Origin of the sequence: Bernardetia sp. MNP-M8, assembly GCF_037126285.1 — a bacterium.
Classification (GTDB): domain Bacteria; phylum Bacteroidota; class Bacteroidia; order Cytophagales; family Bernardetiaceae; genus Bernardetia.
On sequence record NZ_CP147012.1, the window covers coordinates 2,187,672 to 2,245,342 of the forward strand.

The 57,671-nt window shown below is 31.2% G+C and carries 46 protein-coding genes and 2 tRNA genes (1 of these 48 only partly in view); 24 read left to right on the forward strand and 24 right to left on the reverse strand.

Going from position 1 to position 57,671, the window contains the following annotated elements:
• Both V9L04_RS09060 and V9L04_RS09065 read left to right on the forward strand, forming a co-directional pair.
• A protein-coding gene (locus V9L04_RS09060; protein ID WP_338793772.1) for a HAMP domain-containing protein crosses the window boundary here: on the forward strand, nt 1-363 show its end. It extends 1,110 nt beyond the left edge of the window; the window shows 363 of its 1,473 coding nt (coding positions 1,111-1,473); its start codon lies off the left edge, out of view; its stop codon occupies nt 361-363.
• The gene (locus V9L04_RS09065) at nt 338-1,678 is read left to right on the forward strand and encodes a sigma-54 dependent transcriptional regulator (protein WP_338793773.1); all 1,341 of its coding nucleotides are present in this window, start codon (nt 338-340) and stop codon (nt 1,676-1,678) included. The genes V9L04_RS09060 and V9L04_RS09065 overlap by 26 nt, the downstream gene beginning before the upstream one ends.
• A 64-nt stretch (nt 1,679-1,742) precedes the next feature.
• Here the strand turns inward: V9L04_RS09065 and V9L04_RS09070 are convergent.
• The 4 genes from V9L04_RS09070 to V9L04_RS09085 all read right to left on the reverse strand — a co-directional run bounded on the left by V9L04_RS09070 (nt 1,743) and on the right by V9L04_RS09085 (nt 4,786).
• Nucleotides 1,743-1,816: transfer RNA gene (locus V9L04_RS09070), tRNA-Leu, on the reverse strand.
• Nucleotides 1,817-2,266: 450 nt separating this feature from the next.
• Nucleotides 2,267-2,340 (reverse strand) — tRNA-Gly (locus tag V9L04_RS09075).
• Between the two features lie 448 nt (nt 2,341-2,788).
• Complete coding sequence (locus tag V9L04_RS09080) at nt 2,789-3,262, reverse strand: hypothetical protein (RefSeq protein ID WP_338793774.1); 474 nt, start codon at nt 3,260-3,262, stop codon at nt 2,789-2,791.
• 549 nt (nt 3,263-3,811) lie between these two features.
• A complete protein-coding gene (locus V9L04_RS09085) occupies nt 3,812-4,786 on the reverse strand; it encodes an AAA family ATPase (protein ID WP_338793775.1) in 975 nt (324 codons plus the stop codon).
• Between the two features lie 330 nt (nt 4,787-5,116).
• Here V9L04_RS09085 and V9L04_RS09090 point away from each other — a divergent pair, with 330 nt between their 5' ends.
• On the forward strand, nt 5,117-7,405 hold the full coding sequence (locus V9L04_RS09090; protein ID WP_338793776.1) for a 7TM diverse intracellular signaling domain-containing protein: 2,289 nt from the start codon (nt 5,117-5,119) through the stop codon (nt 7,403-7,405).
• A 105-nt stretch (nt 7,406-7,510) separates the two neighbouring features.
• Here the strand turns inward: V9L04_RS09090 and rfbA are convergent, their stop codons facing one another.
• The 6 genes from rfbA to V9L04_RS09120 all read right to left on the reverse strand — a co-directional run bounded on the left by rfbA (nt 7,511) and on the right by V9L04_RS09120 (nt 13,786).
• A complete protein-coding gene (gene rfbA, locus V9L04_RS09095; RefSeq protein ID WP_338793777.1) occupies nt 7,511-8,392 on the reverse strand; it encodes a glucose-1-phosphate thymidylyltransferase RfbA in 882 nt (293 codons plus the stop codon).
• 204 nt (nt 8,393-8,596) lie between these two features.
• Nucleotides 8,597-9,874 carry a signal peptidase I gene (lepB, locus tag V9L04_RS09100; protein ID WP_338793778.1) on the reverse strand — a complete coding sequence of 426 codons (1,278 nt, stop codon included), beginning with the start codon at nt 9,872-9,874 and terminating at the stop codon, nt 8,597-8,599.
• 158 nt (nt 9,875-10,032) lie between these two features.
• Nucleotides 10,033-10,782 carry a 4-hydroxy-tetrahydrodipicolinate reductase gene (gene dapB, locus V9L04_RS09105; RefSeq protein WP_338793779.1) on the reverse strand — a complete coding sequence of 250 codons (750 nt, stop codon included), beginning with the start codon at nt 10,780-10,782 and terminating at the stop codon, nt 10,033-10,035.
• A gap of 121 nt (nt 10,783-10,903) precedes the next feature.
• Complete coding sequence (locus V9L04_RS09110) at nt 10,904-11,599, reverse strand: DUF5683 domain-containing protein (RefSeq protein WP_338793780.1); 696 nt, start codon at nt 11,597-11,599, stop codon at nt 10,904-10,906.
• Between the two features lie 133 nt (nt 11,600-11,732).
• Nucleotides 11,733-12,719: a zinc dependent phospholipase C family protein gene (locus V9L04_RS09115; protein WP_338793781.1), complete on the reverse strand. Its 987-nt coding sequence runs from the start codon at nt 12,717-12,719 to the stop codon at nt 11,733-11,735.
• Nucleotides 12,720-12,808: 89 nt separating this feature from the next.
• Nucleotides 12,809-13,786, reverse strand: coding sequence for a polyprenyl synthetase family protein (locus tag V9L04_RS09120; protein WP_338793782.1), 978 nt, complete (start codon nt 13,784-13,786; stop codon nt 12,809-12,811).
• Nucleotides 13,787-13,923: 137 nt separating this feature from the next.
• On the opposite strand from V9L04_RS09120, the gene V9L04_RS09125 reads away from it, so the two are divergent.
• Together V9L04_RS09125 and V9L04_RS09130 are read left to right on the forward strand one after the other, a co-directional pair.
• On the forward strand, nt 13,924-14,463 hold the full coding sequence (locus V9L04_RS09125; protein WP_338793783.1) for a YcxB family protein: 540 nt from the start codon (nt 13,924-13,926) through the stop codon (nt 14,461-14,463).
• A gap of 203 nt (nt 14,464-14,666) precedes the next feature.
• Nucleotides 14,667-15,371, forward strand: a complete 705-nt coding sequence (locus V9L04_RS09130) for a hypothetical protein (RefSeq protein WP_338793784.1) — start codon at nt 14,667-14,669, stop codon at nt 15,369-15,371.
• 91 nt (nt 15,372-15,462) lie between these two features.
• Here the strand turns inward: V9L04_RS09130 and V9L04_RS09135 are convergent, their stop codons facing one another.
• Nucleotides 15,463-17,028 carry a choice-of-anchor D domain-containing protein gene (locus V9L04_RS09135; RefSeq protein ID WP_338793785.1) on the reverse strand — a complete coding sequence of 522 codons (1,566 nt, stop codon included), beginning with the start codon at nt 17,026-17,028 and terminating at the stop codon, nt 15,463-15,465.
• Between the two features lie 280 nt (nt 17,029-17,308).
• Here V9L04_RS09135 and V9L04_RS09140 point away from each other — a divergent pair, with 280 nt between their 5' ends.
• The 13 genes from V9L04_RS09140 (at nt 17,309) to V9L04_RS09200 (ending at nt 33,994) form a co-directional block, all read left to right on the forward strand.
• Nucleotides 17,309-18,241 carry a hypothetical protein gene (locus V9L04_RS09140; protein WP_338793786.1) on the forward strand — a complete coding sequence of 311 codons (933 nt, stop codon included), beginning with the start codon at nt 17,309-17,311 and terminating at the stop codon, nt 18,239-18,241.
• Between the two features lie 218 nt (nt 18,242-18,459).
• Nucleotides 18,460-21,756: a carboxypeptidase regulatory-like domain-containing protein gene (locus tag V9L04_RS09145; protein ID WP_338793787.1), complete on the forward strand. Its 3,297-nt coding sequence runs from the start codon at nt 18,460-18,462 to the stop codon at nt 21,754-21,756.
• 300 nt (nt 21,757-22,056) lie between these two features.
• The gene (locus tag V9L04_RS09150; protein WP_338793788.1) at nt 22,057-24,309 is read left to right on the forward strand and encodes a GAF domain-containing protein; all 2,253 of its coding nucleotides are present in this window, start codon (nt 22,057-22,059) and stop codon (nt 24,307-24,309) included.
• A 292-nt stretch (nt 24,310-24,601) separates the two neighbouring features.
• A complete protein-coding gene (locus V9L04_RS09155) occupies nt 24,602-25,822 on the forward strand; it encodes a S41 family peptidase (RefSeq protein WP_338793789.1) in 1,221 nt (406 codons plus the stop codon).
• Between the two features lie 267 nt (nt 25,823-26,089).
• Nucleotides 26,090-28,687, forward strand: a complete 2,598-nt coding sequence (gene ccsA, locus V9L04_RS09160) for a cytochrome c biogenesis protein CcsA (protein ID WP_338793790.1) — start codon at nt 26,090-26,092, stop codon at nt 28,685-28,687.
• Nucleotides 28,688-28,813: 126 nt separating this feature from the next.
• On the forward strand, nt 28,814-29,830 hold the full coding sequence (gene pheS, locus V9L04_RS09165) for a phenylalanine--tRNA ligase subunit alpha (protein WP_338793791.1): 1,017 nt from the start codon (nt 28,814-28,816) through the stop codon (nt 29,828-29,830).
• 110 nt (nt 29,831-29,940) lie between these two features.
• Nucleotides 29,941-30,348: a DUF3127 domain-containing protein gene (locus tag V9L04_RS09170; protein WP_338793792.1), complete on the forward strand. Its 408-nt coding sequence runs from the start codon at nt 29,941-29,943 to the stop codon at nt 30,346-30,348.
• A gap of 113 nt (nt 30,349-30,461) precedes the next feature.
• Nucleotides 30,462-31,004 carry an NADPH-dependent FMN reductase gene (locus V9L04_RS09175; protein WP_338793793.1) on the forward strand — a complete coding sequence of 181 codons (543 nt, stop codon included), beginning with the start codon at nt 30,462-30,464 and terminating at the stop codon, nt 31,002-31,004.
• 20 nt (nt 31,005-31,024) lie between these two features.
• Complete coding sequence (gene trpA, locus V9L04_RS09180) at nt 31,025-31,843, forward strand: tryptophan synthase subunit alpha (protein ID WP_338793794.1); 819 nt, start codon at nt 31,025-31,027, stop codon at nt 31,841-31,843.
• A 40-nt stretch (nt 31,844-31,883) separates the two neighbouring features.
• Nucleotides 31,884-32,552, forward strand: a complete 669-nt coding sequence (locus V9L04_RS09185; RefSeq protein WP_338793795.1) for a DUF4328 domain-containing protein — start codon at nt 31,884-31,886, stop codon at nt 32,550-32,552.
• Between the two features lie 110 nt (nt 32,553-32,662).
• A complete protein-coding gene (locus V9L04_RS09190; protein WP_338793796.1) occupies nt 32,663-32,983 on the forward strand; it encodes a hypothetical protein in 321 nt (106 codons plus the stop codon).
• Nucleotides 32,940-33,344 (forward strand): DUF983 domain-containing protein, encoded by a 405-nt coding sequence (locus V9L04_RS09195; RefSeq protein WP_338793797.1) that lies wholly within the window; start codon nt 32,940-32,942, stop codon nt 33,342-33,344. Before V9L04_RS09190 ends, V9L04_RS09195 begins: the two co-directional genes overlap by 44 nt.
• Nucleotides 33,345-33,481: 137 nt before the next feature.
• A complete protein-coding gene (locus tag V9L04_RS09200) occupies nt 33,482-33,994 on the forward strand; it encodes an acetyl-CoA carboxylase biotin carboxyl carrier protein subunit (protein ID WP_338793798.1) in 513 nt (170 codons plus the stop codon).
• A 61-nt stretch (nt 33,995-34,055) separates the two neighbouring features.
• On the opposite strand, the gene V9L04_RS09205 is transcribed toward V9L04_RS09200, so the two are convergent.
• The 4 genes from V9L04_RS09205 to V9L04_RS09220 form a co-directional block, all read right to left on the reverse strand.
• Complete coding sequence (locus V9L04_RS09205; RefSeq protein WP_338793799.1) at nt 34,056-34,718, reverse strand: hypothetical protein; 663 nt, start codon at nt 34,716-34,718, stop codon at nt 34,056-34,058.
• A gap of 108 nt (nt 34,719-34,826) precedes the next feature.
• Nucleotides 34,827-35,915 carry an IS4 family transposase gene (locus tag V9L04_RS09210; RefSeq protein WP_338793800.1) on the reverse strand — a complete coding sequence of 363 codons (1,089 nt, stop codon included), beginning with the start codon at nt 35,913-35,915 and terminating at the stop codon, nt 34,827-34,829.
• Nucleotides 35,916-36,157: 242 nt separating this feature from the next.
• Nucleotides 36,158-36,451, reverse strand: coding sequence for an RNA-binding protein (locus V9L04_RS09215; RefSeq protein WP_338793801.1), 294 nt, complete (start codon nt 36,449-36,451; stop codon nt 36,158-36,160).
• 238 nt (nt 36,452-36,689) lie between these two features.
• Nucleotides 36,690-37,211, reverse strand: coding sequence for a 3-hydroxyanthranilate 3,4-dioxygenase (locus V9L04_RS09220; protein ID WP_338793802.1), 522 nt, complete (start codon nt 37,209-37,211; stop codon nt 36,690-36,692).
• Between the two features lie 254 nt (nt 37,212-37,465).
• Here V9L04_RS09220 and V9L04_RS09225 point away from each other — a divergent pair, with 254 nt between their 5' ends.
• Both V9L04_RS09225 and V9L04_RS09230 read left to right on the forward strand, forming a co-directional pair.
• Nucleotides 37,466-38,803, forward strand: coding sequence for an amidohydrolase family protein (locus tag V9L04_RS09225; RefSeq protein WP_338793803.1), 1,338 nt, complete (start codon nt 37,466-37,468; stop codon nt 38,801-38,803).
• A gap of 300 nt (nt 38,804-39,103) precedes the next feature.
• Complete coding sequence (locus V9L04_RS09230) at nt 39,104-44,401, forward strand: AAA family ATPase (protein ID WP_338793804.1); 5,298 nt, start codon at nt 39,104-39,106, stop codon at nt 44,399-44,401.
• Between the two features lie 48 nt (nt 44,402-44,449).
• Here V9L04_RS09230 and V9L04_RS09235 read toward each other — a convergent pair whose 3' ends face one another.
• Nucleotides 44,450-45,223, reverse strand: a complete 774-nt coding sequence (locus tag V9L04_RS09235) for an ATP-grasp domain-containing protein (RefSeq protein WP_338793805.1) — start codon at nt 45,221-45,223, stop codon at nt 44,450-44,452.
• 140 nt (nt 45,224-45,363) lie between these two features.
• Between V9L04_RS09235 and V9L04_RS09240 the strand changes: the two genes are divergently transcribed.
• Complete coding sequence (locus tag V9L04_RS09240; protein WP_338793806.1) at nt 45,364-46,014, forward strand: peptidylprolyl isomerase; 651 nt, start codon at nt 45,364-45,366, stop codon at nt 46,012-46,014.
• A gap of 87 nt (nt 46,015-46,101) precedes the next feature.
• Here V9L04_RS09240 and rimK read toward each other — a convergent pair whose 3' ends face one another.
• Nucleotides 46,102-46,977: a 30S ribosomal protein S6--L-glutamate ligase gene (gene rimK, locus V9L04_RS09245; RefSeq protein ID WP_338793807.1), complete on the reverse strand. Its 876-nt coding sequence runs from the start codon at nt 46,975-46,977 to the stop codon at nt 46,102-46,104.
• A gap of 147 nt (nt 46,978-47,124) precedes the next feature.
• On the opposite strand from rimK, the gene V9L04_RS09250 reads away from it, so the two are divergent.
• On the forward strand, nt 47,125-48,627 hold the full coding sequence (locus V9L04_RS09250) for an FMN-binding glutamate synthase family protein (protein WP_338793808.1): 1,503 nt from the start codon (nt 47,125-47,127) through the stop codon (nt 48,625-48,627).
• 74 nt (nt 48,628-48,701) lie between these two features.
• On the opposite strand, the gene V9L04_RS09255 is transcribed toward V9L04_RS09250, so the two are convergent.
• From V9L04_RS09255 to lpxK, 3 genes are all read right to left on the reverse strand, one after another.
• Nucleotides 48,702-49,295 carry a hypothetical protein gene (locus V9L04_RS09255; RefSeq protein ID WP_338793809.1) on the reverse strand — a complete coding sequence of 198 codons (594 nt, stop codon included), beginning with the start codon at nt 49,293-49,295 and terminating at the stop codon, nt 48,702-48,704.
• 191 nt (nt 49,296-49,486) lie between these two features.
• Nucleotides 49,487-50,296: a helical backbone metal receptor gene (locus V9L04_RS09260; RefSeq protein ID WP_338793810.1), complete on the reverse strand. Its 810-nt coding sequence runs from the start codon at nt 50,294-50,296 to the stop codon at nt 49,487-49,489.
• Nucleotide 50,297: 1 nt separating this feature from the next.
• A complete protein-coding gene (lpxK, locus tag V9L04_RS09265) occupies nt 50,298-51,374 on the reverse strand; it encodes a tetraacyldisaccharide 4'-kinase (protein ID WP_338793811.1) in 1,077 nt (358 codons plus the stop codon).
• A gap of 348 nt (nt 51,375-51,722) precedes the next feature.
• On the opposite strand from lpxK, the gene V9L04_RS09270 reads away from it, so the two are divergent.
• The gene (locus V9L04_RS09270; protein ID WP_338793812.1) at nt 51,723-53,687 is read left to right on the forward strand and encodes an ABC-F family ATP-binding cassette domain-containing protein; all 1,965 of its coding nucleotides are present in this window, start codon (nt 51,723-51,725) and stop codon (nt 53,685-53,687) included.
• A 651-nt stretch (nt 53,688-54,338) separates the two neighbouring features.
• Here V9L04_RS09270 and V9L04_RS09275 read toward each other — a convergent pair.
• On the reverse strand, nt 54,339-55,115 hold the full coding sequence (locus V9L04_RS09275; protein WP_338793813.1) for a hypothetical protein: 777 nt from the start codon (nt 55,113-55,115) through the stop codon (nt 54,339-54,341).
• Nucleotides 55,116-55,291: 176 nt separating this feature from the next.
• On the opposite strand from V9L04_RS09275, the gene purS reads away from it, so the two are divergent.
• Nucleotides 55,292-55,552 (forward strand): phosphoribosylformylglycinamidine synthase subunit PurS, encoded by a 261-nt coding sequence (purS, locus tag V9L04_RS09280; protein WP_338793814.1) that lies wholly within the window; start codon nt 55,292-55,294, stop codon nt 55,550-55,552.
• A gap of 69 nt (nt 55,553-55,621) precedes the next feature.
• On the opposite strand, the gene V9L04_RS09285 is transcribed toward purS, so the two are convergent.
• The 3 genes from V9L04_RS09285 to V9L04_RS09295 form a co-directional block, all read right to left on the reverse strand.
• Nucleotides 55,622-56,452 (reverse strand): hypothetical protein, encoded by an 831-nt coding sequence (locus tag V9L04_RS09285; RefSeq protein WP_338793815.1) that lies wholly within the window; start codon nt 56,450-56,452, stop codon nt 55,622-55,624.
• Nucleotides 56,453-56,510: 58 nt separating this feature from the next.
• Nucleotides 56,511-56,837, reverse strand: coding sequence for a nucleotide pyrophosphohydrolase (locus V9L04_RS09290; protein WP_338793816.1), 327 nt, complete (start codon nt 56,835-56,837; stop codon nt 56,511-56,513).
• A 219-nt stretch (nt 56,838-57,056) separates the two neighbouring features.
• Complete coding sequence (locus V9L04_RS09295; RefSeq protein WP_338793817.1) at nt 57,057-57,548, reverse strand: Hsp20/alpha crystallin family protein; 492 nt, start codon at nt 57,546-57,548, stop codon at nt 57,057-57,059.
• Between the last annotated feature and the right edge of the window lie 123 nt (nt 57,549-57,671).

The window sequence follows — 57,671 nt, forward strand, 5'->3', positions numbered from 1 at the left end:
CTAAAACCTTCTGGAACTAACTTAATCAATGAACAAGAAAGAGAAGAAAATTCACGTATTTTGCGTATAGAAGACCATGGAAATGAATACATTTATCAAGTTACTCAACAAAATTTTTATACAAATACACAGAACACTAAACAATTTGCTGGTTACATCATTACTGTAAAAGAAGTTGTAGAAAAACAACCTCAAATCAGTCAGATGCAAACAAATTCGTTTCTCAATCAACTAGAATTTAATTTACTAGAATTGAAAAATAATGAAGAGAATCAAAAATCTCTTCAACGCATAAATAACCTTATAGATACTACTCAAAAATTTAATAGCACTTTGAATGGAAGGCTCAATATTACTCATTGATGATGAAGAACAATTATTAAAACTCTTCACAAGGACATTAAAATTAGAAGGATATAATATTACACAGGCAAAAAACATTGCAGAAGCATTCAAAGCATTAGAAAAAGATGACTTTGATCTTATTCTTACTGATGTAAAGCTACCTGATGGTGATGGTGTAGAGGCAACCAAAACCTACAAAGAAAAATATCCTAATACAGAAATAATAGTTATTACGGCTTACGGAACTATAAAAGATGGTGTAAAAGCCATTCAAAATGGGGCGTTCAATTATCTCACAAAAGGTGATGATAATGATCGCCTTTTGCCGTTGGTTGCTAATGGAATAGAAAAAGCAAGACTACAACAACGTCTAAATAGAATTACAGATAAAGCTCAAAATAATTATGGTTTTAGTTCTGTAATAGGAGAATCAGAAAGTCTTCAAAAGGCGATTACATTAGCCAAAAGAGTTGCTTCAACACCCACAACTGTACTTTTAACTGGAGAAACAGGAACGGGAAAAGAGGTTTTTGCTCAAGCTATTCACTATGAAAGCGATAGAGCAAAAGAAGCATTTGTTGCATTAAATTGTAGTGCTTTTGCACCTCATTTATTAGAATCTGAACTTTTTGGTTACAAAGCTGGAGCTTTTACAGGAGCAAATAAAGACAAGCGTGGACTACTAGAAGAAGGACACAGAGGAACAGTTTTTTTAGATGAGATTGGAGAAATGCCATTAGAGCTTCAAGCAAAAATATTGCGTTTTCTTGAAACAGGGGAGTTTATAAAGGTAGGAGATACAAAGGTTACCAAAATTCAGACACGTATTCTTGCTGCCACCAACCGAGATTTATTAAAAGAAGCAGAAGAGAACAAGTTTCGTTTAGATTTATACTATCGTTTGGCTGTTTTTCAAATCCATTTACCACCTCTTGTAGAACGTGGAAGAGATATTGAATTATTAGCTCGTTTTTTTGTAAAACATTTATCTTCAAAAATGGGAAAGAAAAGTCCTATGATTGAACAAGATTTTATTGAAAAATTACAAACATATAGTTGGAAAGGAAATGTAAGAGAACTCAAAAATGTAATTGAAAGAGCCGTTATTATGTCTGATGACATTCTTAGCCCTGATGTATTATTATTTGGGCAAACAGGTGCAACTAACGGAGCTATTATTACACCACTTACAAGTCTGGCAGAAGTAGAAAAACATCACATGAAACGTGTTTTGGCTCATACAGAAAATAATAAGTCTGAAACAGCTAAAATATTAGGTATTGGACTGACAACACTTTATAGAAAAATGCAAGAATATGAGTTAGAAAAATAAACTATTGTATTGTAAATCAAAGTCATAAAAAAATGGACAGACACCTAACCTATGTGCCTGTCCGTAATGAAGGTGGGACTCGAACCCACAATCCTCTGATCTTGAGTCGGATGCCTTAACCAATTTGGCTACTTCATCGGTTGTAATGGGTATTAATCATTACTCATTTTTGTAGTTTTCTAGATTATCTACTTACGTCAAATGACCTTTGCTCTGCCACTGAGCTACGCCCCCAATTTTGATTTGATTTTTGTGGAGGCGAGAAGATTCGAACTTCTGCGCTGGGTCATAGATACCAATAATCAGAATGCTATAAAAATGCTTTGAAGCTTACACTATGAGCAAAAAACTTAAACTAAAGAAGCAAATAAGCTATTTCTGAACACTCAGAAGTTGCCAGTTTATGAAAACTGACTAGCTTACCAACTTTTTGAAACTAAAGCTAAATCTTAGGCTATACTCATTTCTTTTTTTGAGAGATTAAAAAAATAATCAATCAAATATATCTTTATTGATACCTCAAAAGGTACGTTATAATTTTCAATTTACAAAAAAAATGGACAGACACCTAACCTATGTGCCTGTCCGTAACAAACACAGGAATCGAACCTGCGCCCCTCGGACTGGAAATTCCGATGCTCTACCGACTGAGCTAATTCGTCAATCTGTGATAATTTTAGCTATCACTCATAATCATATTTACTGAAATTACCTACTTACGTCCAATGACTCTTGCTCTGCCACTGAGCTACGTTCGCATTCTTGTTGTGTTTTTTTGTGCGAACGAGGAGATTCGAACTCCTGCACTAAGCCATAAAATATCAGTAATTTAGAAACTATAAAAATGCTTTAAAACTTACACTATGAACAAGACGCTTAAACTAAAGAGCAAACCAATTAAGTCGTACCAACAAATGTGTGGCTAGAGCTGTCTACTTTTTGATACTAAAGCTAAATCTTAGGCTGTGTTCATTTCTTATTTGCTTGAAAGTAAATACAAGCAGGTTTTTGAAAATTAGTAAAAACTATCAAAAACAATTTCTTTTATAAAGAACCCAACGAGTTCTGCACAAGAAAAGTTCAGTTATAAAAACAAAACTTTTTCTATGTTTAATAATTTCCATCTCGCTTTCTTATTCTACTAACATATTCTTTTAAAACTTTTAAAGTTCTATGGATAGAAACACCAACAGCATTTGCTGAAGAATAGTTTTGTTCTTGAGCTATTTGAGAGTAAGATTTATTTTCCATAAACCCTTCTACAATTAGTGCATAGTTTTTGGTTGATAAAGTTCTAAGTCCTTCATCAAGTTGTTTTATTTCTAGCTCTGTTAGCCAATAATCCTCTGTATCTTCTGTCCTTTTCAAAACTTCTTGATAATTAGTATCTAAAGAAGAATGTAGAGAATTATATTTCAACTGTTCTCTTCCTTGTTGTAATGCCATATTTTTTCCTATAGCAAAAATTAGTGTTTCGGCAGAAGCTGTCATCTGTTTGTATGTAATTTGTTTGGCCTCTATTTTATCATAAAGACAAATACAAGCATCATCAAAAATAGCTTGAACTTGATGTTCACTCAGCAATTTTAGTTGGTCTCGTTTTTTACAAAAAAAATAAAAACGTTTTGAAAAACTGGAAAAAAAACTCAGAACAGGTTGAGGGTTCTGGTTTTCTATATAGTAAAATATTTGTTGATTTGTTAAGTGGCTCATCAGTAGGGGAGATGGGAAAATAAGGGAGTTTTGGGTAACCGATAGTAGAATTTGGCAAGGAAAAACCTGTTTTTATATGAATATAACGAATTTGAAGATTGAACGATACAATCAAATAAAATTTAAGAAGGCATAAAATTTAATTTTTTAAAGGAAATATCTTTAGTTAGTCTGTTTTTGTAGTAAAATTATTTGATAAGTACAATTTTACAGAACTTATTTTTTCAAAATAAATCATTTATTTCAATAAAATAGTATTTATTAAGGTTTTTTTTGAATAAAAAATAAAATTTGGTTTAACTTCATTTTTAGTAGTATCGTGTAATTTTCATTTATTTTTAATAAGAAAAACAAAAAAACAGATAGCCCTTTTTTCATAGAACTATCTGTTTTTTAGAAGGTTATGTTATTTTGAATAATTTACCAAAGTCGTTGAATTAAATCTTCTACCGTAATATTTTCAGCTTCTGCCTTAAAATTTCTGACAATTCTATGTCTCAAAACAGCAATAGCAATGGCTTGGACATCTTCAATATCAGGCGAATATTTTCCATTCAAAAGAGCATGACATTTTGCCCCCAATACCAAATATTGAGAAGCACGAGGACCAGCTCCCCACTCTAAATAATTATCCGTATCTGAAGTAGAACGTTCTGTTCTTGGGCGAGTTTTGTGAACCAAATTTACAGCATATTCAATCACATTTTGAGCAACAGGCGCACGACGAATAAGTTGCTGAAATTCAATAATTTGTTCTGCTGAAATTATTTTATTTAATGTCGCTTTTTCATTTGTTGTGGTACTCGTAACTACTTTTACTTCTTCTTCAAAAGACGGATAACCCAAATAAACACTACACATAAAACGGTCTAATTGTGCTTCTGGAAGTGGATAAGTTCCTTCTTGTTCAATAGGATTTTGAGTTGCCAATACAAAAAACGGTCGTGGTAAATTGTGTTTTACACCTGCAATTGTAACCGAATACTCTTGCATAGATTCTAAAAGTGCTGCCTGTGTTTTGGGAGGAGTACGATTGATTTCATCTGCCAAAACAATATTTGAAAAAATAGCACCTTTTACAAACTTCAAGTTTCGGTCTTTATCTAGTGTTTCTGCACCCACTATATCAGAAGGCATAAGGTCAGGCGTAAATTGAATTCGGTTAAAATCTAAATCCAATACCTGCGATAGAGTGCTAATTAGTAAAGTTTTGGCAAGCCCTGGAACACCAATTAAAAGACAATGCCCTTGTGAAAAAATACTTGTCAATAGTAATTCTACGGTTTGTTCTTGTCCGACAATTACTTTTGCTATTTCTTTTTTGAGTTCTTGATAATGTTTGGCTAATGCGTCGGCTGCTTCTTTGTCGGAATTATATAAGGAAGAATTACTCATAATTGAATAGAGATAGTGGTTAGTTTTAATGATGAATATAGTAAATAGCGAAACCCTAAGGGTTTTCAAAACCCTTAGGGTTTAAACCTCTTAAAACTCTAACTTACGAACTTAACATTAAAAATACGTTTCTGCAATCGTAATGTTTACTAAAATCATTCTATTTTATGTAAAAATTTGATTTTCAGCTTTTTACAAAATCTTAAATTGATTTAATTCTTTTTCTTGTAACAATATAGATTTTATAAATTATCTACTAATTCAAAATAATTTTCAATCTTAACCAACAATCATGTAATTTGCATAGAAGAACAAAAAACGAATTTTTACATGAAAAAAATAAAAATAAATGGGTTTTTAAATACCCTCCTTTTTGGAGTTTTTTTTCTATGTATTTTTGTTTTTTCAACAGAACTAATTGCTCAGCCTTTTACAAAAAATATAGACAAAGAACGTGTACTGATTTTGGATTCTTTGAAAGAAGAATATGAATTAAATAGCTACTTTGATGTTTTTAAGGATAAAAAAAATAGTTATACTTTTAAAGGGCTAAATCCATATTCTTTTACTCCCTATGGGCTACATGATATTTCGGAGGATGTAGCTACATATTGGCTGCGTTTGACTATTCAAAATCCACATTTTTCTACTCAAAAACTGCTTGTGCCAACTGGTTTTATAGATTCCGTCATGCTTTTTATAGAGGAAAGAGATGGTGTTTATTCTACTCAACTTGGTGGTTCATTAATTCCTCGCTCTGAAAGAGGTGTAAAAAGAGGTGGTATTTCGGTTTCTATGCTAGAAATTCCTGCTCAAAGCACGAAGATATTTTTCTTTCGTCTGCATAGTAGTACAAAACTTTCTAGTCAAGATGCTCGCTATTCACTCAGAAGATGGTTTACAGCCTATACTCCCGATGGTTATGAAGCCGAATTTCTGACAGCACGTAGTTTTCATAACTTTTTTTATGGGGCTATTTGGGTAATGCTCATTTATAATTTACTCGTTTTTATTGCACTTAGGGATAGGCAGTATATTTTTTATGTTCTATATAATTTTCTTATTTTTACCTATATTTTTAGTAATATTGGACAGTTGGGAGAACTTTTTTTAATGGAATTTCCTCGCCTTGATGTTGGAATACGACTTTTTAGTGGGATTTTGTCTGTTTTTGCGCTCCTCATGTTTGGAAAAGATCATCTCAAAACAATTATTTTTGCACCTCGCTGGCATAAATTTATTCAAGTTTTGGTCTATGTTACTTTAGGAATTACACTTCTTTATTTCTTGCGTTTTTGGCATTTGGGAAGAGTTTTGACAACAATTATTTTACCTCTTTCTTTGATTTCACTTCTTTTTGCAGGTCTGAAAAGCTATTATGAAGGTCACAAAAATGTGAAATATTTTCTTTGGGGAAACTCATTTTTTGTAATTGCTATTACAATTTATTCGTTAGAGTTACTACTTTTTATTGATGCTTCTAGGTATTTGGAAACAATAGTTTTGGCTAGCATTACACTTCAAATGGCTCTTTTTTCATACGGATTGGCAGCTACTTTTAATCAAACTAGAAAACAACTTATTCATAACAAACTTCAACAAGAAAGAGAAAAACAAGCTCTCATTGAGGCGAAAAATAAGGAGTTAGAAGACAAAGTCATTCAAAGAACCAATGATTTGACAGAAAAAACAATGCTTTTAGAAGAGAAACAAACAGAAATCTTGACACAAAGCGAACAGTTACAGTTACAATCTAATGAAATTTCGCATCAAAATAAGCAAATGACGGATTCGATTCGCTATGCTGAAAAAATTCAACAAGCTATTTTGCCTTCTCAAGAAACACTCTATCAAACCTTTGAGAAGCATTTTGTCATTTTTCGTCCTAAAGATATTGTAAGTGGCGATTTTTATTGGACTGCAACTATTCAAACGGCTGCACCTTCCATTATTCCTCGTCGTTCTCCAATTGAATTACAACGTGGAGAGATTACCAAAAAAATTATTGCTGCTGTTGATTGTACAGGACATGGAGTCCCTGGGGCATTTATGTCTGTAATTGGAATTATTTTGCTCAATGAAATTGTCCATTTAAAAAATACCCATAATTCAGATGAAATATTAGAATCTTTACACAAGCGTATTCAGAAAGCATTACGACAAAATGAAAAAGCAAATGCTGACGGAATGGATGTAGCTCTCTGTATTGTAGAAGAAACAACAGAAACAGAAAGAACAGTTTACTTTACAGGTGCGAAACGACCTTTATATTATGCTGAAAATGAGGTGAATGATAATAATACGAACAAGGCTAAATTACAAACACTACAAGGAACACGAAAATCTATTGGAGGAGTCACTAGAAAGGAAAAGGCTTTTGTTTGTGAACGGATACAACTGCAAAAAGGAGCAAAACTCTATCTGACAAGTGATGGGTTGATAGACCAACCTAATGCAAAAGGAAAGAAAATAGGGTCAAGAAAGTTTGAAGAAACATTACAAGAAATAGTTAATTTGCCAATGGAAGAGCAGTATGTCGAACTCATGGAAATGCTAGATTTACATCAACAAGATACTCCACAACGAGATGATATTACTGTTATTGGAATTGAAATATAATAAAAGTTGTAAGTGATAACTGTAAATGAAAATACATAAAAAATTTTTCACACTCAAGAAAGCGAAACCCACGAATTTATTCGTGGGATTAGATAAGATATATTATTACTTCCCAAATTCCTTTTCTTGAGCCAAAATTTTCAAAAGATACGAACCATAACCACTTTTTACCAATGGTTTTGCAAGTTCTTCTAACTTTTCAGCAGAAATAAAACCTTCTTTATAAGCAATTTCTTCAATACAACCGACTTTTAAATCTTGCCTTGCTTCAATTACTTCTACAAACTGTCCTGCTTGCATTAAAGAGTGAAAAGTTCCTGTATCTAACCAAGCTGTTCCTCTGTCCATTATCTCCACAGAGAGTTTGCCCTTTTCTAAGTAATATTTGTTAATATCTGTAATTTCGTATTCTCCTCGTGGAGAAGGTTTTAAAGTTTTGGCAATTTCTATCACATCATTGTCATAAAAATAAAGCCCTGGTACAGCAAAATTTGATTTTGGTTTTAAAGGTTTTTCTTCAATAGAAATAGCTTTTTTGCCTTTGTCAAACTCTACGACTCCGTATCTTTCAGGGTCAGCTACATGATAGGCAAAAACAATTCCTCCAGTTGGGTTTTGGCTCTTTTTGAGAGTTTCTTGTAAACCTGTACCATAAAAAATATTATCTCCCAAAATAAGAGCGACGCTATCATCTCCAATAAATTTCTCTCCAATTACAAATGCTTGTGCAAGTCCGTTTGGAACTTCTTGAATAGCATATTCGAAGTTGCACCCAAACTGTGAACCATCTCCCAAAAGATTGACAAAATTTGGGTTGTCATGGGGTGTTGTGATTATCAAAATATCCTTAATTCCTGCTTGCATCAAAACCGAAAGAGGATAATAAATCATTGGTTTGTCATAGACAGGCAAAAGTTGTTTACTCATTACGAGTGTCAGAGGGTGCAAACGTGTTCCAGAACCTCCAGCTAAAATAATTCCTTTCATATTATATCAGTTACCAGTAAATAGTTACCAGTGATCAGTTAATTTCAAAATTTCTTAAATAATGAAGAATAACTATGATTTAGTAATCTGTTATTAAATTAAAAAAACTATTAAATACAATTACTTAGTTTTCAATAAATTTTACCAAAATGAAATTTGTATTTAACTGGTAACGGTTTACTGATAACTGTTCACTGATTTATGTTATTCTATAATTGTAAAGGCTCTATCCCAACGCATGCGACTAAAAACACCACCTTTGTTGAAATCAGGATCAATAGACATAAATACCATGGTTGCCTTTCCTACAATATGGTCTTCAGGAACAAATCCCCAAAAACGAGAATCAGCAGACGAATGACGATTGTCTCCCATCATAAAATAATAATTTTGTTTAAAGACATATTCAGAAAGTTCATTTCCATCAATCTTAAGTTTTCCATTAGAAATCTCTACATTCTCATTTCCTTCATAATCTTGAATATATTTTCCGTATAAAGCTAGATTTTGAGGAGTTACAGTCATTTTCCAACCTTCATTTGGAACTTTTAAAGAACCAAAATTATCTAGTTTCCAATCAAAATCAGAAGCACTTGCACCTGTTTTTGTAATGTCCCAGTTTAAATAATTTCTGTTGGTAGGAAATAAATTATCCTGAGCATCTACACTTACAATCATATCCAAAAATAACTTAGGATATTTTTTTAATTTCTCAACTTCTTCTTGACTTAAATCCATAATATAAGGATATACATTTTGTCCCTTATATTTTTCTGCTCCCTCAAAAGTAGAACTTGTGTTTTCAAGAAGTGAACTCATAGATCCCTCCAAATCATTATATTGATTATAATTGTAAGGAGTTGGCTGTACAGCTCCTGTTTGATTATCTATCGGAATTCCAAGGTCATAAAATGTTTCTGCCTTTAAAAGTTCGGAAGCAATTACTAAATATTTATGTTGTGATTGAGCTGGAAATTCTGTTGCATTTCCATTTACATAGATTACTCGGTCTTTTATTTCAATTTCATCACCTGCAATGGCTATACAACGTTTGATATAATTGGTGCGTAGGTCACTAGGATGCTGCTCTTCGGCTGGATAATTAAAAACAATAACATCATTGCGCTCAATATCAGAAAAACCTGGTAAACGAAATTGAGGTAATTGAATCCAGTCTAAGTATGATTTTGTAGAATCTGTACCCCAAATTTTTTGATGGGTAAGTGGAACTTGAAGAGGTGTTTTGGTACTTCTTGCGCCATAATGAATCTTACTAACAAACAAAAAATCACCTACTAAAAGAGAATTTTCCATTGAAGAAGTTGGAATTTGAAAAGGCTCAAATAGAAGCCAACGAATCAAACTAGCTGCAATAACAGCAAAAAGAATTGAATCAAACCATTCTCTAGCAACACTTTTTTTCTTTTTGGGTGTCTTGTCTTTAGACTCTTCTTCTGTTTGATTTTTTTTGAAAAATGCCATAATTTATTTTATTAATATGTATAATAGAATGCTTTTTTGATAGACTATAAAGTCTGCTTTACTTTTTTCGAAAACGAAATTTTTGATGTATTAGATACAGAATTGGTAGTTAAGAAAGAGTAATTATTACATTCTAGTTTGTAATTTAACTATTAAAATTAGTCCATTTTTAATAAATCTTTCATTCCAAAAACACCTTTTTTGTCTTTCAAAAATTCGGCAGCCAAGACTGCTCCTTTTGCAAATCCTTCCCTTGAATAGGCTTTATGAGTAATCGAAACCTCGTCAACAGTAGAAGAATAAGTAGTAGTGTGTGTTCCTTTTACATCCTCTTCTCGCTCTGCAAAGATAGGAATACTAGTTGCATTTGTAGAATGCTTGTTATCATTTTTTTCTACTAATTGCCAATCTTGTTTTAAGTTATAATTTTCTAAAATTGTTTCTGCTAATGTGATAGCTGTGCCACTAGGAGCATCTTTTTTTTCTGTATGATGGATTTCTAATATTTCAGTATCATAATCAGCATAATTTTGCATTAATTTGGCTGCAAAAGCATTAATTTCTAAAAAAAGATTTACTCCAATACTAAAATTAGAAGCCCAAAAGAAAGCTGTTTTTTCAGAATTAGCTTTATCTAAAACTAATTTTTCAATTTCTTTTTTTTGCTCATTCCAGCCTGTTGAACCACAGACTACTGCAATGCCTTTTTCTAAGCAAAATTTTACATTTTCAAAAGCACTTTCAGGCGAAGTAAATTCAATAACTACATCAGTATTTTGAGAAGAAAATTTTTGTAATTCTTCTTTATTATTTCTATCAATACGAAAAGAAATAGAATGTCCTTTTTGAAGAGCAATTTTTTCAATTTCCTTTCCCATTTTTCCGTATCCTAACAATGCAATTTTCATAAATCAGTTATCAGTTATCAGTTTTTCAGTTATCAGTCATTAGTTACTAATTTGAATACAAGTAGCTAAATAAGTCAAGATAATTGGGTTTATAAATTGAATTAATCTTAACCATTAATCCCTAAAAAGTCATTACTAAAGAAACTCCACTTAGTGTATTTCCATTCATTCCAACACTTTCCATTTGAGGTTTAAACTTAAAAGAAATGTCATCATCAATATCAAAGTTGTTGAAATGTGCTGTTGTGGTAGCTTCTCCAATATTGAGCAGATAAATAAGTCCAGTAATAATCATATAAAAATCTCTATCTCTACGATAACTATCTCGCTGACGTTGTACTTGGTCTGCCGAACGATTTTCAAAAGAAGCATCAGGTTTTGTAGCTGGGTTTTCGTCTTGCATATACAAATAATTCTCTCTATAAATACGATAATTGGCGTGATTTGAAATAGAAAGATAAGCAGGAACACCCAAAGCAACATAAACCAAGGGTATTTTTACAGCCCATGCTTTTTTATTATAATACTGACCAGCTCCTGGTAAAGCAGCTGAAAGAAGTGCGGCACGAGTAGGAGGGCGAAGTTTGAATTTAGGCTCTAATTTTACTTGTAATTTATCTTTCGTTTTTACAGAATCCTTTACTGTTTCTTTAATGATAATCTGTGAAGTAGAATCTACTTTGATAGTATTTAAGGAATCTGTTTTTGTATCTTGTCCAAAGCTAGAAAAAGATAGAAATATAAAGCAAAAAATACAGAAAAAAACTGCTAAAATTGTTTTTTGCTTAATTAATAATGAGTGAAATAGCCTATTCATTAAAGTATAATTATTTAAATTATCATTGAGAATTAATTTACAAAATAACGAAAAATAACTCACTTTGAATTTATTTTGAAAGGGCATTTAGCTAAAATTGTGAATCCTTTAACATAAAATAAAAACAAAAAGGCTAATACCCTTCATGTTCTCTAGGTTTTTCTGGTAAAGTTGGAGCAGATTGACCTTCAGAAGGTTCTAGCTCTTTCATTTCTTTTTCTAGTTTTTCTTGTTCTTCTTTAGAAAGTAAAAGCTTGTTTAAATCAGGTTGTCCTGCATCTATCCAACAAGTAAGCCAAAAATCACCTACTGTTTTGATAGATTGTTTCATTCTTCGCTCTACTTGTCCGTTGAGCATATCGTGGTAGGCTTTTGAAAATGGTCTTGAATAAAGTTTTTGTGTATTATTTCCACGAGTTTCATAACTCCATTTTTGGTCATCGCCCATTTGCTTAGTAAGTTGCTTTTCAAAACGCAGAACAGAATCTAGTGCAATATGCGAACCGATAATAGCGTCCCAAGCTCTTTCTTGAGTATTGTCTATATATTCTGCTTTTCCTACAAAAAAATCATATTGTAAAGCATAGAGTTCTGGCAAACGAGATTCCCAAAAACCATGAATTCCATATTGGTCTGTAAGTTGTCCGTTATAATTTTCAGTAGAATGAAGAGGAACATGAGAATCTCCAATATAATGTCCTAAATCTGCCGAAATACGAATAATTGCATCTGCATCTCCTCGTTCCATTGCATTTGTGAGCTTCCAACGAAATTGCTCTATTGTCCAAGGAACAATTCCATACGCCATTAATGTATCTTCTGAATATTTTTCAACAGCATCTTTCCAACGATGAGGTAATTTTAGCCAAGCACTATCTCCATAAATATCCATATCCAAATAATGGCGAGGAGCTTCTCCCTCAACAGCATACCTACGACGGTCTGGATTGACAGCATTTTCGGTGATATATTGAATATTTGCTTTATAAAATCCAAACATTTCTGGTGGAAGTGTATAAACTGCCATTCTATTGATAATACGATGTCCGTAAAAACCCCAAGAATAGGCATTTGAAATGCAAAGTAGAAGCAAAAGTAGTGAGAAGAATATTTTTTTCATTGTCGTAGTAAATGATATTTAAAACAAAGAATATTATTTTTTTTTAAATAAAACAAGAGATGTAAAGATACAATTTTCTGATAACTGATTTACTTCTCCCTCTCAATAGCATACTTAACTAGCTCCATAAGCGAAGTTTTATGTTCAGATTCTGGAAAAATGGTTAGCATCTCCATGGCTTCTTTATAATAATTTTGCATAACTGTTTTGGTATATTCTATTCCATCCGATTTTCTTACAAATTCTATCACTTCATTTATCTTATCAGCTTTATTATTCTTGTTTTTTACTAAATAAATGATGTGTTTTCTATCTTTATCAGAAGCATTTTTTAGAGCATAAATTAAAGGTAAAGTCATTTTTCTCTCTTTTATATCAATTCCTAATGGTTTTCCTACTTCGGCAGTTCCGTAATCGAACAAATCATCTTTTATCTGAAAGGCAATTCCTATTTTTTCTCCAAAATCCTTCATTAAATCTACTGTTGCTTTGTCTGCACCTGATGAAGCAGCACCAACTCCACAACAAGCTGAGATAAGGGTAGCCGTTTTTTGCCTGATTATTTCAAAATAAACCTCTTCGGTAATATCTAACTTTCTTGATTTTTCGATTTGTAATAATTCTCCTTCACTCATTTCTCTAACAGCATTCGAAACAATACGTAAAAGCTCAAAATCTCCATTATCAATTGACAACAAAAGACCACGAGAAAGCAAATAATCACCTACCAAGACAGCTACTTTATTTTTCCAAAGTGCATTTATCGAAAAAAAACCTCTTCTATAATTTGATTCATCAACTACATCATCGTGTACGAGTGTAGCCGTGTGTAAAAGTTCTACTAAAGAAGCTCCTCTATAAGTTACTTCTCCAATTGTTCCAGATTCTGAACACATACCAGCTGAAAGAAAGACAAACATCGGTCGCATCTGTTTTCCTTTACTTTTGACAATATAATTGGTTATCTTATCCAAGAGCATTACATCAGAACGCATAAAATCTCTAAACTTTTGTTCAAAGATTTTCATTTCGGATTGAATGGGAGTTTGTATGCGTTTGAGGCTCATAGAAAAATAAAGAATAGAATGTTGAAAAAATAGCTATTTATATTCGCTACAAAGGTAGGAATTTGTAATTTTATGAACTAATTGTATTTTGTAAATGAAATAACAACAAACACGCTCAAAAGTGTTCTACAGGAATTATGAAAATAGAATATACACTTCAAGAAGAGGATTTTTTAGAATATCAACTCTATACAACCTCCAAGTCAGAATCTATTAGAAAAAAGCGTTTGCTTTCAAAGTTTGCTGTGCCTGCTTTGTATGTTTTGTTGGGTGTTTTTTTCTATTTTTATGATAACAATAAAAATGCAATTTTGATTTGTATTTTTTTAGGTGCTTTATGGCTCTTGATTTATCCTTTCTATTCAAAATATAGATATAAAAGATTTTATCTCAATCATATCAAAAAAAAATATACAGATAGATTAGACCATGTCGATGCACTAAAACTAGGAAATAATAATTACTTTTATATCAAAGAACAAGGAGAAGAAGGAAAAATAAAAACATCTGACATATCCAAACTCATTGAGCTAAAAGAACATTTTTTCTTACAAACAAAAAAAGGAGGTGCAATTATTCTTCCTAAAACCTATATTTTAAATATAGATGGTTTCAAACAAAAAATTGCTGATTTAGAGATTGACTATGTAGATGATACAGCATGGAAATGGAACTAAGTTTTTGGCAAGTTTTGTGAGAAGTTACGTTAAGAATAGATTTAATAGTTTTATTTTTGGTGTCGTTGTGCTAAAACACTAATAAAGACTATTTTATTTTTTTATTCTCAAACAAATTCTGAAACTATTTTTAAACTACTGACTTTTTATACCACAGATTAGAAAGTCTGTTATACACGTTTTTATTATAAAAAACTGAATTAATGAAAAACACAGCTTTATATATTTATTTTATCTTGATTAGTTGTCTTGTTTTTACCTCTTGTAAAGATGAAGCTCCTGAAGAACCAAATGATCTTACCCTTGGACAATCATTTTATCCCATTCAGAAAGGACAATTTCAAACTTTTTTTGTCAAACAAACTCGTTTTGCTTTGAATGAAATTCCTGTTACTACTACTTACCAACTCAAAGAAGTAATTGGAGATGAGTTTATAGGAGAGAATGGGGAAAAATTAAATGAAGTTTTGCGTTATGTACGTACTGGTGGTTTAGAAAACTTTCGTTTGGATTCTGTTTTTTCAGTTAGAAAAGATGAGAATGTAGTGGTAAAGATGGAACACAATATTCCTTACATAAAATTTGACTTCCCAATAGAAGAAGGAAAGATGTGGAACGGAAATCAGTTTAATGCTCGTCCTTTAAAGGATTATTTAGCACAAGAGGTAAACGTTGCAAAATCTATTGGAGGCAATAATTTTAATAAAACGATTACCATCATTGAAAGTCAGGATTCTAGTTTGGTAGATAAAGAACTACGCTATGAAATTTATGCTGATGAAGTGGGAATGGTTTATAAAAGGACAGAAAGCCTTTTGTATTGTAATCAGCCTGAGTGTTTTGGACAGAAAATTATAGAACGAGGAATTATTTCTGAACTCACTATTTTTGATTGGGGAATTGAGTAAATCTACAGTTTGATTGACATTTAGTAAAAAACGATATTTCTAAAAAAAGAAATATCGTTTTTTTTGTGATTTGAAAAATGAAAGTATCATTTTAATTAGCTCCATCTGGTCTTCTCAAGCGATAACCTTCCAAATTACTGCGCTCTCCTGTTGGAAGCTGTAAATACACCTCAAAATCGATAAAAGTTGCTTCTGCAAAGCGAATACTTTGTCTATAAAAAAGGTCATCAAAATCATTCTCAAAGAAAATTCTGCGTCCATCTGTCCCTGAAACAGTTACAGTAAAAGAATCTCTAATTCCTCTATTTGTAATTATAGTAACTCTCAAAAAGGCATTTTCAGTCACTAAGTTTTGTGGGTCAATTACTTGAAATTCTTTTTGAAAAAGTGTGCGATTTTCTCCTGTATTAGAAGGAATTGTATTTAGTCCATCAGGAACAGTAACTGTCAAATAATTAATACGAAAAGCAGGTTCTTTTACAGTAAAACGAATTTTGAAAGTAAATGGATTTTCATCAGAATCATTGCTCTGAATGCTTATCGTTCCTATGTTTTCTCCTAAAGTAATTGCTGTAAAACGAACCAAAAAACTCGTTTTTTGACCACTCTCTAGGCTATTTGTCAATATATTAGAAACCTGAAAGTTTGGATTATCACTTTGCAAACTAGAAAGGTTGAGTGTTCCATCTCCTTGATTTTCAATTTCAAATTCTAAAATTTCTCGAAAACTTGTTTCTAAATCTCCTCCTTCTATAAATTCGAAACCATTTTGTAGTTCTGTATTTTGATTGTTTTTTCGATGAAAAACAGCTATTTCAGGTGTAGGTGCAGGGTTTGGATTAGCAACTATTTCAAAAACATAAGGGTTTTCTTCATTATTTGGGTCATTATTTTCAATCTGAATTTGTGTAAAATAACTTCGAACACTTATAGGTTCAAAAATGACTACAAAAGTAGTTTCTTGATTTGGTAAAAGTTCATTTTGAGCTATATTCTGAACATCAAAATCACTTGTCGTAGAAATAATATCTGAAATAATAAGTTTTGCTTCTCCTTCATTCTTAATCGTAAAAATAGTTTCATATCGCTGTCCTACTTCTGTATCATTAAAAGTATAACTTCCTGTTTGAGTTGGAATAAATGTAGTTTCTTGATACACTTTTATGTTAGGCAACTTTGGAGGAGGTGGGGCATTTACAATTATTTTAATAAAAAAAGTAAAAATGGGTTCATTCCAATCATTCGAAAAAATAGTAATCGGAATTTGATGTTCTCCTTCCGTCAAGCCTTCAAAATTTACTTTAAAAGAATCACTCTCATTTTTCTCAAATCTATTTTTTAGAGGTTGTACAAGCTGAAAGCTGATTGTAGAATCTATAGAAATCGACTCTATTTCTCCTATTTTAAGGGTATTTCCTCCTTTATTTTCTAGTAAGAAAGCTAATTCGAAGGCTTTCTCGGCTTCTATTTCATAAGACAGAATCTGATTTTCAGCTATTTCATTTTTTGCAGAAATATCTATTTCACTTTGTAAAGAATAAACCTCTAATTCGGGACAAAGAAGTTCTCCATCATCCTGACAACCCACTAAAAGTAAACTAGAAAGTAATATTGAAAAAATTAGAAACTGAAAATATTTTGAAAGAATAGAATTCATAACAGATTGGTGGTTTTGATAAAGAAAGCAAAATACAATTTATCCTCATTACAAGTATAAAAAGCAATTATAAGGAAAAGAGTTTTACAGAGTTTTTGAAATTTATATCAAAACAGAATAACATTTTCTCAAAAAATTTCGTTAATATTAACCAAATGTTACTAAATTGTTAATAGATTTATTTATTTAATCCCTATTTATTTTGGAATCTCCTTTAAAGAGCCTTTTAAATTCATCTTGATTTACTGATTATTCTGATTACCTTTTAAATTTTACTGCTTTGAAACACATTAAACACCCATTACCTTATTGTAAAAACTTTTTACTTGATTCAACAAATATAGAAACTACATTTTTTTCAGAGAAGAGAGTTTTACTTCTTGTTCTTTATTTGTTCACATTGGCAATTCCAAATTATAGTTTTGCTATACCTATTATTTCTTCAAACTCTCATAATGAGCAGAAAATGTCTTCAAGACTCTCTAGTTTTTTAGATGCTCAAGATTCTATTACTCCTGAGATGAAGAAAAAAGCAATTCAAAAAGTGATTGATTTTAATAAAGATTTTAAAATTACACCTACCAATGAATCAAAAACATTGAGAAGATTATTTTTTGCTGTTCAAGAAACATTTTTAACAGAATATGTTTTGTACTCTAGTTTTTTTCAAACTATTGATAGTGGTAAATATGATTGTTTGACAGGTTCGGTATTATACGCTGTCTTTTTAGAAGAAATAAAACAAAAAGGAAATTTTAATTATACCTATCAGATTATTCAAAATCCTATTCATGTTTTTATAAAAATAAAATTATCTGATAACAGTGAGATTATTTTTGAGAGTACTAGTTTGGAAAAAGGATTTATTGCTACCCCAAAAGGAATTGCGTTTTATTTGCAAGAGCAAGCAAATAATGTTCAGAAAGAAGTACAAAATCAGAATGTAGTTTTGTTAGATAATAAGATAATTAACAATTTGGTAACATTAGAAACAGCTTCTGCTTTACTTTATTTTAATCAAGGAGTTTTGTTTTTTAACCAAAGAAAATTTGGAAAATCTCTCTTAATGGCTAAAAATGCACTTTTTTTTCAAAAAAATGAAGCATTTTATGATTTGATTATTCTTTCTTTACAAGAATTGTTGAAAAATAATTTAATTTCAGAAAAAGAATATGATTTAAATATAAAAAAGTGTATTGTGATAAATAATTAAAATAAAATTATAACTTTTGGTAAATATAATTTGAAGTTTTATGTCTTGTTAAAAATCAATAATTTGAATAACGATTATTCTTAATTTGTTAATAATGTTGAAACGTAAAGATTGCTAGGTGTGTCTTACCTTTGTGGAAACTTAAATCAAAATCTCTAACTACTTTGGTTAGAGTTACTTAATTTTACTCATTCAGCAACCTTTTATACAATCTTATGATGAAGCATTACATCTTAAGCCTTATCGCTTTCGTATTTGCTTGTTCGGTAGCATTCAATTCCTTCGGACAAGGCTCTACGACGGCAGCCCTTAGTGGTGTCGTAAAAGACAAAAATGGAGAAGAACTTCCAGGTGCTACTGTTTTGGCAGTGCATACACCAACAGGTTCTCAATTCGGTGCTGTTACTACACTTAGTGGTAATTATACAATCCTTAATATGAATGTTGGTGGTCCTTACACTATTACAGTTCAGTATGTTGGATATGAAGACCAGAAAAAAGAAAATGTATATCTTTCTTTAGGACAAACACTTCGTATGAACTTTGACCTTGCAGAAGATGTAGAAACAATTGGTGAGGTAGTAATAACTGGAAATGCAGAAATTATTGATGGAGAGCAAACAGGTGCACAAACAACCGTTTCTCAAGAACAAATCAATGCTTTGCCTACTATTTCCCGTGAGTTATCAGACTTTACTCGTACAACTCCTCAAGCTCGTGTAACTCCAAATGGTGGTATCACTATCGCAGGACAAAACAACCGTTATAACTCTATCATGATTGATGGAGCTGTAAATAATGATGTTTTTGGTCTTTCTGAGTCAGGTACAAATGGTGGACAAGCTGGGATTTCTCCTATCTCTTTAGATGCTATTGAGCAAGTTCAAATTGTAGTTGCTCCTTTCGATGTTCGTCAAGGTGGTTTCTCTGGTGGTGGTGTAAATGCTGTTACTCGTAGTGGTTCTAATAAAGTGGAAGGATCTGTTTACTACCTTTTCCGTAATGAAGGATTAGCAGGAAAAACTCCTACCGATGATGAAAATTTTGATCGTCAGAAGTTAGATGATTTCTCATCTTATATAACAGGTTTCCGTGTAGGTGCTCCACTTAAAAAAGATAAATTATTTCTTTTTATAAATGGAGAAATTGAGCGTCGTGAAACTCCTCAGCCTTTTAATTTTTCTGATTATAGAGGAGCTTCTTCTCAAGCAGAAATTGAAAACTTACGTTCTCAACTTCAATCTAAATACGGATATGATGCTGGTACCTTCTTAGATAATCCAGAAGAGGTAGAGTCAAATAAGTTATTTGCTCGTTTGGATTGGAATATTAATAAAGACCATAAACTTACTGTGCGTCATAGTTATACACAAGGAGATTTCTTAAATCGTTCTCGTTCTTCTTCAAATACTATTAATTTTGGTAATAATGGTATTGCTTTTCCTACTGTAACTAACTCATCAGCTTTAGAGTTGAAGAGTCGTTTCGGTGATAACAAATCTAATAGTTTGATTATTGGTTATACAAGCGTAATTGATGATCGTGATCCTATTGGTAGTGATTTTCCTCGTGTTGGTATTAATGATGGTTCTGGTTTTATTTCATTCGGTTCGGAAGCTTTTTCTACTGCTAACAAACTAGAACAATCTACTTTAACTATTACTGATAACTTCAGTATTTTTAAAGGTAAACATACTATTACTATTGGTACGCATAATGAGTTTTATTCTACATATAACTTGTTTGTTCGTCAGAATTATGGAGAATATCAATTTGCATCTGTTAATGATTTCTTAAATGATTCATTATCTACCAATTACAACCGTAGTTATTCTTTAGTAGATAATGTTACTGGTGATGGTTCTGCTGCTGCTGCTGATTTTACAGGGATGCAATTAGGTTTTTATGCTCAAGATGAATATGCTGCCTCTGAAAAGTTAAATGTTACTTTTGGTCTACGTGTTGATATTCCAATTTTTGCAGATCCTACTACAAACCAAGGATTTAATGATAGTACACTTGCTAAAGTGAAAGAATTTTATCCTGAAATAGGCAATCAAGTTCAGTCTGGACAACTTTGGAAAACACCTATTTTATTGTCTCCTCGTATTGGATTCAATTATGATGTAAAAGGTGATAAATCAATTCAAATTCGTGGTGGTGTAGGTATCTTTACAAGTCGTATTCCTTTAGTATGGCCTGGTGGAGCTTATAACAATAATGGACTTGTGGTAGGTTCAGCTCGTTCAAGTAATGCACCTTTCCGTCCAGATCCATTCAATCAATATACTGCAGAAGACTTTGGTCAAACAGTAAGTCTTCCTAGTGGGCAAATGGATTTATTTGTAGATGACTTTAAATTACCTCAGGTAGTTCGTGCTTCATTAGCTATTGATAAATCATTGCCTTGGGGAATGGTAGGTACTTTAGAAGGTATTTATACTAAAACAATGAATAACGTTATTTATTACAATGTAAACGTAAAACCTGCTACACGTAATTATTCAGGTGCTGATGATCGTCCTTACTATGATAGAGGAGATGCAATAGAATCTGGTTATGATCGTATTATGGTAGGTGATAACACAAACAAAGGCTACTCATATAATGTTACTGCTCAACTTCAAAAACCATTTGATAATGGATTTATGGCTAGTCTTGCTTATACATATGGACGTACAATGGCTGTAAATGATGGTACTTCTTCTCAAAATTCTTCTCAGTGGAGATATATTGAAAATGTAAGAGGTAAAAACGATTTGGATTTGACTTACTCTGACTTTGATTTGGGTTCTCGTGTAATTGGTATGTTATCTTACCGTTTAGATTACCTTGACCATGCAGCAACAACTATTTCATTATTCTACGAAGGACGTTCTGGTACTCGTTACTCTTATATTTATGGTACACCTAACAGAAGACACTTGTCTAATGATGATACTGGTTCTAGTTCTACTAATTCGGATCTTATTTATGTTCCTGCTAACCAAAACGAAATAGTATTTGTTCCAATTACTCGTGAAGTTGATGGTGCAACAGTAACAGTAACTCCAGAACAACAATGGCAAGCATATAATAATTATATCCAAAACGATGAATACTTAAATTCTCGTCGTGGTGATTATGCAGAGCGTAATGGATCTCGTCTCCCTTTTGTAAATACATTAGATTTACGTGTTCTACAAGATTTTTATATCAAAACTTCTAATGGTACAAAACATAATCTTCAATTGTCTTTTGATATCTTCAACTTTACAAACTTGTTGAATAAAGATTGGGGGCGTATGTATTTCTTAGGTAATGATAATTTCTCTCTTGCTAATTTGAATGGTGTAACTACTACTACAAATACTGATGGTTCTAAATCATATGTTCCTAACTTCACTTTTGGTAGTATCAATAGTGATGGATCATATCAAACTATAAAAGAAACAAAAGATATTTATAGTATTGATGACTCTGGTGTAAATAGTTCTCGTTGGCAAATGCAAATCGGTGTTCGTTATTCGTTCTAATCCGATTGTATAAATCAATAAACTTCATTCAAAACCCTTTCAGAAATTTTTCTGAAAGGGTTTTTTGATGCCTGTTATTTTTAGAAAAAATTGGACAAACCTAATTTTTTATCTAAATTGTATTACCCTTTTAAGATAACCTGTCTAAATTCCTATCGAAAATCTTTTTTAATCTTTTTTATTAAGTAGCTTTTTGGTTATCTTTCCCATTCAGTTAGGTCAATTATTAAACTACAGATTACAAATTATAATTTCATAGTAATCATTAATCACTAAAAACTAATCACTATCTAAGTGTTTATGTGGAAACTCAATACTATTGGCAAGCGTGTCTTGGCTGGTAATCTTATCATTGTTATTGTTGCTTTACTTAGTTCTTCACTAAGTTTGGTTATGCTTACCCGTAGCCAAAGTATGCTTCATCAATCCTTTTCCGTAATTACTCCTTCGGTAGAGGCTATTAATGATTTGCTTTTGCTTGTAACACGCTCAAAGATGTATATTACCAATTGGATTCATCTGCCTGATAATATTGATGATAAAGAAGACTTGATTTTGCTACATAATGAGCAGTTTCCTGAGGTTAAAGATAGAATAAGCCGACTTAAAAGAGACTGGCAAAACAGAGAAAATGTATATCGTGTAGACTCTATTATTATTGCTTTTGATGATATTCTTCAAACAGAGCAAGAAGTAATGAATACACTTAATCGTTCGGAGGATTATAATGATGGAACAAAAAGAGAAAAAGCAATTCGTCTAGTCAATGAAATGATTATTCCCAATAGCAATACGCTTATAAAGAATTTAGAAGACTTAGAAACTAGTAAACTAAAAGAAAAACAAGCTGATGGAGATTCCGTCGAACGATCACTAAATTGGCTATATAGAATTATTCTTGTTCTAGGATTGACTACACTCACTATTGGTACAATTGCAAGTATTGTTTCTCTACGAATTGTGTCAAAACCTATTCAAAAATTGAATCAAATACTAGGACAACTTGCAAAAGGTTCTATTCCTAATTCGGATTTTGGATTACGAATAGGTAATCACGAAATTGGACAAATGACACGCTCTTTACAAGAACTTATCAAAAGTCTGAAAAATACCTCTGAATTTGCTCGTAAGATAGGAAATGGAAAATATAATAGTGCTTTTGATGTTTTGGGTGAAAATGATATTCTTGGAAATTCGCTCTTAGATATGCGTAATAGTTTAGCAAAAGTGGCTGAAGAAGATCGTCGAAGAGCTTGGATAACAGAAGGAATTGCTCAGTTTGGAGATATTCTACGTGCTAACTATGATGATACAGAAGAATTTGCTGCTGCTATTGTTCAGCGTTTAGTGAAATATACCGAAGCCAATCAGGGAGGTGTTTTTGTAATTTCTGAAACTCCTGATTCAGAAGGCGAATTTATGTATTTGGCTGCTGCTTATGCATGGGATAAACCTAAATACTTAGAGAAAAAAATCCGAAAAGGGGAAGGGCTTACAGGACAAGCATGGCAAGAAGGCGAAACGGTATTTTTGTCGTATGTTCCTGATGATTATATTCATATCACTTCTGGACTCGGAAATACAAACCCATCTTCTATTTTGCTTGCTCCTCTAATTTATAATCAAAAATTATATGGAGTAGTAGAATTAGCCTTTTTTAATCCTCCAGAATCGTATCGTATAGAGTTTGTTGAAAAAATTGTTGAAAGTTTTGCTTCTACACTTTCTTCAGTAAGAGTTAATCAACGTACTCAACTTCTTTTGAAAGAATCACAAGAAATGACTGAACAGATGCGAGCGCAAGAAGAAGAAATGCGCCAAAATGTCGAAGAGCTACAAGCAACACAAGAAATGGTAGAAAGAAAAAGTAGAGAGTTAGAAAACCAACTCAATGCTATCAATCAGGCTGCTGCTATGATAGAGCTAAATCCAAGAGGTATAATTACAGATATAAATGGACTTTATTTAAAAATATCTCAATACTCAAAAGAAGAAATACAGGGACAACCTCATACTATTTTATTGAAAGATGGCTATGAAACATCTAATAAATACATGCAGCTTTGGGAAAACCTAACACAAGGAATTGTAGTAGAAGGAGAATTTGAACGTCAAGCAAAAGATAAATCTTCATTTTGGCTCAGGGCTACTTATTATCCAGTTATGGATGACTACAAAAATTTGGAACGTGTCATTCATATTGCAACCGATATTACGGAACAAAAACTACAAGCAATTCGCTTAGAAGAAACTCTAACTGAACAAGCAGAAGCAGTAGAACAGATGCGTATGCAAGAAGATATTATGCAACAAGCTATGGAACAAATGCAAGAAGCACAACAAGAAGTAGAGAAAAGAGAGGAATTACTAGCAGAGGCACATAAAGAACAAGAGCAGTATATCGAACAAATGAATTCACAAGAAGAGATGATGGCAATGAGTATGGAGGCTATGAACGAAAGTATAGAAACACTTGCCAAACAAAAAGAAGAAATAGAACAAAAACTGGTAACTTGTCAGAAAAAAGTAGAAGAATTAGAGAATAAAAAATAAACATTAGGAATGAAAAGTAAATAAACTCTACAAGTTATTTTGTGAGCAAACGAATAAAATGCTGAAGAATTTCATTCAGTTCTAAGGAACTGAAAGCACACACAAAGAACAGTTCTAAATGTATATCTTATTTAATTCTTGTTACTTAACTTGCTAATTTTAAAAATAAAATAAAATAAAATAAAATAAAATAAAATAAAATAAAATAAAATAAAATAAAATAAAATAAAATAAAATAAAATAAAATAAAATAAAATAAAATAAAATAAAATAAAATAAAATAAAATAAAATATGAAAATTATAATTACTATCATTTATCTTTTTACACTCTCATTTTCTAGTTTTGCCCAAGCTCAAGTAGATAAAGAAAAAGCAAGAAAAGACTTACAACAAATTATAGGTGATATTTCTACTGATTATGTTTACTTAAACGATAAAAATATAGATTTAGAGTGTGTCAAGAGATTTTATAATAAGCAGATTGATAGTAGTAAAAACAAAACAGATATAGTTTTATTGTTCGAAAATCTTTTGAACGAGTTTTATGATAGTCATCTTATTCTGAATACCAATACTAACTCTTCTTTTCGATTATATTCACCTATTTATGCTATTTTCGAAAAAGAAAAAGCAGTTATTACAAATGTATGGCAAACTGAATTAGAAAACTTAGAAAGTAATATTATTGGGTATGAAATACTGAAAATTAATGGTAGAAGTATACAAGAAAATATCGAAAGATTTCCTACACATTGTCAAAATAAAAACTTGCCTCAAGTAAGAGAATGGATACTTAATAAACTATTAGCTGGACAATATGATAAGCCTAGAATACTTACTCTAAAAACAAAAAATAATGCTGTAATAGAACTTGATTTAGATAAGCTCAAATTGAAACAACACAACGAGTTGATAAGTAGTAAAAAAGTAAATAATATTGGAATTATAGAAATACATAATTCGCTGGGTGCTAATAATCTTATTGCCAAATTTGATAGTGTATTGAATAGTTTGATGAATACAGAAGGATTAATAATTGATTTGAGAAACACAGTAGATGGAGGCAATTCGTATGTAGCTCGTGCAATTATGGGACGGTTTATTAATGAATCTTTGCCTTATCAAGTTCATACAGTAGAAGAAAAATATGATAATAATCCGAAAGTGGATAGAAAATGGATAGAATATGTAAATCCTAGAGCAGAACAGTATAAAAAGCCTTTAGTAATTTTGGTTGGTAGATGGACAGGGAGTATGGGCGAAGGAGTAAGTATTGGCTTTGATGCTATGAAACGAGGAAAAATTGTAGGCTCAGAAATGGAACGTTTGGCAGGAGAAATGTATTATTATCCTTTCGAAAATCAAAGTTTTGGATATAGATTGTCAACAGCAAAATTGCTTCATGTAAATGGCACTCCAAGAGAAAAATATATTCCAAAACATTATATAAGACAAACTACTACACAAAAAGATGAAGTACTTCAAAAAGGACTAGATTTGATTGAAAATTAGAGGGAAAACGAATACTACAACTTAAAATAAGTGAAAAGAACACTTTCTACAAACCCTTACTTTCTGTTTGTATTGATAATGAATGTTTTAGGTCGTACCTTTGCACAAAATTAAGTGGCAGAACTATAATTTGTTGATTTATAGATTTTTAACCAACAAATTTTATCTACAACTTATTTGAATGTAGCTCACTCTTTAGAGTGAGTAGCAAAGCTCCGACTGCTTTAGCTTTCGGATAAAGTATAAAATTATAGATTTTGTTCCTCTATGAACTTACTAATTGGTCAGATAGGACATTTATTTGTCATCATTTCCTTTGTTACTTCCATTGTGGCTGCGATTGCCTATTATTTTGCAAGTCAAAACACAGATTTAACTTCTCCTAAAAAAATACAAGAAATACAGTCTTGGAAAAAAATGGCTCGTGCTGCTTTTGGAGTTCATGCTTTTTCTGTAATTGGTGTGGTAGTCGTTCTTTTTTCGATTATCTACAATCATCAATACGAATACCATTATGCGTGGAGTCATTCATCGAATAATTTGCCCTATTATTATATGATTTCTTGTTTTTGGGAAGGACAAGAAGGAAGTTTCCTGCTTTGGATTTTTTGGCATGTCTGTATTGGCAGTATAATTATTTTGCGTTCCATTTTTGTCAAACATAAAAAAGAAAATACGTGGGAAGCTCCTGTAATGATGGTTTTTGCAACTGTACAGGCATTTTTGGCTTCTATGGTTTTGGGTGTAATTGTTCCTTTAGCTAATCTTAAAATAGGTAGTTCTCCTTTTATTTTATTGCGTGATGCAATGGATGCCCCTATTTTTCAGTCTCAACCTGACTATATTCCTGTTGATGGAACGGGTCTAAACCCACTTTTGCAAAACTATTGGATGGTTATTCATCCGCCTACCTTATTTTTAGGTTTTGCACTTTGTCTTGTTCCTTTTGCTTTTGTAATTGCTGGTTTATGGAAAAAAGAAACAACTAAATGGCTTAAACCAACTTTTGCATGGGCATTATTAGCTGCTGCTGTTTTGGGAGTAGGTATTATAATGGGGGCTTATTGGGCGTATGAAACACTTAATTTTGGTGGATATTGGAACTGGGATCCAGTAGAAAATGCTGTTTTCATTCCTTGGCTGGTGCTGATTGCAGGAATACATGCCATGACGATGCAGCAAAAACGCCCTTCGATGGCAAAACTTTCTGCTATATTGATGCTTTCAACTTTTCTTCTGATTTTATATTCTACTTTTCTTACTCGTAGTGGAATTTTGGGAGATAGTTCGGTTCACTCATTTACTGATTTAGGACTTTCAGGACAACTTCTGATTTATCTTTTATTCTTTGTTTTGGGAGCTAGTGTTTTATTCTTTATGAATTGGAATAATTTTCCAAAGTCAAAAGCAGAATCTAGCTTTTATTCAGGCGAATTTTGGGTTACTCTTGGTGTAGTGGTTTTAGGACTTTCGGCTTTACAAGTTTTAGTTCCAACTTCAATTCCTGTTTATAATGCTATTTTGGATAATTTAGGAATAGATTCAAATGTTGCTCCTCCAGCTGACCCAGAAAGTTTTTATACAAAATGGCAACTTTGGTTTAGTGTCGGAATTGCTTTTCTTTCTGCAACAGCACAAGTATTTTGGTGGAAAAGAATTGAAAAATCAAATATCAAAGATAATTTTGTTATTCCTCTTATTCTGACTGCCATTGGAACGACACTAATTATTGCAATCGCTCAAATAAAAGATGCTTCTTATATGATTTTGGTTCTGACTTCGGTCTATGCGCTTGTCAGTAATGGAATTTCTATTGCAAGAACAATAAAACTGAATCCAAAATTAGCAGGTGGTGCATTGGCGCATATTGGTGTTGCACTTATGTTTTTTGGTATTTTGTCTTCTTCGGGATATGATGAAATTGTATCTATGAACATGTCAGGACTTTTATACAATAAAGAATTTTCTGATGAGGTAAACCGAGAAAATGTTTTACTTTTCCGTAGTGAACCTACCAAAATGAATAAATATACTATTACCTACAAAGGTCAATATTGGGATTCTCCAGATTTTTCAGAGTACGTAAATAAAGAAGATGTAAAAGCAACAGCCTATTCCCATAAAGTAGTAGCTAAAAAAGATTTGTTGCATAATGATAAAGTAGAAGTAAAATTAGGAGACACACTCCGAATTTTTGAAGAAAATACGTATTACAAAATTGATTATGTAGATACGCTTACACAAGAAACTTTTACACTTTTTCCTCGTGTTCAGCAGAATCCTCAAATGGGTTTTGTGGTAAGTCCAGATATTTCGCAAGGCATTAAAAGTGACCTTTATACGCACCTTAGTAGTCTTCCAGATCCAGCTGAACAAAGAACATGGGCAGAAGCTGAAATGAAAACTTTATCTCCTATGGATACATTCATCGTAAATGATTTTGTGGCAGTTTTGGATGGAGTGCATCGTGGAAAACCTTTAGCTGATGAAGATTATATGGTGTATGCCGAAATCAGGATTTTGGACAAAGAAGAAACCTATACTGTAAAACCTGTTTTTCAGATAAAAGGAAATGAAGTGCGGGGTGTTCCCGAAATTGTAGAATCAGCAGGTGTAGAATTTACAATGATGAACATCAATCCAAAAACAGAAGAATTTACCTTTAAAATCCGAACCACTCAAAGGGATTGGATAATCATGAAAGCCTTAGAAAAACCTTATATTAGTTTGCTTTGGCTGGGTGTAAATGTAATGACTTTAGGTATTTTGGTGGCAATGTGGAGAAGATATACAGAAGCAAGAAAAGTAACTGTTTCTAAAAAATCAAATTCGAAGAAGCCAAAAAATGAAATGGAATTGGTTTAGAAGGTTTATAATTAATGAACTTCCAAATTCCAATATTTGCACAAAACCACTTTTTTAACGAAATTGCAACCTAATTTTAGTTGAAAAAATAGTCTTCATTCATCATCGATCATTGATAAAATTTTTATGTTACAAGAAAAAGTAAATTCACTACTTTCGGAAGTAGAAAATTTTGAAATTCAAAGTGTAGAGCAGTTAGAAACCTTTCGTTTAGATTTTATTAGTCGAAACAGTAAACTTTCTTCGCTTTTTGATGAATTTAAGACTGTTCCTGCTGAAGAAAAACGTACTTTAGGACAAAAAATAAATGTCTTAAAACAAGCTGCCGAATCAAAATTCCGTACCAAAAAACAGGAAATTGAAGATGCACAAGATGCCAACACAGGCACAGATTTAGATATTACCTTGCCTTCTGCTTACGAGCCTTTGGGAAGTTTGCACCCAGTTTCACAAGTTCGTGATGAGATTATTCAGATTTTTGAAAGAATTGGTTTTAATCTTTCTGAAGGACCCGAAATAGAATTGGATTGGTACAACTTTACAGCTCTTAATTTCCCTGAAAATCATCCTGCTAGAGAAATGCAAGATACTTTTTTCATTGAAAAAGACCCTGATATTTTGCTCAGAACACATACTTCGCCAGTACAAGTACGTGTCATGAAAAACCAAGCACCACCTATCCGAACTTTATCGGTTGGGCGAGTTTTTCGTAATGAAACTATTTCTTCTCGTTCGCATTGTATGTTTCATCAGATTGAAGGTTTGTATGTCAATGAAGGCGTTAGTTTTGCACAATTGAAGCAAACACTTCTTTATTTTGCAAAAGAATTTTTTGGACAACATGCCAAAATTCGTGTTCGTCCTTCTTATTTTCCATTTACTGAACCAAGTGCAGAAGTTGATGTTTATTTAGGAACAAAAACAGAATCAGATTATCGACTTACAAAAGGAACAGGCTGGTTAGAAATTTTGGGTTGTGGAATGGTTCATCCCAACGTTTTAGAAAATGTAAATATTGATTCTAAAAAATATAATGGTTTTGCTTTCGGAATGGGAATTGAAAGAATTGCCCTTTTGCGTTATGATATTCCAGATATTAGAATGCTCTTCGAAAATGAAATGCGTTTTTTAAGACAATTCTAAAAATTAAAATCTCGTTGACGGCTGCATTTGAGTCTCAACGACGGTTACTTGAAAAAATAAAACTCTAGCCGTTGTTGGTGTTTCCACCAATGACATAAAATATATAAAAAATGCCATCATTCGAAACAGAAGGAACACTCATAAAAATATTTCCTACTAGCGTAAAATCCGAACGCTTTCAATTAAGAGAATTTGTACTCAATATAGAAGAGGGAAACTACCCACAAGAAATTATTTTTCAATTTACACAAGATGATTGTGATAGATTAGACAAATTTAAAGAAGGAGAAAAAGTAAAAGTAAGTAGTTGGGTACGGGGCAAAAAATGGCAACGTTCGCCTCAAGACGAACCTCGTTGGTTTAATAGTTTGGCTGCTCGTTCAATTGATCATTCTGATCCAATGATGAATGATATGAACCAAGATACAGGTAGTAATGATAATCCTTTTGCTGGCGATATTCCACCTCCAACCGAAGATACTTCTTCATCAATGGGAGATGATGATTTGCCATTCTAATTTTTTATAGATTTATAATTATGCTAAAACCCTAAGAATTTTTGAAAAAGTTATCAAAACAATTTTGAAGATTTTTAGGGTTTGTATTTTATCTTTCAAATGAAAAAATAATTATGAAAAAAAAGAAAAAAGTATTTATAATTATAGGAAGTGCAAGCGATAATTCTACCAATCAAAAATTAATTGAAAATTTTGTCAATAGTACAAAAGATGACTTAGATTGTCTTGTTTATAATGAATTAAAGTTACTTCCACATTTTGATCCACTACTTTCTTCTCAAAATTCTCCAAAAGAAATAGTAGAGTTTAGAGAAAAGATACAAAATGCAGATGCAATAGTAATTTGTACTCCTGAATATATTTTTAGTATTCCAAGTGGGTTAAAAAATGCCATTGAATGGTGTGTTTCAACTACAGTTTTTTCAAATAAGCCTACTGGACTAATCACAGCTTCTGCAAGTGGACAAAAAGCACATGAAGAATTACAATTAATTATGAAGACAGTAATGGCAAAATTTACAGATGATACTGTTTTATTAATTGAAGGAATAAAAGGGAAAATCAATGAGCAAGGAAAAATTACTGATTCAAAAACAAGTGAAGATTTGACACTATTTATCAATCAGTTCAAAAATTTATTAAATACAATTTCTTAATTCATATACTTTTTACTTTAATGTTAAAAACTGATATAACCACTACTACAACAAACCGTATAGATTCTCTCTTCCAAAAAAAAACAAACGGAGTTCTGACTATTTATTTTACAGCAGGTTTTCCAAAACTAGAAGATACTCGTCGTATTTTGGTAGAACTTTCTGATGCAGGAACAGATTTGATAGAAATTGGAATGCCTTTTTCTGATCCAATTGCAGATGGAGAAACTATCCAGTACAGTAATAAAATAGCTTTAGATAATGGAATGAGCATCAAAAAGATGTTCGAACAGTTAGAAGGAATCAGAAATGAGAACGGCAAAATAAAAGAAACTCCTATTGTCTTGATGGGATATTTGAATCCTGTTTTACAGTTTGGAATAGAAGAGTTTTGTAAGAAATGTCAAGAAATAGGAATTGATGGACTTATTTTGCCAGATTTACCATTATTTGAATATGAATTGACATATAAAGCTGTTTTTGAAAAATATGGTCTGCACACTATTTTCCTTATCACTCCTCAAACTTCAGAAGAACGTATCAAAAAAATTGATGAACTAAGCAATGGTTTTGTCTATATGGTTTCTTCAAACAGCACAACAGGAAATACAACTGAAAAAAGTGCAGAAGTATCAGAAAAACAAAGTGATTATTTCAAAAAAATAAAGTCGTTACAACTCAAAAATCCAACACAAATTGGTTTTGGTATTTCGGATAAAAAATCTTTTGAGCAAGCTACTTCTTATGCGAATGGCGCAATTATAGGCTCTGCTTTTATTCGTCATTTGGAAAGTGGAAAGGCTGTTAAAGAGTTTGTAGAGTCAGTTATTGGTCATTAGTTTATTTCTTAATTTTTAGCTCCTAATCCTTAATAATAAAATGGAAACTCAAATCCTTGATAATAATGATTTTGGCAACAAAAAAGAAGAGTCAATGCGTAATAACATTGATAGAGCAAATTATACCATTTATGCATATAGTTTTATTTTTATTTTAAGTATTATTGTATTAATAATAAATGTTTATTCTATTAGTAGTCCTTCAAATGCCGATTCGGTACTATTTATTAAAGATATTATACTGGGTTTTAATTTATTAGTATTTGTTGTAGCTTTTATTTTGTTTTTAATGTGGTTTAGAAGAGCGTATAAAAATATTCAAATTATAGGTTATGAAACCAAACATACAGATGGTTGGGCAGTAGGAGGTTTTTTTCTTCCTTTCAAAGGGTTATATTATCCCTACAACATAATGACAGAGATATGGCAAAAGATGAAACTTACAGCAGAAGGAAATGGAATAAAACATTATTTAAAAGGAGGAATACATGGTTGGTGGTGGTTCTTTTGGTTAATGAGTTTTATTGGCTATTATTTTTCTTTTAAAATGGAAATGAGAGGAGAACTTGAAAATTTTACTACTGTTATACCTACGTTTGGAGATGTGTTTTTGAATATAATAGATGTTCTTGATGCTTTATTTACTGTCTTGGTGGTAAAGAGTCTGAGAGATACAGAAAAAGAACTAAGAGAACATGGAGGTTTTTAGAACATTATGATTTCTATCATAGAATAAATCTATAAAAATACCGAACTTTGTGTATATCAGTCTGTTATTAGATAAATTAATTTGATTAGAAAATAAAATAAATAAAAATTATGAAAAAGATAAATAAAAACATGTTTTCAAGCATTATTTCAAAACTTCTTTTTTTATTTTTCGTTTTAATGATATTTACTTTTACATTTGGAATAACAGATGCAGAAGCGCAATGTGCTATGTGCCGAGCTACTGTAGAAACCAATTATAATAACGGGGCAGGAGAAGCCAGTACACGCCTTAATTCAGGTATCTTGTATTTGCTTTGTATGCCTTATCTGCTTATCGGAACAGTCGCTTTTTTCTGGTATCGCAACAAACAAAAAAACGAACGCAATGGAAAACGAACTCTCAAAATCTCAAGCAATCCTTCAATGTAAATGTCCTAGATGTAGAAAAGGAGAAATTTTTGAAAATTCTGCTTTTAGTCTAAACTTTGCTAAAACACACACAAATTGTCCTGTTTGTAACCTTAAGTATGAACGAATATTAGGCTTTTTTTGGAGTGCTATGTATGTGAGTTATGCCTTCACCGTAGCCCATATGATTACACTTATGGTAGCTATTAATGTGCTGACAGATGAACGTCCTGCTTTATGGGTCTTTTTTGCAGCTATTATAGGAAGTTTTGTGTTTTTCGTTCCTGTTTATTTCAGATATTCAAGAGTAATTGTTTTGTATTTTCTAGGAGGTATAAAATATAATCCTAATCCTAAAGTTTGGGAAGAGCAGGGAGAATAAATCTAATTACGAATTATGAAATAATCAACGTAGCTAATTAAAAATTATGAATTACGCTACTTTTTTATTAAAAATAAATCCTTATTTCTTAATTTCATATTCGTAATTTTTAATTTTTAATTCGTAATTGAAATAATATGCAAATCACAACCAAATCAACTACATATCAAGTTAGAAAAGAAAAAAATACTTCTGCCAAAACAGAATCTCTTTTCTTAAATGATAATTTAATAGAAGCAGATATTCAACGTATTTCTGAAAGAGAGTTTCATATCTTGAGAAATAATATATCATATAGAGTGGAAGTATTGAAATCTGATTATGAAGCTAAAGAATTTGAAATCCGTATCAATGGAAATATTCATACGCTGACAGCAAAAGACAGAATGGATTTGCTTTTGGAGAGCTTAGGAATGGAAAATGCAGCTTCTACAAAAGTAAGTGACTTAAAAGCCCCTATGCCTGGACTCGTTTTGGATATTTTGATAGAAGAAGGTGCAACTACCGAAAAAGGAACTCCTCTAATGATTTTGGAAGCCATGAAAATGGAAAATGTTTTGAAAGCAACAGGAGAAGGAAAAATAAAAAGTATTGCTGTAAATAAAGGTCAAAACGTAGAAAAAGGAGCTGTTTTGATAGAATTTGAATAAAAATAGAAAAGCCTTTTCAATTTTATTTTGAAAAGGCTTTTTTGATAGTAAAAAATGAAAATTATTTAATAGAATAATCTATCAAACGAGAATAATCTCCATCTTCATATTCAATGGCAATAATACCAATTCCTTTAGCAAAATACCACGTCGATTTATCTGTGGTTATACCATCAACTAAAGGCGTAAAACTCTCATCTTGCTTAACAACCATTACATTATCATAACTTTTGCCGTTAATAGTCTTTTTAGCATCTTTTTCTAATAATGTCATTTTGTAGTTTAAAGTAAATCCATCATCTTCAAATGTATCACTCCAAGTATCTCCTACTTTGGCATCTAAATCTGCAATAGCAGTTACGAAAAGTACTCCTTCATCATCTGTAAAATCATATCCATAATACACTTTTTGAGTAGATGGGTCAATACGGACTAATAACTCTTCATCTATATTATTAGGTTCTACACTAATCATATTCCAAGTAAAACCACCCACACTTTTTGTTTGGCTAGTAAGAGTTTGAATATAAGTTTGGTTTTCTTCATCTTGATATGTCCAAGTAGAAGTTGTTGTTAGAGGAAAATAACTTCCTTGTTCTTTTGGATTTTCATCTTCATCATCTTTTTTACAAGATGAAAATAAGAATGAAAAACTGATTGAGAAAATAAGAACGAGAATGAAAAAATGATACTGTGATTGAGTTTTATTTTTAGTGAATTGCATAATAAAAATGAGTTAGTTTTATAAATTTGGATGTAAAAAATAGAATTAATTCTGTCTTTACATACAAAAATGCAATTCAAAAAGGCTCATTATTGTGTAAATATTTCCTCACTCCATTGACAAAACTTTAATTTTCTGATTGAATTTAGTTTCTTTACTCATTGGATTATTGAGTATTTTTTTGATTTCTAGTAATCCATATCGGAAAAAAGAGTATTCATTATATCCATTTGAACAGACTCTTATTTTCATTTTTTTATGTTTCCACTCCCCTACTTTGTAACACCAAACAAATGCAATAGAACAAAGAGCAAGTAATTTAGCTATTTTCTCTGGTTCTGTCAATTTTGTATTTTCTAGCTTAAAACCTTGTGTTTTTAGTGCTTTAAACAGCGTCTCTATTTCCCAACGTTGTTTATAAATTTCAAAAGCGTTTTCTAAAAAAACAGGTGAAGCCAGATAAATATATCCTTTTTGTGTTCTACTTACAGATAAATATACTTCTACACCATTGACTATAAAAACACCCTCTAAATGATACGTTTCTGAAATAGCCAGTCCTCTACACCATGCTGCAATTGACTTTGTTTTACCTTTTCTAGTCGCTTTAAAATTAGACTTTAGTCGCATTACAAAATCAAAGTTTTTTCCTGATAAATAAGTAAACCATTTTTGACCTACAAACTCTCTATCTGCTACAATAGAAGAAATAGATAGGTTAGGAAAAATAGATAAAAAACGTTCTATTAATTCGATGCGTTCTTCAGTAGAAGAGTTTCCTTTTTTTGGAAAAACAGACCAAATAAGAGGCACTGAAACATTCTTATAAGCTGCTGAAAGTAACAAAATATTTATATTTTTTTTCCCCACTTTCCAATTGGAACGGTCAAGACATAAAACAATATCCTTCCACTTATCAATACCTTGTAAAGAAACAATTAAACGAGTAATTGCCTTAAAATCAAGGCTATAGTGATTTAAAAAGCGTTCAATACGACGTAAAGAGGAGCTGCACTCTACATTCCGTTCAAAAGCTGTAGCAATTTGAATCAATCCTCCTAAGCCTACTTTTATAACAGCTATTACAAAAAGACCTATAAATTGAACTCGTGCAAAATGAAACTCTGTTAAATGAGAAGATAAAACAGTAACTAATTTTGTAACTTTGCCACTAGAAGCATACTTTGCTTTTGCCATAATTGAGAAAAATTTGTAAGAAACTCAATTATGGCTTTTTTTTATCTTTTTTCAAAGGACTGAGAAATATTTCTACACAATTAAAATTTAATCATAAAAAAAAGCAACTCTCTTGTGAAAGTTGCTTTTTGTGTCGTCAATGTATAAAATAAAATTTTTTACACTGAGCTAAACATATATTGATTCAATTAAAAACAGATTCAGTACGAATACTTCTATTGATAACTAATCAATTTGTTTGTTTAGTAATCACGTGATGGACGTCCACCACCGAAGTTTCCGCCACCTCTGTTTTCTCTAGGAATGGCTTTTTTTACTTGGATCTCACGACCTTTAAGTTCGATACCGTTCAATTCTTCAACAGCTGCTTCGCCATCTTCTTCTGATTCCATTTCAACGAAACCAAAACCTCTTGAACGATGTGTTTCACGGTCTGTGATAATTTTTGTTGATGTAACTACACCAAGCTCTGAAAATACTGCCTCTAATTCTTCCTCTGAGATAGAATAAGGCAAATTTGATACGTAAAGATTCATAAAACTAATTAACGAAAAAAACTAATAAATGAAGGATCTAAGTTGTTCCTTCGCTTCAAATATACAAATAAATTTTTTATAAAACTACTACTTGTATCAATTATTTTTTAATTATTTTCAAGTATTTCGTGTGTTTTTTATGAAATACTTCCAAATAACTCTTTATTTAAGGGTTTTTTGAGAATATAAAAATAAAATATAGCCAATTAATTTCTAGAATTTATGTTACACTCTTAATTTATTTCGATTTTTGAGGAGGTTGCATAACTCCTTGGCAATTATTGCAGGTTCGTAATTCTTCTGAATTATAAAAAGTTTGCATTACTTTAGGCAATTGTTCCACAATATCAGTTAGTTCAAAACGCTCTTCATACAGTTTGTTTCCACAGTTTTCGCAATACCACATAAAGCCATCTTCTTCTCCTTCTCTTCTATAACGCTCAATGACAAGCCCAATAGAACCTTCAGTACGCTGTGGAGAGTGAGGAATTTTAGCAGGTAATAAAAACATTTCGCCTGCACCAATAGGTACATCAACAAATTTTCCGTCTTCGATAATCTTGACAACAATATTTCCCTCTAGTTGATAAAAAAGTTCTTCACTTTCATTATAATGATAATCTTTTCGACTATTTGGTCCTCCAACAACCATTACAATATAATCTTCATTATCCAAATATACTTGCTGATTGCCAACTGGTGGTTTTAAAAGATGACGATTATCATCGATCCATTTTTGAAGGTTAAAAGGTTTTTTCATGAATAAATTTAGAATTGGTGTGTTGGATAAAAAATTATACTACTTTAATCAAAAAGAACTTATTTATGTTTGTCTAAATTAATAAATTCTTGCTGTATTCTCCAATTTCAAATTTCACTTATTTCATTTCTATGTCTTTTCACAATTTATAACATTCTTTCAAAAAAATAATTTCGCATATTGCAGAGTAGCTCAAAGCTATTAAATTAAGAATTAAAATTGCTCTCATCTCTTTTTTATTAAAATATAGAACTATGCAACTCAAAAAAATACCCATTTTCATCTTTGTTCTTTTACTTTTTACCTGTTTTTTTATATCTCCCAAAAGTTATTCTCAATCTCCTTTACCAGCTCAAAAACAAAATCAACCCATTGTACTCAAAAATGCAACACTTCATATTGGCGATGGAAATACCATTATCGAAAATGGTTCTGTTCGTTTTGAGAATGGAAAAATTACTGCGTTAGGAGAATCTTCAAGTGTTTCTCAAGAAGGTGCAAAGGTTGTTGATTTGTCTGGAAAACATATTTATCCTTCTCTTATTTTGGCAAATACAACACTTGGGCTTAAAGAAATTGATGCAGTTCGTCCTTCAGTAGATGAGGCTGAAGTAGGGGATATGAATCCTAATATTAGAGCTATTAGTGCATACAATGCAGAATCTGATGTTACCACAACTGTCAGAACAAATGGTGTGTTGATTGCACAAGCAACTCCTCGTGGGGCGTTAGTAGCAGGACTTTCTTCTATTGTAAATCTTGATGCATGGAATTGGGAAGATGCTGCACTTAAAATAGATGATGGTTTACACATTTATATGCCTGCTTATATGCAACAAGGTGGTTGGTGGGCTGCTCCTGCTGAACCTAAGAAAGCAAAGGAGGAAGAACGAAATGCAGAAATAGCAAAAATAAAATCTCTTTTGAGTGAAGCAAAAGCCTACAATCAAATTGAAAATCCAACTACAAAAAATTTGAAACTGGCAGCTGTAAAAGGTCTTTTTGATGGAACAATGCGTCTGTATTTGCATGCCGAATGGGCAAAAGATATTATTGAAGGAGTTAGCTTTGCAAAAGAAATGGGGGTTCAGAAAGTTGTTGTTGTGGGTGGATATGATTCTTGGCAAGTAGCTGAGTTTTTGAAAAAAAATAAAGTTCCTGTTATTGTAGGACGTACTTTAGAATTACCTCAACGTACTGATGATGATATTGATGCGCCTTTCAAACTACCTTATCTATTACAAAAAGCAGGTGTAGAATATTGTTTGAATTATGCTGGTGATATGGAAACAATGGGTGCAAGAAACCTTCCTTTTTCAGCAGGAATGGCAGTTGCTTTCGGACTGACTAAAGAACAAGCCTTGGCAGCTATCACAAGCAAAGCAGCTTCTATTTTAGGAATTAATGAACGTGTCGGAACATTAGAAGTAGGAAAAGATGCAAGTATTGTAGTTTCGGAAGGCGATATTTTGGATATGACTACCAACAAAGTTATTCATGCTTTCATTGAAGGACGAGAAATTGATTTGGCAAACAAACAAAAAGTTCTCTATCAAAAATATAAAACACGTATTGAGAATGTGAAGGAGTAGGTTACCCAAACAAATTTCTTCTTTATTAAACAAAAAAAAGGATTCTCTATGTAGTATCCTTTTTTTTGTTTAGAAGAAGAAGTATAGAAAATAATATAAGTATTATTCTTAGAAACGAATATCTGATTTGCTAAATATATCTTTTATTCTCTATAAACTCATATTTATTCTTCTTATATCCTTATTTTTTTGTAGAAAAGTGGTATATTGACTACATATTAGCTATTTCATTAGATACCTATATTGCTTGTCTTTTGTACTTTCGAAAAACTAATCCTCTTTTTAGTAAAAAATATTTATATGGACAATCTATTTCCCTTTGCAGAAGATATAAAAGAAATACATGTCGGACAAATTACAATTGTTTATGAAGGTTGGCATAAACAGTTAAATAAAAAAATCGCTATCAAAGTATTGCGTGATAGCCTACCATCACTAAAGAATATTGCCAAATTTAATGAAGAGTATGTCCTCACAAATAATATAAAATCTAATATAATACGAAAAGCAATCAGTCAGCATCGAATTAATGACCGACATGTTCTTGTTTTAGATTATATAGATGGCTATTCATTGAAAGAATATATAGAAAACAATGGACTTTCTTTAGAAGAAAAATTAAATATTGCCATAGCCATAACAATTGCTTTACAAGAAGTACATCAGTTTAATATCATTCATAAAGATATTAATCCTAAAAATATACTCATTGGAAAAGATAATCAGATTTATATTATTGATTTTGGGATTGCGTCACAGTTCAAACGTCAAAAAAAAAATGCTGAAATAGCCAATACAATGGAAGGCACAATAGCCTATATTTCGCCCGAACAGACAGGAAGAGTAAACCGTTCGATAGATGTTCGTACTGATTTATATTCTTTGGGAGTTACCTTTTATGAACTTTTTACAAGGGGTTTACCTTTTCAGTTTTCTGATATAATGGAGCTTATACACTCACATATTGCACTTACTCCTACACCTGCACACGAAAAAAATCCAAAAATCCCTTTGATGCTTTCTAAGGTATTGGAAAAATTACTATACAAAAATGCAGAAGCACGTTATCAAACAGCTTTTGGCTTACAAAAAGATTTAGAAAAAATTCTTAATAGTCTAGAAACTGGAAAAGAAATAATTGATTTTGAGTTAGCTCAACAGGACTTTATAACTACTTTTCAAATTCCTGAAAAACTATATGGAAGAGAAAAAGAAATTCAACTACTCACTAAAACATTTGATAAAGTAAGTTTGGGTGCAAATTATCTTGTTCTTTTAGGGGGGTATTCAGGAATTGGAAAAACAGCGTTAGTAAACGAACTTTACAAATCAATTACTCAAAAAAGAGGCTATTTTATAAAAGGAAAGTTTGACCAATTTCAAAGTGATGTTCCTTATAGTGCTATTATTGAGAGTTTTAAAAATTTTATAAATCAAATACTTACCGAAACTCAGGCAAGAATAACAGCATGGTCAAGAAAAATAAAAAAGGTTTTGGATGTCAATGGAAGCGTACTGACAGACGTTCTTCCTTTATTAGAATTAATAATAGGAAAACAAAATCCTGTTCCTAAATTAAGTCCTAGTGAATCTCAAAATCGTTTTAATTTGGTTATTCAAAGTTTTGTCAAAGCAATTAGTAAGCAAGAACATCCTTTAGTTATTTTTATAGATGATTGGCAATGGGCTGATAGTGGAAGTTTGAGTTTACTAGAGCTTTTGATGACAGATATAAGCAATACACATTTGATGCTCATCGGAACATATAGAGATAATGAAGTAGATGCTTCTCATCCTTTTTCTATTCAACTAAGAGAATTAGAAAAACTAAATATTCCCCTTTCTAATATAGTTTTAGAACCATTAAGTTTTGAGAATATTTCTGTTTTGGTAAACGAAACACTCCATCAACAAAATGAATCTAGCCATTATTTAGCTGAAATAATTTATAAAAAAACACAAGGAAATCCATTTTTTACAAATCAATTTTTAGAGTCACTTTATAATCAAAACTTACTAGAGTTTTCTCATCAGAAAAAAGAATGGATATGGAATATTGATAAAATAAAAGAAAAAGATAGCACTTCTAATGTAGTGGATTTGATGAGTCAAAAAATACAAAAATTAGACAAACAAACTCAAAAAACTTTGCAATATGCTTCTTGCATTGGAGGAAAATTTGACCTTCAAATCCTTGCTCATATTTTGGGTTATTCAATCAAAGAAACAGTTGAAAAACTTATTCCAGCTCTTAAAGAAGAATTGATTCGTTCAGAAGATGATAGTTATAAAGGTCTTGATAAAACAACAAAAAAAGTACGTATTGCTTTTTATTTTTTGCATGACAGAGTCCAACAAGCAGCTTATTCTCTGATAAACGAGCAAGAACAACAAGAAATAAGTCTGAAAATAGCTCGTTTCGTTTATTATGAAAGAAGTCAAAAATATATCAATGAATGGATTTGTGATATTGCAAATCACTACAACAAAGCAAGAGGTTTAATTCAAGATAAAAAAGAACAAAAGGAACTCATTCAGGTAAATTTAAGGGCTGCAAAAAAAGCAAAACAATCATTAGCTTATCTACCTGCAATTAATTATTTAAAAATAGCTGTTTCATTATTAGAAGAGGATGCTTGGAAGAATACTTACCAAGAAACCTTTGAAATATATAGTCTATTGGCTGATTGTCTATTCTTAAAAGCAAAAAAAGAAGAAGCAGAAGAAATTTTTAATCTATTACTAGAAAAGTCCCAATCTAGATTAGATACAATTAAGATTTATAGTACTCAGATTATTCTCTTAGAAAGTTCGCTTAAGTTTGTAGAAGCTATAGAGTTAGCCCGAAAAGCTCTTGCCATTTTGGATATAGAGTTGCCTAGAGAAGAAGATAAAAAAATAGAATTTTTTCAAAATGAAGTGGCTTTTATCAATTCTAATTTAGAAGCAAAAGGAGGAACAGAGTTTTTAGAAAATCTTCCTATCATGCAAAATGAAGAAATTGATGAAGCTCTCAAAATACTTTATCTTACTTGGTCATCTTGTTATATGTCTGGAGATATGAATTTGGTTGTACTGACGGCTGCTAAAATGGTTTCTTTAGGTATTAAATATGGAAATACTGCTGAAACTGCTTGGGCTTATACAGCTTATGCGATTTTTGTTTCTTCAGGAATGGGAAATTATAAGTTGGGTTATGATTTAGGACAATTGTCACTCAAACTAAATAAAAAATTTGAAGATTTGCGTACTAAAGGACCTTTAAATCATTTGATAGGAATTTTTTTGCATCATTACAGAAAACCTATAAGAAATGGTTTTCATTATTTCAAAACAGCTTTCGAAGCAAGTCTAGCTGTAGGAAGTTATGGATATGTAGCTTATGCACATTGTGTTTTGGCAAGACATCAGGTTTTGGCAGGAGTGAGTTTGGAAAAGGTGGCTTCTGAAACAGATACAAATATGGCTATTCAATATAGTTTGAAAAATCAAGGAACTGCACAACTTGGAATAGTAGTAAATGCTTTTGTGAAAAATATGTTAGGGCAGAGTAAAAGTCCTGATAGTTTTGATAATGATGAGTTTGATGAAAATGCGTATTTAGAAGGTTTCAAAACTCTTCCAATTGGTGCCGCCATTTACGAACCTCTCAAAGCAAGAATGTATTTGTATCAAGCAGATTATCAAAAAGCCATCGAACATTCTGAAAAAGCAATACCTGTAATGATAGCTCTTTTTGGTTCAGAATGGAATTGGTTTCATAATAATAATTATAGCTTGGCTTTGTGTGGTATAATTATCCAAAATCCTGATCATCCCAAGAAAAAAGAATATTTAGACATAATAGAATCTAATCAAGTACAAATGAAGATTTGGGCAGAGAACTGTCCTGAAAATTTTTCTCATCTGTATTTGATAATTGAGGCACAATTGGCTCAAATCAAACAAGATATTCTTGCTGCTATGAATTTGTATGATAAAGCTATTCTTGCTGCACAACAAAATCAGTTTGTACAAGATGAAGCTCTTTCAAATGAGCTTGCAGGGAATTTTTATTTGAGTTTAGAAAAAAAGGAATTTGCACGTATTTATATTCAGAAAGCACATTATTTATATAAAATTTGGGGAGCAACCAAGAAAGTAATTCTATGTCAGAAACAATATAGATTACTTCTTGATGATACTAGAAATGGAGATGGATTTTTGTTATCTCCTACTATCCAATCCTCTTCTAGTATTTCTTCTACTTCTTCGTCAAAGGGAACATCAATAGGAAATTCATTAGATTTAAACACTATTTTAAAGGCAAGTCAAGCTATTTCTAGCGAAATAAAATTAGAAAATTTACTTGCCAAAATGATTCATATTATTGTAGAAAATGCAGGAGCTGAAAAAGGATATTTGATTCTGAAAAAAGAGGAAGGATTTCAAATTGATGCCTATTATTCGTTAGCTGATAATATTACAGAAGTAATGCAATCAGAATCTGTTACAGACAATGAAAGTTTGCCCAAAAATGTTCTTAATTATGTAATTCGTACTAAAGAAACCCTCATTTTAGACAATGCACATAAAAATATGACCTTTAAGCAAGACAATTATATTCAAAAAAATGAAGTTAAGTCTTTGCTTTGTATGCCAATTATAAAACAAGGAGAAATACTAGCTTTAGTGTTTTTAGAAAACAACCAATCACATACTATTTTTAATAAAGAACGATTAAATATACTTAATCTTCTCTCTGCTCAAATTGCTGTTTCAATTGATAATGCTTTAGTATATGAAAATCTTGAGCATATTGTAACAGAACGAACTACCGAACTTAAACACTCTCAAGAACGCATTACATCAAGTATTCGTTATGCAGAAACAATTCAGAAAGCTATTTTTCCAAATCAAAAAGAATTTAACTCATATTTTGATGACTCTTTTCTTATTTTTCTGCCCAAAGATATTGTAAGTGGAGATTTTTATTGGACAACAAAAATTAATGGATATACATTTATTGCTGTCATTGATTGTACAGGACATGGCGTTCCAGGGGCATTTATGTCTATGATAGGAAATACATTACTCAATGAAGTGGTTTTACAAAAAGAAATAACAAAACCTTCGTTGATTTTAGAAGCATTGCACCAAGCCATTCGAAAAGCACTCCGACAAACCACCACACGTAATAGAGATGGCATGGACATGGTTATTGCAAGAGTAGAATATACAAAAAATGAACTAGTAAATATAGAAACTGCAGCAGCAAAACGCTCATTATTATATTCAAAAAATGGTGAATTTTTGAATATCAAAGGAGATAGACGCTCTGTAGGAGGAATTCAAAGAGAAGACAAACGTACTTTTAAAAACCATAAAATTCAGCTCAAAAAAGGAGAATGTTTGTACATGTTTAGTGATGGTTTTAGCGACCAAGCAGATAAAGATTTAGAGAAATTTGGTTCTAGAAGATTAATAGAGTTACTAGAATCTATGAGTAAAATTAAATCAATGAAAATACAGAAAGAAACTGTCTTAAAAGAATTAGAAAATCACATGGAAAATACTGAACAAAGAGATGATATTACACTTATTGGCATTCGCTTATAATATTCCTCAAAAAGGAGTTTGATTGTTTTAAAACTCCTTTTATTTTTATCAAAACTTGAAATAATCTTTACATTCTACCAATTCGCTCCAACGTGTATAATTCAGTTTTGCATAATCTAAAAAATTAAGTCCATAATCTCCCAATGAAAAACCGTCGTTTACTTCTAAAAGTAATGTTTTGCCTTTGTCAGTTACACAAAAATCAATTCCATACGCCAAAGGACTAGAACTAAAATCTTGAATACACTTTTCAATGATTTTATAATCTGGATTGATATTATAGTTGCCTCTGTATCTCCGTATATCCAAAATTTCTCCATATCTGACAAAAACTCTGAACTCTGCAACAGGATTGATAAGTTCTGAACACCAAATTTCATAATTTTGTCCTTGAATACCTTTTCCTATCAAATCTTTTGAAGAATTGATAACCAAACCTGTAAAGAATTTTTGTTTGTCTTCTCCTTTTGGTTTAATGAAAATATTTGGAAGTGTTCGGCTGATTTCATCAATGGTAGAAGTCCAAATTTCTCTTCCTAAATAATTTCTAAGTTCAAAAGGGTAATCCAAATCTGATTCTAATTTATGGCTATAACCTAGATATTCTAATCTGCTTTTTACAAAACCTATTCCACCAACAGCAATATTTTCTTTATTATCTATATCAGTTTCTTGGTTATTTTTTAAATTTTTCATTCCTACAATATTATCTACAAGAATGTTTTTTGCTCCCATAAACTCAAAGCCTTTCATAGCTGTAAAAGCTCCAAGTTGAGGGCGATTAGAAACAAGTGTCGGATTTAGAACATATACATCAATCATTTTTAAAGTAAATTTTAATGAAACTATTTTTAGTGGTAAATTTGAATGTAAATTTTACTTAGTGTATAAACTACAAATCTAATTTTATAAAAGTTCTGAGACTTTCTAAAAAACAATTCATACTAAAATCATTTATTACAATGAAAAAGAATAATTTAATTCGTTTACTATTTTCATTTATTTTAATTTCAACACTTATGAGCAGCAAATGTAGCCCAGACAAAGACCAAGTAGTAACCCTTACTACAAAATTTGGTGATATGAAACTTATCCTTTTTGATGACACACCACTTCACAAAGAAAACTTTATCAAATTAGTAGAAAATGGAACTTATGATGGAACAATTTTCCACCGAGTAATCAAAGGATTTATGATTCAGGGAGGAGACCCATTTACAAAAGATGAGTCAAAAGACCCTAGAGAATATGGAACAGGTGGTCCTGGTTATACAATTCCAGCCGAAATCAAAGATAATCATCCACACCGTAAAGGTGCAGTTGCAGCAGCAAGAATGGGAGATAATGTAAACCCAAAAAGAGAATCTAGTGGTTCACAGTTTTATATTGTAGAGAAAGACAATGGAGCAAATCACCTTGACGGACAATATACCGTTTTCGGACAAGTCATTGATGGATTTGATGTAATTGATAAAGTGGCACAACAAACAACACAATATCCTGACCGTCCTGTAGAGAAAATTGTAGTTAATTTCAAAGTAGAAGAAATTTCTAAAGAAAAAATTACAGAAGAGTATGGTTACAAATATCCTGAAGTAAAAGAGGAGAAATAATAATTTGTACTATAAAAAATGGTTAATGAAAGAACAAATGTTCTTCATTAACCATTTTTTTATGACTCTATAAATGAAAAATCTTCTTTATTCTACATTACGTTCTATATATTTTATTATTGCTGTTGCAATATCTTTTCCTGTTGCTGCTTCAATTCCTTCTAATCCAGGAGAAGAATTTACTTCCAAGATAAGAGGTCCTCTTGCAGATTGCAACATATCCACACCAGCAACTCCTAAACCTAATACTTTGGCAGCTTTTAAGGCTGCATTTTCTTCTTGGTCTGTTAGTTCGATAACATTTGCACTTCCTCCTCTGTGAAGATTCGAACGAAATTCGCCCTCTTTTCCTTGTCGTTTCATTGCACCTACCACAACACCATCAACAATAAATACACGAATATCTGCTCCTCCTGCTTCTTTGATAAATTCCTGCACAATAACACGAGCTTTTAAGCCATTAAATGCTTCTAGCATAGATTCAGCTGTATTTCTATTATCTGCCAAAACTACTCCTAATCCTTGTGTTCCTTCCAAAAGTTTGATAACTAAAGGTGCACCACCTGCTTTATCTACTACACTTGTGACATCTTTTGAATAATTACTAAAAACTGTTTTTGGTAAATCAAGACCAGCTCTAGCCAAAATTTGAAGACTTCTTAGTTTATCTCTTGAACGAACTAATGCTTGGGATTCAGTAGAAGTAAAAATTTTCATCATCTCAAACTGACGCACAACAGCAGTTCCGAAAAAAGTGACAGAAGCACCAATACGTGGAATTACACCATCAATATCAGACATTTCTTCACCTTTATAAATGACACTTGGTTTCTTTTTTTGTATTACTAAATCACATTTTGTGTGATCTATAACTACCATTTGATGCCCTTTTTTTTCTCCAGCTTCAATAAGTCTTTTGGTTGAGTAAAGATTTTTATTTGCTGATAAGATAGCTAATTTCATGAATTTTATTTTAAATAATTTTGTTTTAAGTTTTATCCACAAAAGATAGTCATTAATCTATCAAATCCAAAAAAAACAAATCTTAGTACAGGTTGTTTCTTTGTTAATTAACAAATCTCATCTAACTTTATCTTTATTACTTTCTCAATGAAACATGTTGTTGTTTTTATAGGAGCTATATTTTTTGTTATTATAGCTGCTTATTTATTATTTTTCTTTCCTATTTATACACTTATAGGGATTTTGGTTTTAATAATTTTAGTAGGTATTTATGATTTGAACCAAAAGAAACATGCTATTCTACGTAACTTTCCTGTAATTGGACATTTTAGATATATCTTAGAAAGTATAGGGCCTGAAATCCATCAGTATTTTATAGAATCAGATACAGATGGAAAACCACTCAATAAAAATCAAAGAAAGTATGTATATTCAAGAGCAAAACTAGAGAATGATAACCATCCGTTTGGAACAGAACATGATTTACAAACTGAAGGAATGGAATGGACAGCACATTCTATTTACACTACTGAAAAACTAGAAACTCCACCACGAGTAAAAATAGGAGGTAAAGATTGCAAACAACCTTATGAAGCAAGTTTATTAAATGTGTCAGCGATGAGTTATGGTTCTTTGAGTAGCAGAGCTATTGAATCTTTGAATTTGGGAGCAAAAGAAGGAAATTTCTACCACAATACAGGAGAAGGAGCAATCTCTGACTACCACAGAAAAGGGGGAGATGTAACTTATCAAATTGGTACAGGTTATTTTGGTTGTAGAGATAAAGAAGGAAATTTCTCAGCAGAAGAATTTATCAAAACCATTGATTTTCCAGAGCTCAAAATGGTAGAAATAAAATTATCTCAGGGTGCAAAACCAGGTCATGGAGGAGTTTTACCAGCCAAGAAAAATACGGAAGAAATAGCAAAAATTAGAGGAATAGAACCTAATACTGTTGTAAAATCACCTAATTCTCATAAAGAATTTCAGTCTGCTGAAGGGTTATTGCGTTTTGTACATACATTAAGAGAACTCTCAAAAGGTAAGCCTATTGGTTTCAAACTTTGTATTGGTAGCAAAATGGAATTTGGAGATATTTGCAAAGCAATGGTAGAAACAGGAATAAGACCTGATTTTATTACTGTAGATGGTGCAGAAGGAGGAACAGGAGCAGCACCAATTATTTTTTCTGACCATGTTGGAATGCCTTGGGAAAATGCACTTGTCTTTGTAGATGATACACTCAAAAAATATGATTTGAGAAAAGATATACGAGTGATTACATCAGGTAAAATAGTTGATGGATTTGATATATTTAAAGCCCTTTGTTTAGGTGCAGATTTATGTAACTCAGCTCGTGCTATGATGTTGTCTTTAGGTTGTATTCAAGCTTTAGAATGTCATATGAATACGTGTCCGACAGGAGTTGCTACTTCAGATCCATCAAAAATGGGAGGTTTAGTAGTTTCAGAAAAATATAAAAGAGTAAAAAATTATCATGAAGAAACTCTAAAAGATTTCTTAGCCTTATTTTCTGCAACAGGCTGTAAAGATTTATCAGATCTTAATCGTTCACTTATTTTTAAGCAAATACAAGGAAAAGAAGTTTGTTTTGCAGAACGTTATCCAGAAGTAAAACTATTGGGTTAAAATTATAAAATAAAAAAAGGGACTTCTTTAGCTAAAGAAATCCCTTTTTGTAAGTAAGTGAAACGTGTGGTCTTTTACAATTTCATCATTTTTGGATATTTGTAAATTGCATAAGCAATAGAAGCTGCAGCATGGCGTACAAATGTATCAGTGAAATTTGGATTTAAATCCGTTTTTTGTTTGAACTGTGATGCTGAAAGTCCGTGTCCATTATCTTCAAATTTAGACATCTGTCCTGTTGCTTGATAATCTACTGAACCATCTTTTTTATATGTAATTCTAAGCATCGTATTTCTATCCATATCCCATTTATAGCCTTTATTTACAGAATAAAATATTTTAATTATATATTCTCCTGTTGAGCTACGTTTGTCGATAGCAACCATTGTTGTATTATAAACAAGGTTGGATTTTCCTCCTCTTTCTCTGTGTACAAAATAAGTATATTGCCCTGGACGTGCAGATTGCTCTAACTCCCATTTGTATTTTACGCCCTTGCGAACCAAATAACCACGAGGATTGTCTTTTACTTCATTAATTTCACTTTTAGCATTCAAATCGGTAAAAATAGAATTGTAATACTCATTAAACGAAGTGGTTGCATAACTACTTCCTACAAAGCAAGCAAAAATAGAGGCTAAGATAATTGTCTGAATTTTTTGAATCATTTTTGTCATTTTATAAATAAGATTTGGGGAAAGAATAATAATATTTTGATAGAGTAATTTATGAAAAAAGTAAGTGGAATAAAATCTCTTTGTTAATCTTTTTTGTAACAATGTACTTCATAAAAAACACAAACCACGCCAACTATTAGTTTTTGAACGAAAAAAGTGGAGAAAAGACGGTTTTAATTTAATTAAAACTTACTAAAATGCAATTTAATGTCTTTTTGTAGTTCTTTTAAATAATCTACAGTATAGTTTAGTCTACTTCCATACCACGAAAAAAGTTCGCCATCCACTACCCTAATATAGGCATTTGGCAACATTTGAGCAAATTCTTGAATGTGTTTTTCTTTAAAAGGATAAGGTTCAGAGGAAAGCAAAATAATTTGAGGATTCAATTCTTTTATTTTTTCTTCATCAAGAATAGGATAACGATTCTCAGTTGTGCTATTTTCTAAATTTGTTCTTTCTAAAATATCTTGAATAAAAGTATCTTTCCCTGCCACCATAAACGGGTCTTTCCAAATAAAATAAAGGACTTTATACCTTTCAGGTAATGAATCTGTTTTTGCTAATTCTTTGAAATCTGGATTCAATTTATGCACTAAATTTTTAGCTTCTTTTTGCTTTCCTACCAATTTTCCAACTTCTGAAATCATTTCAAAAGAGGATTTCAAATCATTTATATCACTTATCCAAACAGGAAATTGTTTTTCTAACTGCTCAATTCCCTCCTTATAATTTTCTTCTTTGTTGGCAATAATCAAATCAGGATTCAATGCAATTATTTTATCGATATCAAAATCTTTTGTTCCTCCAACTTTAACTATTTTCTGTACATTTTTTTTAGGATGAATACAGTATTTTGTAATTCCAACAACATTTTGACCAATTCCCAAATCAAAAAGAAGTTCTGTTTGAGAAGGAACAAGTGAAATGATACGTGTTGGAAATTCTGTTACTTCTACTTTACGATTGAGCTGGTCTGTATAAATAGGCATTTTAGTATTGTTGTATCAATTTTTGAAACTGTTTTTCTTCATTCTGATCTAAAAAAACAACTTTTATAGGAATATAAAAAATAGAAATTTTATTTTGTTCTTCTTGACTAAATGATTCTAACAATGGACGAAGTTTGACAGCATCTTTTTCTGTGGTAAACCAAATAGTATGTGATTTTTTCAGAAACTCAATATCTTTTTCTATATAATTATAATGGTCTGGAAAGTGTTTATTCTTTTCTGTTTTTCCAAATGTTTTTTCTATATACTTTTGAAAAGGTTGATAATTTGCAATTCCTGTCAAGATTCCAAAAGAATATTTTTTATCAGTATTCGATTTTAGGTCTAATTCCAAAACTTCATTATTCAATAAATCAATAGGTTTATCATAATCAAAACTCGTAAAAAAAACAAGAGACTTTGTGTAATTATTAATTTTATTTCGAATAGATTTTCTTTTTTCTTCTGCTAAATCTAAAGGACACTTACTTACCAAAACTACATTTGCACGTCGTGCGCCCTTTCTATTTTCTCTAATTCTTCCCATTGGCAATAAAAAATCTTCATAAAAAGGACGATTATAATCAGAAAGTAAAATCGAAAAATGGGGTTTTATGGCTCTATGTTGAAAAGCATCATCTAATAAAATTGTTTTTGTTTGGGGAAATAACTCAAGAATTTTCTGCGCTCCCAAAACTCGTTTTTCACAAACAGTAATATTTACTTTTTCTAATTTATTATTTGCTACAAATTTTTGATAAAACTGCATCGGTTCGTCGCCAATTTCAGAAGCTGTTGTTTGCTTATTTGCTAAAACAAAACCCTTTGTTTTTCGTCCATATCCTCTTGAAAGGGTAGTTAATTTATAATTTTCTGCATTTTTATTTTTCTCTAGAAAATATCGAATCAAATATTCTATGTGTGGCGTTTTTCCTGTTCCTCCTACGGTCAAGTTTCCGACTGAAATAGTAAAAACAGAAGGCTGGATAGACTCAAACCATTTTTTATCGTAAAAATAATTTCTGATTTGGGTTATCAAATCGTATAAAACGGCAAAAGGAAAAAGGAGGTATTTCAAAATATAAGAGGATTAAAGTAGTGTAAGTAGTAAGACATTATTAGCAAGTGATTTTTATGATTACTATGATAATTACAGGATAATACAATAAAATTTAAATAAGTATTAAAAAGATATTATTATTTAGCTTCACTAAACTTCATTTGTATTTATCTTGCATTTCATCTTAAAAATCAGGTAAATCACTCGCTAATCAGTTATATGTATTATTAATTTTGTACGACTACTTACAGTATATAAAAGTTTAAACAAAAATAGAATCAAAATACCTCAAAAGTATCAAATAATTTAATCTAGCAAGTTGTTTTCCTTTTGTTTTGACAAGAAACTATCGTAATTTTGCTGATTATGCTTAGTATCAACAATCTCTCGTTTTATTTTGCCGATCGCCCTATTTATTTTGAGGCTTCTTTACACGTTAAACCTAAAGAACGTATCGGTCTTATTGGTGCCAATGGAACTGGCAAATCTACACTTTTACGTCTTATCGATGGCGAATATACGCCTGATGAAGGCGATATTAGCAAGGCTAAAGACTGTACACTTGGTTTTCTGAATCAAGATTTGCTCTCTTATGAAAGTCATGAGCCAATTATCAATGTGGCAATGCAGGCTTTTACTCGTGAAAATGAACTTTCTGCACGCATCAATAAAATTCTATCCAAGATAGAAACAGAATATAATGACAAACTTTTAGATGAACTCGCAACACTTCAAACAGAGTTTGAAACGTTGGGAGGTTATTCTATTCAAGCAAGAGCAGAAGAAATTTTGGAAGGTTTGGGCTTCAAAACAGCTGAACTTACAAAACCACTTGCTCAGTTTTCGGGAGGTTGGCGTATGCGTGTCATGCTTGCAAAATTATTATTGCAAAAACCTGCACTTTTGATGCTAGATGAGCCTACCAATCACTTGGATTTGCCTTCGATTGAATGGTTAGAAAGTTATTTGAACAACTATGAAGGTTCGATAATGATTGTTTCTCACGACCAAGACTTTTTAAATAATTGTTGTAATGTAATTGTTGAGGTTTGGGGACAAGATTTGATTCGTTATTCTGGAAATTATGACTTTTATAGAGAAGAAAAAGCATTGAGAGCAGATTTGCAGCAAAAAGCCTACGAAAATCAACAACAAAAAATAAGAGAAGCAGAACGTTTTATCGAACGTTTTAAAGCAAAAGCATCAAAGGCAAAACAAGCACAATCAAGAGTAAAACAACTAGATAAAGTAGAACGAATTGAAGCTGTAGAATCTGATGCTCCGACAATGAGAATGCGTTTTACCTTCCAAAAGCCATCTGGAAAAATAGTAGCCGAATTAGACCATGTGTCTAAAAGTTATGGACAACTTCAAATCTTAAACGAAGCCGAAGCCATGATAGAAAGAGGCGACAAAATTGCCTTAATTGGTGCAAATGGAAAAGGAAAATCTACCGTTTTGAGAATGCTCGCAGATGCAGAAAGCTATAACTCTGGAGAACTCAAAGAAGGACACCACGTAAGACAGTCTTTTTATGCACAGCATCAATTAGAAGCTTTACATTTAGATAATGACCTTTTAGAAGAACTTCGCAGCGCAGGAGCAGACCGAACAGAAGCAGAGTTGAGAGCTGTTTTGGGTTGTTTCTTATTTGCTGGAGATGATATTTATAAAAAAATACGTATTCTTTCGGGTGGTGAAAAATCAAGAGTTGCCCTTGCAAAAATGTTGCTTTCAGAAGCAAACTTTCTTTTGCTAGATGAGCCTACCAACCACTTGGACATGAAGTCTGTAGATATTTTGATAGAAGCTGTCAATAATTACGAAGGAACTTGTATTGTTGTTTCTCACAATCGTCATTTTATCCAAAGTATAGCAAATAAAATTTGGTGGATTGAAGAAGGCAAAATCAAAGAATATCCTGGCACGTATGACGAGTTTAAGTATTGGAAACAGCTACGAGATGCAGAAGAAAAAGAAAATAAATCAACTAGCTTAGAAGCAAAGAAAGCTAAAGAAGAAAAACAGGCAAAACAAGAAGAGTACAAAAATAGTAAACAAAATAATCAACATCTTTCACAAGAAGAGCAAAAAGAACTTCAAAGAAAGGTTCGTCAAGCTGAACGCAATCTTGAAAATGTAGAGAAAGAAGTCAATAAATTGGAAACCGAAATTAAAGAATTGGAGAAAGAACTTGCCTTACCAAGCACTTACGAAAACCCAGAAAAAGCTGAAAAATTATCTAAAAAACATGCTTCTCTCAAAAAGAGTTTGGAAATAAGAACTGCTGAATGGGAAAATGCAATGTTAGAAGTAGAAGATTTGAAGTAAGAATTTTATTTAGTAAGAAAGTCATTTTAAGAACACTTATTTTTTTTCAGAAAAATAAGTGTTTTTTGTTTTAGTATACATACCATCAATAAAAAAACACACCCTTCACATAAAAAGTGCGTTTTTGATAGGTTTGACCCATAATAATTTTCACAATGAGATTTTTACAGATTTTAATGTCACCAACTAAAAATATTTTTTGTTAGTTTATATATAGCATTGATTTTCTGATTTTTTTAATTAAGAAGGTCAGAGAAATTTAATGTATACAGCAGTATTCCCCTTACTTCTGCATACGTTTCTTTTTCATTTAATTAAATACTGATATTCAATTTATTTGAGTACTCGTCCCCTTAAAATTTTCCTCAAACAAAAAAAGAAACATTCTCTGACCTACTGCCTGTTTGAAATAATAATATCTCCAAACGAAGGACTTATATATCCCCTTGTTACTACTTAATGTCAAAAAGTAGGTAATCATTACAGAATATTTGTAAAATAATTCGATTAATTTTAAATTTTTATTTTAAATTGTTGATTTTCAGTGATTTAATAAGCAAATATTTTTTTGTTTTAGGTATAAAAAAACTCCTGTAATTGTTAATAAATATTAATTTATACTCCTTCAAATTAATTTCTTTTTTGTATAATTTAAAAATCTGTATTAATTACTCTTAGATTATAGGGAAGTTGGGAAATAAATTTACTCCACTCTGGAATAGTTTCTTTATGAATAGTAGCGTAGTAAGTTATTACTGTGTAGCCCTCTATTCTTAATTTTAATTGACAAAATAATTTTGAACTAAGATCTTGAGTAGGATGATAATTAATAAAATACTTCAATTCGTTTATATTTTCAAATAGAATTAATTTTTCTTTATTATCTTTTTCCTTTATAACTATTCCTTGTTTTTTTAGATTTACTCCAATATTTAGATGTGATTTTGTATTCTCTATTTGTTTTCTTGTTGGATTTTTCAGTTTTAAAGGTTTGCCATTATGCCATTCTATCCAACCAATAAAACCTATCACAGATAAGAAAAATAAAATAGCTATAGCCCAACCCAATGCTATTCCTACAATGGGAAATAAAATAGGAGAAACTACTAACATTAAAAAACCTAAAACCTTTAAACCACTATCGGGAACATACATAGGACGATAGGCAAAACCAAAATTCAAAAACTCCATTGGTTTAGCTTCTAAAAATAAATTTTTTGAAATAGGAATTTCTTTGAGTGTATCAAACTGTTCACAATGTGATTCATTAAGATATTGCCAACTTTCTATAAAAAAAGCAGATTTGCAGGCTGCACAAATTACGATAGTATGTCCTTCTTCTATTTTTTCGCCTGTAATGGGGTCAGTTCTGTCTTGGTTCAAAAAATCTTGATGAGTTTCTGAACTGATAGTATGTGTGTATGTCATAGAGTAATTTTACGTAAAATTACTTTTAGGTGTTTAATTAGGTTTATTTTAATCTATGAAAAAAAGGTAAGTTATTAACTTAGTCGTATATTTGTTGTCATAAATGGTTTTGTACAAACATTGCTGATTCAACCTTATTCATCAATAATTAACCTCACTCAAAATTACATAAAACTATGAAATTCAGAGCAGAAATTGACGTAATGCCACTCAAAGAAATCTTAGATCCACAAGGAAAAGCTGTAAAACTAGGCTTGGATAATTTGGGATTAAAAGAAGTACATGATGTACGTATCGGAAAACATATTCAGTTGGAAATTGAAGCAACTGATAAAGCAGAAGCCGAACAAAAAGTAGAACTGGCATGTAAAAAATTATTAGCTAATTTGATTATGGAATTCTACGAATACAAAATATTTGAGTCAGAAATGGCTTAATTATTTAAGAAAAATAAATATTAACCGTTAATAATTAGTTTATTGACGGTTTTTTTGACATTTAAGAGTTTATACAATATTCAAAAAACCCACAGCTAAAAGTTGTTCTTCCTCTTTAAAGATAGAAATACGATAAGTTCCTTTTAGCTCAAAGGCTTGCTCAAAAAATGAAAAACGCAGTTGTTTATCTATAAAAAAAGTTTCTTCTGTATATTTTTGATAGATTCCTTCTTCATTTTGTTTTTCAATTACAACTTTTAAGGATTGCGAATTAAAGGGAGTTTCATCTTTTATAAAAATATAAATTCCTTCTTTTGCCTTCTCTAATTTGAAGGTTTTTTGATGTGAAATAGGATACTTCTGTTGGTTTAAATCATTACTAAATAAAATTTTTGATTTATAACTAATTGTTATTTCCTTAGAAATAATGATTTTTTTATCAGCATCTGCAATCGAAATTTTATAAACTCCTGCTTGTAAAAAAGTATATTGAAGAACTGCCCAATTTCGTTTTTTATTGATATAAATCTTTTTGTTGTCATACTCTTCAAAGCTAGATGTTGTCTCATTCTCTTGCTTAGAAACTACTTTTTTATCTATAAAAAGATATAGTTTTGGATCAGTAATCTGCTTTTCACTTCTAAACAAAACATACAAAAAACTACCTTCAATGGCATCAATTTTCCATTCGTTACTAGTATAATTTGGGTCAGCAGTTCCATTTTCATTGTATTTGGCTGTCAGAAAAAGCTCTTGTGCAGACAGAGAGGAAGTCAAGAAATAGAAAGTCAGAAACCATAATACATAACAATATACTTTCTCAAACTTGGGTTTAGAAATATATTTATAAATGAAGGATAATAAAAAAAATGTTGAAAAATTCGCTAGAAAGCGATTCATAAAATTAAATTATTGATAGGTAATTAAAGTAATTATTTGATTAGAGAGTAATTTTGAACTATTGCAATTTTTTGTTTTCCTTGTGTCTTGTACTATCTCGTTGTGTTTTTTTGTCCAAATTTTTCTGTAATGCTTCGGTCAAATTTACGCCTGTTTGGTTTGCCAAACAAATAACCACAAAAAGAACATCAGCTAGTTCATCAGAAAGCTCTTTGTCTTTATCAGACTCTTTGAAAGACTGCTCACCATATTTTCGTGCAATTATTCTAGCCACTTCTCCAACTTCTTCGGTCAGCATTGCCATATTGGTAAGTTCATTAAAATATCGTATTCCAAATTGGTTTATCCAATCATCAACTGTTTTTTGAGCTTCTTCTAAAGTCATTTGAAATGTGTTTTTTGTGAGAACAATAATAAAGATTACAAAAACAAAGGCTATTTGTTTAGGGCTATTCGAACAAAAATCGAACAAAAAAACCGTTTCAAGGAAACGGTTCTTTTGGATTTCACAACTTAACTACTGTTGATCTTAAATATTTTTAGTATTTTCTAATGTCTATATATTTTCTAGTATTTCTACTTATTGGTAATTTTCTCAACAAATTTATGCAATACTTACTTTTTTCTTGTTAACTACTTCAGCTTTCTTTGGTAAAACGAGTTTTAAAATTCCGTTTTGATAAGAAGCTGCAATATTTTCGCCATCTACATTTTTAGGAAGTGTAAATGAACGTTTGAAAGAAGAAGAACGGAACTCACGACGAGTGTAATAGTTCTGTCTTTTTGATTCTTTTGCTGTATTATCAGATTTTTTATTATCTGAATCTTCATTTGATTTTTCTTCTTTTTCCTCTTTCATTTCTGCTGAAATAGTAAGTTTATTATCTTCTATTTCAACATTAAATTGGTCTTTTTCAAAACCTGCTGCCGAAACTTCAATTAAATGTTCGTTTTCATTTTCACTGATGTTAACGGCTGGTAATGAAAGTTCTGAACCAAATTTAGTCATTCCATTTGAAAGGAAATCTTGGTCAAAAAACTCTGCAAAAGAGTTAGGCAAAAAAGAATTGCTAGGTCTATATTTTATAAGTGTCATAATAATAAAAATTTAAGTGATTAAGGAATAAATTATAAAAAGATTCTTTAAATAAATGTGACTACTAATAAATAATTATATTATTCGTAGTTACATTTGACTTATATTATTCAAATTATGAAC

Excerpts from the sequence above, each read along its gene's own strand:
- V9L04_RS09065 (WP_338793773.1), top strand. The coding sequence starts at position 338 with ATGGAAGGCTCAATATTACTCATTGATGATGAAGAACAATTATTAAAA.
- V9L04_RS09085 (WP_338793775.1), bottom strand. The coding sequence starts at position 4,786 with ATGAGTAATTCTTCCTTATATAATTCCGACAAAGAAGCAGCCGACGCA.
- V9L04_RS09090 (WP_338793776.1), top strand. The coding sequence starts at position 5,117 with ATGAAAAAAATAAAAATAAATGGGTTTTTAAATACCCTCCTTTTTGGA.
- rfbA (WP_338793777.1), bottom strand. The coding sequence starts at position 8,392 with ATGAAAGGAATTATTTTAGCTGGAGGTTCTGGAACACGTTTGCACCCT.
- lepB (WP_338793778.1), bottom strand. The coding sequence starts at position 9,874 with ATGGCATTTTTCAAAAAAAATCAAACAGAAGAAGAGTCTAAAGACAAG.
- dapB (WP_338793779.1), bottom strand. The coding sequence starts at position 10,782 with ATGAAAATTGCATTGTTAGGATACGGAAAAATGGGAAAGGAAATTGAA.
- V9L04_RS09110 (WP_338793780.1), bottom strand. The coding sequence starts at position 11,599 with ATGAATAGGCTATTTCACTCATTATTAATTAAGCAAAAAACAATTTTA.
- V9L04_RS09115 (WP_338793781.1), bottom strand. The coding sequence starts at position 12,719 with ATGAAAAAAATATTCTTCTCACTACTTTTGCTTCTACTTTGCATTTCA.
- V9L04_RS09120 (WP_338793782.1), bottom strand. The coding sequence starts at position 13,786 with ATGAGCCTCAAACGCATACAAACTCCCATTCAATCCGAAATGAAAATC.
- V9L04_RS09125 (WP_338793783.1), top strand. The coding sequence starts at position 13,924 with ATGAAAATAGAATATACACTTCAAGAAGAGGATTTTTTAGAATATCAA.
- V9L04_RS09130 (WP_338793784.1), top strand. The coding sequence starts at position 14,667 with ATGAAAAACACAGCTTTATATATTTATTTTATCTTGATTAGTTGTCTT.
- V9L04_RS09135 (WP_338793785.1), bottom strand. The coding sequence starts at position 17,028 with ATGAATTCTATTCTTTCAAAATATTTTCAGTTTCTAATTTTTTCAATA.
- V9L04_RS09145 (WP_338793787.1), top strand. The coding sequence starts at position 18,460 with ATGAAGCATTACATCTTAAGCCTTATCGCTTTCGTATTTGCTTGTTCG.
- V9L04_RS09150 (WP_338793788.1), top strand. The coding sequence starts at position 22,057 with ATGTGGAAACTCAATACTATTGGCAAGCGTGTCTTGGCTGGTAATCTT.
- V9L04_RS09155 (WP_338793789.1), top strand. The coding sequence starts at position 24,602 with ATGAAAATTATAATTACTATCATTTATCTTTTTACACTCTCATTTTCT.
- ccsA (WP_338793790.1), top strand. The coding sequence starts at position 26,090 with ATGAACTTACTAATTGGTCAGATAGGACATTTATTTGTCATCATTTCC.
- pheS (WP_338793791.1), top strand. The coding sequence starts at position 28,814 with ATGTTACAAGAAAAAGTAAATTCACTACTTTCGGAAGTAGAAAATTTT.
- V9L04_RS09170 (WP_338793792.1), top strand. The coding sequence starts at position 29,941 with ATGCCATCATTCGAAACAGAAGGAACACTCATAAAAATATTTCCTACT.
- V9L04_RS09175 (WP_338793793.1), top strand. The coding sequence starts at position 30,462 with ATGAAAAAAAAGAAAAAAGTATTTATAATTATAGGAAGTGCAAGCGAT.
- trpA (WP_338793794.1), top strand. The coding sequence starts at position 31,025 with ATGTTAAAAACTGATATAACCACTACTACAACAAACCGTATAGATTCT.
- V9L04_RS09185 (WP_338793795.1), top strand. The coding sequence starts at position 31,884 with ATGGAAACTCAAATCCTTGATAATAATGATTTTGGCAACAAAAAAGAA.
- V9L04_RS09190 (WP_338793796.1), top strand. The coding sequence starts at position 32,663 with ATGAAAAAGATAAATAAAAACATGTTTTCAAGCATTATTTCAAAACTT.
- V9L04_RS09195 (WP_338793797.1), top strand. The coding sequence starts at position 32,940 with ATGGAAAACGAACTCTCAAAATCTCAAGCAATCCTTCAATGTAAATGT.
- V9L04_RS09200 (WP_338793798.1), top strand. The coding sequence starts at position 33,482 with ATGCAAATCACAACCAAATCAACTACATATCAAGTTAGAAAAGAAAAA.
- V9L04_RS09205 (WP_338793799.1), bottom strand. The coding sequence starts at position 34,718 with ATGCAATTCACTAAAAATAAAACTCAATCACAGTATCATTTTTTCATT.
- V9L04_RS09210 (WP_338793800.1), bottom strand. The coding sequence starts at position 35,915 with ATGGCAAAAGCAAAGTATGCTTCTAGTGGCAAAGTTACAAAATTAGTT.
- V9L04_RS09215 (WP_338793801.1), bottom strand. The coding sequence starts at position 36,451 with ATGAATCTTTACGTATCAAATTTGCCTTATTCTATCTCAGAGGAAGAA.
- V9L04_RS09220 (WP_338793802.1), bottom strand. The coding sequence starts at position 37,211 with ATGAAAAAACCTTTTAACCTTCAAAAATGGATCGATGATAATCGTCAT.
- V9L04_RS09225 (WP_338793803.1), top strand. The coding sequence starts at position 37,466 with ATGCAACTCAAAAAAATACCCATTTTCATCTTTGTTCTTTTACTTTTT.
- V9L04_RS09230 (WP_338793804.1), top strand. The coding sequence starts at position 39,104 with ATGGACAATCTATTTCCCTTTGCAGAAGATATAAAAGAAATACATGTC.
- V9L04_RS09235 (WP_338793805.1), bottom strand. The coding sequence starts at position 45,223 with ATGATTGATGTATATGTTCTAAATCCGACACTTGTTTCTAATCGCCCT.
- V9L04_RS09240 (WP_338793806.1), top strand. The coding sequence starts at position 45,364 with ATGAAAAAGAATAATTTAATTCGTTTACTATTTTCATTTATTTTAATT.
- rimK (WP_338793807.1), bottom strand. The coding sequence starts at position 46,977 with ATGAAATTAGCTATCTTATCAGCAAATAAAAATCTTTACTCAACCAAA.
- V9L04_RS09250 (WP_338793808.1), top strand. The coding sequence starts at position 47,125 with ATGAAACATGTTGTTGTTTTTATAGGAGCTATATTTTTTGTTATTATA.
- V9L04_RS09255 (WP_338793809.1), bottom strand. The coding sequence starts at position 49,295 with ATGATTCAAAAAATTCAGACAATTATCTTAGCCTCTATTTTTGCTTGC.
- V9L04_RS09260 (WP_338793810.1), bottom strand. The coding sequence starts at position 50,296 with ATGCCTATTTATACAGACCAGCTCAATCGTAAAGTAGAAGTAACAGAA.
- V9L04_RS09270 (WP_338793812.1), top strand. The coding sequence starts at position 51,723 with ATGCTTAGTATCAACAATCTCTCGTTTTATTTTGCCGATCGCCCTATT.
- V9L04_RS09275 (WP_338793813.1), bottom strand. The coding sequence starts at position 55,115 with ATGACATACACACATACTATCAGTTCAGAAACTCATCAAGATTTTTTG.
- purS (WP_338793814.1), top strand. The coding sequence starts at position 55,292 with ATGAAATTCAGAGCAGAAATTGACGTAATGCCACTCAAAGAAATCTTA.
- V9L04_RS09285 (WP_338793815.1), bottom strand. The coding sequence starts at position 56,452 with ATGAATCGCTTTCTAGCGAATTTTTCAACATTTTTTTTATTATCCTTC.
- V9L04_RS09290 (WP_338793816.1), bottom strand. The coding sequence starts at position 56,837 with ATGACTTTAGAAGAAGCTCAAAAAACAGTTGATGATTGGATAAACCAA.
- V9L04_RS09295 (WP_338793817.1), bottom strand. The coding sequence starts at position 57,548 with ATGACACTTATAAAATATAGACCTAGCAATTCTTTTTTGCCTAACTCT.